At 29.4% G+C, this 57671-nt stretch carries 63 protein-coding genes, 2 tRNA genes and 1 other RNA gene (1 of these 66 running past the window's edge); 57 read left to right on the top strand and 9 right to left on the bottom strand.

Annotated features, from left to right (window positions below):
* From hprK to BD821_RS08710, 3 genes are all read left to right on the top strand, one after another.
* Positions 1–136, top strand: partial view of an HPr(Ser) kinase/phosphatase gene (gene hprK, locus BD821_RS08720; RefSeq protein WP_029450853.1) — the end only. 782 nt of this gene lie to the left of the window's left edge; only the last 136 of its 918 coding nucleotides appear in the window; its start codon lies off the left edge, out of view; it ends in the stop codon at positions 134–136.
* Complete coding sequence (locus tag BD821_RS08715) at positions 123–689, top strand: 5-formyltetrahydrofolate cyclo-ligase (protein ID WP_226104594.1); 567 nt, start codon at positions 123–125, stop codon at positions 687–689. The genes hprK and BD821_RS08715 overlap by 14 nt, the downstream gene beginning before the upstream one ends.
* 100 nt (positions 690–789) lie before the next feature.
* Positions 790–2208, top strand: a complete 1419-nt coding sequence (locus tag BD821_RS08710) for an aminopeptidase (protein ID WP_104410139.1) — start codon at positions 790–792, stop codon at positions 2206–2208.
* A 139-nt stretch (positions 2209–2347) separates the two neighbouring features.
* On the opposite strand, the gene BD821_RS08705 is transcribed toward BD821_RS08710, so the two are convergent.
* Positions 2348–3175, bottom strand: coding sequence for a PHP domain-containing protein (locus tag BD821_RS08705; protein ID WP_104410138.1), 828 nt, complete (start codon positions 3173–3175; stop codon positions 2348–2350).
* Between the two features lie 290 nt (positions 3176–3465).
* Complete coding sequence (locus BD821_RS08700; RefSeq protein ID WP_169994083.1) at positions 3466–3942, bottom strand: DUF4883 family protein; 477 nt, start codon at positions 3940–3942, stop codon at positions 3466–3468.
* A gap of 361 nt (positions 3943–4303) precedes the next feature.
* On the opposite strand from BD821_RS08700, the gene BD821_RS08695 reads away from it, so the two are divergent.
* Complete coding sequence (locus BD821_RS08695) at positions 4304–4552, top strand: hypothetical protein (protein ID WP_104410136.1); 249 nt, start codon at positions 4304–4306, stop codon at positions 4550–4552.
* A 145-nt stretch (positions 4553–4697) separates the two neighbouring features.
* Here the strand turns inward: BD821_RS08695 and BD821_RS08690 are convergent, their stop codons facing one another.
* Positions 4698–5285: a protein kinase gene (locus BD821_RS08690; RefSeq protein ID WP_104410135.1), complete on the bottom strand. Its 588-nt coding sequence runs from the start codon at positions 5283–5285 to the stop codon at positions 4698–4700.
* A 281-nt stretch (positions 5286–5566) separates the two neighbouring features.
* On the opposite strand from BD821_RS08690, the gene BD821_RS08685 reads away from it, so the two are divergent.
* The 5 genes from BD821_RS08685 to BD821_RS08665 all read left to right on the top strand — a co-directional run bounded on the left by BD821_RS08685 (position 5567) and on the right by BD821_RS08665 (position 10053).
* A complete protein-coding gene (locus BD821_RS08685) occupies positions 5567–6094 on the top strand; it encodes a GNAT family N-acetyltransferase (RefSeq protein WP_104410134.1) in 528 nt (175 codons plus the stop codon).
* Between the two features lie 35 nt (positions 6095–6129).
* Positions 6130–6993, top strand: a complete 864-nt coding sequence (gene glcT / locus BD821_RS08680) for a glucose PTS transporter transcription antiterminator GlcT (RefSeq protein WP_104410133.1) — start codon at positions 6130–6132, stop codon at positions 6991–6993.
* Positions 6994–7339: 346 nt separating this feature from the next.
* Positions 7340–7822, top strand: a complete 483-nt coding sequence (locus tag BD821_RS08675) for a PTS transporter subunit EIIC (protein ID WP_104410132.1) — start codon at positions 7340–7342, stop codon at positions 7820–7822.
* Positions 7823–7875: 53 nt separating this feature from the next.
* Positions 7876–9264 (top strand): PTS transporter subunit EIIC, encoded by a 1389-nt coding sequence (locus tag BD821_RS08670; RefSeq protein WP_104410131.1) that lies wholly within the window; start codon positions 7876–7878, stop codon positions 9262–9264.
* A 420-nt stretch (positions 9265–9684) separates the two neighbouring features.
* The gene (locus BD821_RS08665; RefSeq protein ID WP_104410130.1) at positions 9685–10053 is read left to right on the top strand and encodes a hypothetical protein; all 369 of its coding nucleotides are present in this window, start codon (positions 9685–9687) and stop codon (positions 10051–10053) included.
* Between the two features lie 129 nt (positions 10054–10182).
* Here the strand turns inward: BD821_RS08665 and BD821_RS08660 are convergent.
* Positions 10183–10269: transfer RNA gene (locus BD821_RS08660), tRNA-Leu, on the bottom strand.
* Between the two features lie 331 nt (positions 10270–10600).
* Between BD821_RS08660 and glsA the strand changes: the two genes are divergently transcribed.
* From glsA to BD821_RS08610, 10 genes are all read left to right on the top strand, one after another.
* Positions 10601–11518 (top strand): glutaminase A, encoded by a 918-nt coding sequence (glsA, locus tag BD821_RS08655; RefSeq protein WP_029450838.1) that lies wholly within the window; start codon positions 10601–10603, stop codon positions 11516–11518.
* Positions 11519–11743: 225 nt separating this feature from the next.
* Complete coding sequence (aroC, locus tag BD821_RS08650) at positions 11744–12892, top strand: chorismate synthase (protein WP_104410129.1); 1149 nt, start codon at positions 11744–11746, stop codon at positions 12890–12892.
* 82 nt (positions 12893–12974) lie between these two features.
* Positions 12975–15605, top strand: coding sequence for a DNA polymerase I (polA, locus tag BD821_RS08645; protein WP_104410128.1), 2631 nt, complete (start codon positions 12975–12977; stop codon positions 15603–15605).
* 64 nt (positions 15606–15669) lie between these two features.
* Positions 15670–16272, top strand: a complete 603-nt coding sequence (gene coaE, locus BD821_RS08640) for a dephospho-CoA kinase (RefSeq protein ID WP_104410127.1) — start codon at positions 15670–15672, stop codon at positions 16270–16272.
* Between the two features lie 17 nt (positions 16273–16289).
* Positions 16290–16841, top strand: coding sequence for a lytic transglycosylase domain-containing protein (locus tag BD821_RS08635; RefSeq protein WP_029450832.1), 552 nt, complete (start codon positions 16290–16292; stop codon positions 16839–16841).
* Between the two features lie 29 nt (positions 16842–16870).
* On the top strand, positions 16871–17290 hold the full coding sequence (locus BD821_RS08630) for a HutP family protein (RefSeq protein ID WP_029450831.1): 420 nt from the start codon (positions 16871–16873) through the stop codon (positions 17288–17290).
* Between the two features lie 302 nt (positions 17291–17592).
* Positions 17593–18594, top strand: coding sequence for an ABC transporter substrate-binding protein (locus tag BD821_RS08625; RefSeq protein WP_104410126.1), 1002 nt, complete (start codon positions 17593–17595; stop codon positions 18592–18594).
* Between the two features lies 1 nt (position 18595).
* Entirely contained in the window at positions 18596–19468 is an 873-nt protein-coding gene (locus BD821_RS08620; protein WP_104410125.1) for an ABC transporter permease, read from the top strand.
* Positions 19461–20255 carry an ABC transporter ATP-binding protein gene (locus BD821_RS08615; RefSeq protein WP_104410124.1) on the top strand — a complete coding sequence of 265 codons (795 nt, stop codon included), beginning with the start codon at positions 19461–19463 and terminating at the stop codon, positions 20253–20255. The genes BD821_RS08620 and BD821_RS08615 overlap by 8 nt, the downstream gene beginning before the upstream one ends.
* Before the next feature lie 175 nt (positions 20256–20430).
* Positions 20431–20512, top strand: a tRNA-Leu gene (locus tag BD821_RS08610).
* Between the two features lie 136 nt (positions 20513–20648).
* On the opposite strand, the gene trhA is transcribed toward BD821_RS08610, so the two are convergent.
* The gene (trhA, locus tag BD821_RS08605; RefSeq protein ID WP_104410123.1) at positions 20649–21296 is read right to left on the bottom strand and encodes a PAQR family membrane homeostasis protein TrhA; all 648 of its coding nucleotides are present in this window, start codon (positions 21294–21296) and stop codon (positions 20649–20651) included.
* A 250-nt stretch (positions 21297–21546) separates the two neighbouring features.
* Here trhA and BD821_RS08600 point away from each other — a divergent pair, with 250 nt between their 5' ends.
* The 9 genes from BD821_RS08600 to BD821_RS08560 all read left to right on the top strand — a co-directional run bounded on the left by BD821_RS08600 (position 21547) and on the right by BD821_RS08560 (position 27872).
* Positions 21547–22146, top strand: coding sequence for a DUF1836 domain-containing protein (locus tag BD821_RS08600; RefSeq protein WP_104410122.1), 600 nt, complete (start codon positions 21547–21549; stop codon positions 22144–22146).
* Positions 22147–22210: 64 nt separating this feature from the next.
* Positions 22211–22408: non-coding RNA, 6S RNA (ssrS, locus tag BD821_RS08595), on the top strand.
* 105 nt (positions 22409–22513) lie between these two features.
* Positions 22514–22966, top strand: coding sequence for a peptide-methionine (R)-S-oxide reductase MsrB (msrB, locus tag BD821_RS08590; protein ID WP_104410121.1), 453 nt, complete (start codon positions 22514–22516; stop codon positions 22964–22966).
* Between the two features lie 229 nt (positions 22967–23195).
* Positions 23196–24143, top strand: coding sequence for an NAD(P)/FAD-dependent oxidoreductase (locus BD821_RS08585; RefSeq protein ID WP_104410120.1), 948 nt, complete (start codon positions 23196–23198; stop codon positions 24141–24143).
* Positions 24136–24366 (top strand): glutaredoxin family protein, encoded by a 231-nt coding sequence (locus tag BD821_RS08580; protein ID WP_029450823.1) that lies wholly within the window; start codon positions 24136–24138, stop codon positions 24364–24366. Before BD821_RS08585 ends, BD821_RS08580 begins: the two co-directional genes overlap by 8 nt.
* A gap of 93 nt (positions 24367–24459) precedes the next feature.
* The gene (locus BD821_RS08575; protein WP_029450822.1) at positions 24460–24996 is read left to right on the top strand and encodes a peroxiredoxin; all 537 of its coding nucleotides are present in this window, start codon (positions 24460–24462) and stop codon (positions 24994–24996) included.
* Positions 24997–25222: 226 nt separating this feature from the next.
* Positions 25223–26059 (top strand): sulfurtransferase, encoded by an 837-nt coding sequence (locus tag BD821_RS08570; protein WP_104410119.1) that lies wholly within the window; start codon positions 25223–25225, stop codon positions 26057–26059.
* 25 nt (positions 26060–26084) lie between these two features.
* Positions 26085–26987 (top strand): FUSC family protein, encoded by a 903-nt coding sequence (locus BD821_RS08565; RefSeq protein WP_104410118.1) that lies wholly within the window; start codon positions 26085–26087, stop codon positions 26985–26987.
* Between the two features lie 222 nt (positions 26988–27209).
* Entirely contained in the window at positions 27210–27872 is a 663-nt protein-coding gene (locus tag BD821_RS08560) for a TVP38/TMEM64 family protein (RefSeq protein ID WP_104410117.1), read from the top strand.
* An 84-nt stretch (positions 27873–27956) separates the two neighbouring features.
* Here the strand turns inward: BD821_RS08560 and BD821_RS08555 are convergent, their stop codons facing one another.
* From BD821_RS08555 to BD821_RS08545, 3 genes are read right to left on the bottom strand one after another with little or no spacing between them, the layout of a single operon-like run.
* Positions 27957–28721 carry an ABC transporter permease gene (locus BD821_RS08555; protein WP_104410116.1) on the bottom strand — a complete coding sequence of 255 codons (765 nt, stop codon included), beginning with the start codon at positions 28719–28721 and terminating at the stop codon, positions 27957–27959.
* On the bottom strand, positions 28718–29380 hold the full coding sequence (locus BD821_RS08550) for an ABC transporter ATP-binding protein (RefSeq protein WP_242971484.1): 663 nt from the start codon (positions 29378–29380) through the stop codon (positions 28718–28720). Before BD821_RS08550 ends, BD821_RS08555 begins: the two co-directional genes overlap by 4 nt.
* 9 nt (positions 29381–29389) lie before the next feature.
* Entirely contained in the window at positions 29390–30787 is a 1398-nt protein-coding gene (locus tag BD821_RS08545) for a M17 family metallopeptidase (RefSeq protein WP_104410115.1), read from the bottom strand.
* A 285-nt stretch (positions 30788–31072) separates the two neighbouring features.
* Between BD821_RS08545 and BD821_RS08540 the strand changes: the two genes are divergently transcribed.
* The 28 genes from BD821_RS08540 to BD821_RS08405 all read left to right on the top strand — a co-directional run bounded on the left by BD821_RS08540 (position 31073) and on the right by BD821_RS08405 (position 55331).
* Positions 31073–31585 carry a GNAT family N-acetyltransferase gene (locus BD821_RS08540; protein WP_169994077.1) on the top strand — a complete coding sequence of 171 codons (513 nt, stop codon included), beginning with the start codon at positions 31073–31075 and terminating at the stop codon, positions 31583–31585.
* 119 nt (positions 31586–31704) lie between these two features.
* On the top strand, positions 31705–32409 hold the full coding sequence (locus tag BD821_RS08535) for an SPOR domain-containing protein (RefSeq protein WP_104410113.1): 705 nt from the start codon (positions 31705–31707) through the stop codon (positions 32407–32409).
* A gap of 180 nt (positions 32410–32589) precedes the next feature.
* Complete coding sequence (locus BD821_RS08530; protein ID WP_104410165.1) at positions 32590–32850, top strand: DUF4321 domain-containing protein; 261 nt, start codon at positions 32590–32592, stop codon at positions 32848–32850.
* Between the two features lie 19 nt (positions 32851–32869).
* Positions 32870–33439: a Maf-like protein gene (locus tag BD821_RS08525; RefSeq protein WP_104410112.1), complete on the top strand. Its 570-nt coding sequence runs from the start codon at positions 32870–32872 to the stop codon at positions 33437–33439.
* A 69-nt stretch (positions 33440–33508) separates the two neighbouring features.
* Entirely contained in the window at positions 33509–34195 is a 687-nt protein-coding gene (radC, locus tag BD821_RS08520; RefSeq protein ID WP_104410111.1) for a RadC family protein, read from the top strand.
* A gap of 19 nt (positions 34196–34214) precedes the next feature.
* Entirely contained in the window at positions 34215–35225 is a 1011-nt protein-coding gene (locus BD821_RS08515) for a rod shape-determining protein (protein WP_029450809.1), read from the top strand.
* Positions 35226–35231: 6 nt separating this feature from the next.
* A complete protein-coding gene (mreC, locus tag BD821_RS08510; protein ID WP_029450807.1) occupies positions 35232–36080 on the top strand; it encodes a rod shape-determining protein MreC in 849 nt (282 codons plus the stop codon).
* A gap of 10 nt (positions 36081–36090) precedes the next feature.
* Positions 36091–36579 carry a rod shape-determining protein MreD gene (gene mreD, locus BD821_RS08505; protein ID WP_104410110.1) on the top strand — a complete coding sequence of 163 codons (489 nt, stop codon included), beginning with the start codon at positions 36091–36093 and terminating at the stop codon, positions 36577–36579.
* A gap of 17 nt (positions 36580–36596) precedes the next feature.
* Complete coding sequence (locus tag BD821_RS08500; RefSeq protein WP_104410109.1) at positions 36597–39431, top strand: penicillin-binding transpeptidase domain-containing protein; 2835 nt, start codon at positions 36597–36599, stop codon at positions 39429–39431.
* A 226-nt stretch (positions 39432–39657) separates the two neighbouring features.
* Positions 39658–40290 (top strand): septum site-determining protein MinC, encoded by a 633-nt coding sequence (minC, locus tag BD821_RS08495; RefSeq protein ID WP_104410108.1) that lies wholly within the window; start codon positions 39658–39660, stop codon positions 40288–40290.
* An 87-nt stretch (positions 40291–40377) separates the two neighbouring features.
* Entirely contained in the window at positions 40378–41175 is a 798-nt protein-coding gene (gene minD, locus BD821_RS08490) for a septum site-determining protein MinD (RefSeq protein WP_104410107.1), read from the top strand.
* 12 nt (positions 41176–41187) lie between these two features.
* Positions 41188–41457, top strand: coding sequence for a cell division topological specificity factor MinE (gene minE / locus BD821_RS08485; RefSeq protein WP_029450799.1), 270 nt, complete (start codon positions 41188–41190; stop codon positions 41455–41457).
* Between the two features lie 85 nt (positions 41458–41542).
* Positions 41543–42667: a rod shape-determining protein RodA gene (rodA, locus tag BD821_RS08480; RefSeq protein ID WP_104410106.1), complete on the top strand. Its 1125-nt coding sequence runs from the start codon at positions 41543–41545 to the stop codon at positions 42665–42667.
* Positions 42668–42785: 118 nt separating this feature from the next.
* Complete coding sequence (mgsA, locus tag BD821_RS08475; protein WP_029450796.1) at positions 42786–43163, top strand: methylglyoxal synthase; 378 nt, start codon at positions 42786–42788, stop codon at positions 43161–43163.
* 188 nt (positions 43164–43351) lie between these two features.
* Positions 43352–44185 carry a M23 family metallopeptidase gene (locus BD821_RS08470; protein WP_169994074.1) on the top strand — a complete coding sequence of 278 codons (834 nt, stop codon included), beginning with the start codon at positions 43352–43354 and terminating at the stop codon, positions 44183–44185.
* Positions 44186–44200: 15 nt separating this feature from the next.
* Positions 44201–45058 (top strand): M50 family metallopeptidase, encoded by an 858-nt coding sequence (locus tag BD821_RS08465; protein ID WP_104410104.1) that lies wholly within the window; start codon positions 44201–44203, stop codon positions 45056–45058.
* Between the two features lie 84 nt (positions 45059–45142).
* Positions 45143–46996, top strand: coding sequence for a TIGR03960 family B12-binding radical SAM protein (locus BD821_RS08460; protein ID WP_104410103.1), 1854 nt, complete (start codon positions 45143–45145; stop codon positions 46994–46996).
* Entirely contained in the window at positions 46980–47684 is a 705-nt protein-coding gene (locus tag BD821_RS08455) for a TIGR03936 family radical SAM-associated protein (protein WP_104410164.1), read from the top strand. The genes BD821_RS08460 and BD821_RS08455 overlap by 17 nt, the downstream gene beginning before the upstream one ends.
* Positions 47685–47707: 23 nt before the next feature.
* Positions 47708–49150: an Rne/Rng family ribonuclease gene (locus BD821_RS08450; RefSeq protein ID WP_104410102.1), complete on the top strand. Its 1443-nt coding sequence runs from the start codon at positions 47708–47710 to the stop codon at positions 49148–49150.
* Positions 49151–49284: 134 nt separating this feature from the next.
* Positions 49285–49599: a 50S ribosomal protein L21 gene (rplU, locus tag BD821_RS08445; RefSeq protein WP_104410101.1), complete on the top strand. Its 315-nt coding sequence runs from the start codon at positions 49285–49287 to the stop codon at positions 49597–49599.
* A 2-nt stretch (positions 49600–49601) separates the two neighbouring features.
* A complete protein-coding gene (locus BD821_RS08440; RefSeq protein WP_029450788.1) occupies positions 49602–49928 on the top strand; it encodes a ribosomal-processing cysteine protease Prp in 327 nt (108 codons plus the stop codon).
* Between the two features lie 4 nt (positions 49929–49932).
* Positions 49933–50235: a 50S ribosomal protein L27 gene (rpmA, locus tag BD821_RS08435; protein ID WP_029450787.1), complete on the top strand. Its 303-nt coding sequence runs from the start codon at positions 49933–49935 to the stop codon at positions 50233–50235.
* A gap of 105 nt (positions 50236–50340) precedes the next feature.
* Complete coding sequence (gene obgE, locus BD821_RS08430) at positions 50341–51615, top strand: GTPase ObgE (protein ID WP_029450786.1); 1275 nt, start codon at positions 50341–50343, stop codon at positions 51613–51615.
* 16 nt (positions 51616–51631) lie between these two features.
* The gene (locus tag BD821_RS08425) at positions 51632–51922 is read left to right on the top strand and encodes a YhbY family RNA-binding protein (RefSeq protein ID WP_029450785.1); all 291 of its coding nucleotides are present in this window, start codon (positions 51632–51634) and stop codon (positions 51920–51922) included.
* A gap of 35 nt (positions 51923–51957) precedes the next feature.
* Entirely contained in the window at positions 51958–52557 is a 600-nt protein-coding gene (gene nadD, locus BD821_RS08420; protein WP_029450784.1) for a nicotinate-nucleotide adenylyltransferase, read from the top strand.
* A 13-nt stretch (positions 52558–52570) separates the two neighbouring features.
* Positions 52571–53149, top strand: a complete 579-nt coding sequence (gene yqeK / locus BD821_RS08415; protein WP_029450783.1) for a bis(5'-nucleosyl)-tetraphosphatase (symmetrical) YqeK — start codon at positions 52571–52573, stop codon at positions 53147–53149.
* A 2-nt stretch (positions 53150–53151) separates the two neighbouring features.
* Positions 53152–54420 carry an LCP family protein gene (locus BD821_RS08410; protein ID WP_104410100.1) on the top strand — a complete coding sequence of 423 codons (1269 nt, stop codon included), beginning with the start codon at positions 53152–53154 and terminating at the stop codon, positions 54418–54420.
* A gap of 14 nt (positions 54421–54434) precedes the next feature.
* Positions 54435–55331 carry an RluA family pseudouridine synthase gene (locus tag BD821_RS08405; RefSeq protein WP_104410099.1) on the top strand — a complete coding sequence of 299 codons (897 nt, stop codon included), beginning with the start codon at positions 54435–54437 and terminating at the stop codon, positions 55329–55331.
* A gap of 80 nt (positions 55332–55411) precedes the next feature.
* On the opposite strand, the gene BD821_RS08400 is transcribed toward BD821_RS08405, so the two are convergent.
* Positions 55412–56695 carry a D-alanyl-D-alanine carboxypeptidase family protein gene (locus BD821_RS08400; RefSeq protein WP_169994070.1) on the bottom strand — a complete coding sequence of 428 codons (1284 nt, stop codon included), beginning with the start codon at positions 56693–56695 and terminating at the stop codon, positions 55412–55414.
* A 167-nt stretch (positions 56696–56862) separates the two neighbouring features.
* On the opposite strand from BD821_RS08400, the gene BD821_RS08395 reads away from it, so the two are divergent.
* Positions 56863–57492 (top strand): ComEA family DNA-binding protein, encoded by a 630-nt coding sequence (locus BD821_RS08395; RefSeq protein ID WP_104410097.1) that lies wholly within the window; start codon positions 56863–56865, stop codon positions 57490–57492.
* The last annotated feature ends 179 nt before the right edge of the window (positions 57493–57671 follow it).

The raw sequence follows: 57671 nt of genomic DNA, 5'->3' as shown, positions 1-57671 counted from the left end.
TATAAGGCCTGGAAGAAATATAGCTGTTATAGTGGAAGCTGCAGCTGCAAATTATAGATACAGCCATATGTCAAATGTGACTCCAGCAGAAATAATAGATCAAAGAATGGAGATGAATATAGATGAAGATGAATAATGATAAAAAAGATTTAAGAATTATATCTAAAAATAAAAGAAAAGAATTATGTGCATTAGATAGAAAGTATTACGATAGTCTAATATTAGAAAATGTTTTAAATGATCAAAAGTTTAAAGACAGTAACACTATTTTTATATATGTAAGTTATAAAGATGAAGTGGATACACATGAAATAATTAAAAATGCTCTTTTATTAAATAAAAAAGTATGTGTGCCAGTGATTATATCGAAAGAAGCTGGTATGGAGGCAGTATATATAAATTCTTTAAAGGACCTTGAGGCTAATTATATGGGAATACTAGAACCTAAATATAATAAAGATAATGTAGCTAAAGCAGAAGATATCGATGTCGTATTTGTTCCTGGACTAGCATTTGATACAAAGGGTGGACGACTTGGCTATGGAGGAGGATTTTACGATAGATTTTTAAGAGATCTAAAAAAACAAGCTGTAAAAATCGCACTAGCTTATAAAAATCAGATAGTAGATTATGTTCCTATGGAGTCATTAGATGTAAAAATTGATTATATAATAAGCAATGAAAAATAAAAGTAAATTACAGGTTTGTATTTAACTTAGAATTCATGTAAAATGTAATTATTGCTAAAATTCTTGCTAAAATTTTATAAAATGAATGGGGGATAAACTTATGTCAACTAATAATGAACCAAAAAATGTATTGACTAAAACTTACGATTCTGCTTGGGATAAGTATTCAAAACAGGACCTAGAAAAGGTATTTGCTTTAAGTGATAGGTATAAAGAATTTATATCTAAATGTAAGACAGAACGTGAATGTGTTACAGAGTTTATAAAGCTTGCTGAGGCAAAGGGTTACATGGACATAGAAAAGGTTATTTCAGAAGGTAAAACATTAAAACCAGGAGATAAAGTATACGCAAACAATAAAGGTAAAAACTTAGCTATGTTCTTAATAGGTGAGGAAAAGATGGAAAAAGGTCTTAGTATATTAGGAGCACATATAGATTCTCCAAGACTTGATTTAAAGCAAAATCCATTATATGAAGATACAGACCTTGCTCTTATGGAAACTCACTATTATGGCGGAGTTAAGAAATATCAATGGGTTACTATTCCTTTAAGTGTACATGGAGTTATGGTTAAAAAAGATGGAACTACTGTTGAAATAGTAATAGGTGAAGATGATAACGATCCAGTTATAGGAATTTCAGATCTTTTAATTCATCTATCAGCAGATCAAATGGATAAAAAATTAGGGAAAGCTATCGAAGGTGAAGACCTTAATATATTAGTTGGAAGTATGCCACTAGAAGATAAAGATTCAAAAGAAAGAGTTAAGAATAATATATTAAAATTATTAAATGAGAAGTATGGCATTATAGAAGAAGACTTTGTGTCAGCAGAACTTGAAGTAGTTCCAGCTGGTAGAGCAAGAGATTATGGATTTGATAGAAGTATGGTTATGGGCTATGGTCATGATGATAGAGTATGCGCATACACTTCTTTCGAAGCAATGATAGGAATGGAAAAATCAAAGAAAACTTATGTAACTTTATTAGTAGATAAAGAAGAAGTAGGTAGCATAGGTGCTACTGGTATGCAATCAAGATTTTTTGAAAATGTAGTAGCAGAAATTATGGATAGAACTTCTGATTACAGTGAGTTAAAACTTAGAAGATGTCTTTCAAATTCAAAGATGTTATCTTCAGATGTTAGCGCTGCGTATGATCCTAACTATCCATCTGTTATGGAAAAAAGAAATTCAGCATACTTTGGAAAAGGATTAGTATTTAACAAATACACTGGATCTAGAGGAAAAGGTGGATGCAACGATGCTAATGCTGAATACATTGGAGAACTTAGAACAATAATGGATAAACATAATGTAACATGGCAAACAGCTGAGCTTGGAAAAGTAGACCAAGGAGGCGGAGGAACTATTGCATACATCCTTGCTGAATATGGCATGGAAGTAATAGACTCCGGTGTAGCACTTCATAATATGCATGCTCCATGGGAAGTAGCTAGTAAGGCAGATATATATGAAGCAATGAGAGGGTACTGTGCATTTTTATTAGAAGCATAAGTCTTTAGAAAATAAAAAAGAGTAAGAATCTTAAGTTAAGATTCTTACTCTTTTAATGTTATACATTATATTAAAATATTTCACTTTATAATATATAGGAATAGAAAAGTAAGACTAAATGTTAAATTGTAGAATTACCTTAAATAAAAATATTTATAAAGTCTTCTAGTTCATTTAATGTACTATCAATAGAGCCTATATATCCATGTTTAACATCACTTTCTATTCCATGAAAGTCTGATCCACAACTTATAAGCTTATTATTTTTTAGAGCTATATTTATATACTTTTCTTGTTCTTCTAGAGAGTTTAGATAATATATAGCCTCTAGTCCATGAAGATTGAACTTTATTATATCCTCTACAGGGGTCTTTTTAATTAGTTTTGGATGGGCTAAGATTACTATTGCGTTTAAATCTCTTAGTATGGTTATACCTTCATTAAGAGAAATATTTTTATTTTGCACGTAAGCAACACTATCCTTATTTATAATGTTCTTAAAGATGTATTGAAATGTATATGGGTATCCCTTATCAATTATAGCCCTTGCTATATGCGGCCTTGCAACTACTCCTTTAGCACTTTGTCTCACATCTTCGTAATCTAATTTAATATTAAAAAATTCATCTAAATTAGAAATCATTTTTTTTGCCCTACGTATTCTATAATCTTGTATTTCCGATAAAAAGTTTTGAAAGTTTGGATTCTTATAGGAATCATCAGTAAAGTATCCAAGTATATGAATGCTTTCATCATTATGTATGGTAGAAAGCTCTATGCCAGGGATAACTTTAATACCCAATCTTTCACCTGTTAAAATGCCTTCACAAAGGGAAGACGTTGTATCATGATCTGTTATAGCCATCAAGCTTAAAGCTTGTGATTTTGCTAACTTAACTAATTCTTTAGGGCTAAGTCTTCCATCAGAAGCATTGGTGTGTAAATGAAAATCTGCGTGTATATCCATAGTCTCACTCCTTCTTTTATTAAGTATATATAAAATACATAAATTACTCAAACATTAAAGTAAAAGTTTAATAGTTTATCCGATGGCTACCATCCGTAACACCCCTATCCTCTTCAAGGTGGGGGATGACGGCTGCTATGCCCCTGGATAAGTTCTTCTAAGACTTTGATGGAGAGATGGATTCCTTATAAGCAAACTCCACCTGAGTCTAAGAATCACTTGATTTTAACCTTAAAAGAAAGAGTTATGATATAAGATATATTATATAATGTTGAAAATAAGTATATGTTTTATAAAGGCTTATCTATCTTATATTTGCAAAATCTATATAAATTATAGGCTACAGGAATATTTTTCATGGATATGAAGTCCATTTGTTTATTGCCATCCCATGGATAAATGGAAATAAAATCAGCATCATAAATATTTATTACATATTTCATAGAATTAATGGTTATAAATATCTTATAACTAGGAGATTTATCAATACCATAAGGATCATCTATGAAGTCATCGGTATTAAGTGAAGAAAAAAAGTTTGTTAATACTTCCATGTCCTCTTTATTAAGTGAAGATTCTTTATGAAGATTAGTTTCATATAAGGTAGACGAAAATTCTTTATATTCATTTAAGGTATTAAATAAATTTTCTGTATAAAAGTGGTTACTAGGTTTAGGACTAATGGGTAAATTAGTATCAGAGAAAGTGCAACTAACAAGAAGCACTGAACTTATTATTATGGATATTATTATATAGGGTAATTTCAAGGAAATTCACCTCACAATCATTTCAAAATAAAAATATGAATAAATATATATTAATATTACTTTTAAACAAAAAAATAAAAATAAATTATAAGTATAAAGGTTTATATATGAAAGTGTTAATAAAAGTTAGAAATCCTTAACAGAATATTAATACTCTTTTACCATAAAATATGATATATTTATATTGTAGAAATATAATAATAAATTAAGTAACCTAACCCCTTATTTATATAACCCTTTTAATTTAAAGATATTGGTATCCCCCACCAATATCTTTTTTTGTCTTTTTATAAAAAGGATACTAAAAATAGTAATCATAAAAGATACTGATTCATATTATATAGTAATGGAGGTATTTAATATGATTAACTTTCAAGATATAGGACTAATGTCAGCTGTAGTTATGGGCTTATCCCAGGTAGCTAAAGAGCTTGGAGTAAAAGTTAAGTTAATACCATTACTGAATTTAATACTAGGAATTATTGCAGGAATTTTGTATGTATCACCAGGAAACTTTAAATTTGGCATACTTTCAGGTATTACCATTGGCCTTTCAGCTTCAGGATTCTACTCTGGGGTTAAAAATGTTAGGCAAGCGTTTCGGGGATAAAAACAAAGATAGTTATTATTTTAGCCTACTATGTTTTCAGGGTTTATCCATGAGTTAAATTTATTATAACTCATGGATTTTTTATTAAAATGATTTAGCAAAATAGAGGTAAAATCCTAGACTGTGAATATAATTATACTAACATTTAGTATTTTAGTTCTTTAATGTAGTTCATTATTTTAGGCGTCCAATCATCAAAAAGAGTAGGATCCTCTTTCTTTAGAACTTCTAAAAATGAATCTAGTATTTTAAGTTTATACATACCTTTTGATAGATGTCTTGGAAAATCTCTATCCTTAGTATAAAACTTTTTAGGATCAATAACTTTTAAATCTCCGTTTGGTTGAACAAAGATATCTTTACATCTTAAATCTATTTTTGTAAATTTTAATATTTTAAATTCCTTTAATAATTCAATAATCTTTTTACCTAGCTCATCATTGAAACCATGTTTTCTTATGTATTTTGGTAACACATCGCCTTCTACATATTCTCTTATCATGTAGTTTTCTCCTATCTCATATATCCTAGGGAAATATTTATTACCATTTACCCTTTGTAAGATAAGGTATTCTCCAATAAAACTTTTAATATTAAAACAAATTTTTATAACATTTCCATCTGGAAGTAGATATACTATGCCATTATGGCCTTTACCTAGAAATTTGCAGTCTAAAAGATTAATATCAAAATTATAGTAAGGATTTACAATTGACTCTTTGTTTTTATGCATATGAAACCTTCTATATATTACTTATCCATTATATTTATGATGGTAGTTATAGGAATATAACATATTACTTTAATATTCAAAGCTGTATTTAATAAAATAAAGAATATTTTAAAATAAGAAATGAATATAATATATATAGGATGAATATAAGGTAGGTACTTGATTTTTAAAATTAACTAGAAAGTATAAGGGTAAGTGATATAATAGTATATAAAGTATTTCAAAATAGGAGTATTTCTTATTTATTTACATTAATTGCATGGAAAAGGAGATAGTAAAAAATGTACTATGGAGAAAAGGTTTGTTTAAGAGCATATAAAGAAGAAGATATTGAAAAAGTAACGTCATTTGTTAATGATAAGGAGCTTAAAAAGTTTTATGATACAGATGTCTCATTTCCAATTACCCTTTGGGAAGAGGAAAAGTGGGTAAAATCGCAAAAAGCAGATAAAAGTGGGGAGTATAACTTTGCAATAGAAGATATAAAAACAAAGATGTATATTGGTGGTTGCAATATACAAAATGTTAATTGGCTGACACGTGTAGCCTTAGTTGGAATTATGATTGGAGACAAAGATTACTTAGGAAAAGGCTATGGAACTGATGCTATGAAAGTTTTAATGAATTTTATCTTTAAGGATATGAATATCCATAAGATAAGACTTAGTACTTTTTCCTTTAATATAAGAGCACAAAAGAGTTATGAAAAATGTGGATTCAAAGTAGAAGGAATTCTAAAAGATGAGGTATTTAAAGATGGAAAGTATTATGATGAAATAGTGATGGCAGCTTTTAATCCTATGGAATAATAAAATATATTTATTGTGAGAATGGAGGATTTCCAATGAATAGTTATATTTGCCATAAGTGTAAGGTTGTAAAGGTCTTTAATAACAATGTATTATTAGTAAATGAAAATGATATTGAAAAGATTCTATTTAGAAAAGGCATAGGTTTTGGAAAGAAGACTGGCGATATAATAAATTCAGGTGAAAAGGTAGAAAAGATTTTTACTATAGAAGATAAAACTAATTATGATAACTTTAAACAATTAATAAATTATGCAGATAAAGAAATAATTGCGTTAAGTGAAGAGGTAATAGTCATGATATCTAATGAACTTTCAGAAGAATTAGATGAAAAGATACACATATCACTAACGGATCACATATTATTCGCTCTTAAGAGGTTAGAAGGCAATGAAGAAATAGAAAACCCTTTTCTTTCAGAAACAGAAATACTTTATAAAACAGAATTTGATATTGCAAAAAAGGCAACTATTATTATTGAAAAAGCAACAAAAATAAAAATACCTGATGGAGAGGTAGGATTTATAGCATTACACATACATTCCGCAAGAAATAATGGCAAATTATCTAACACCATAAAATATAATTTTGTATGCAATAGTGTTGTAGAGTTTTTGGAAGAAGAAATGGACATAGAAATAGATAAAAGATCTTTAGATTATGCAAGATTTGTAACTCATATAAGGTTTGCAATAGAACGGTTTTTAAATAATAAGCCTATTAAAAACGAGCTTATTTCAGCTATTAAAAAACAATACAAATCTTCTTATAAAATCGCAAGAAAATCTGCTAAAATAATTGAAGAGCAACTTTATATAGATATAACAGAGGATGAGATAGCTTATTTAGCAATGCACATAGAAAGGTTAAAGCAGTCAAGTTGCAACTGTTGTAATTAGACTTATAGGATATATTAGTGGTAGAGGTTAGAGTCATATATTGACAAAGCTATATTTATATTATATAATTATATTAATAATTAAATATACTTATGTGAAATCGTTTATTAGCGTGTAACCTATTAATAATAGGGCAAAAGCTGAAAAGGAATTAGAATTCTAATCCTTTTCGGCTTTTTTTTATTTAACTTTAGTGTTAAATGTGACTACCATATTAAAAAAAGGAGGCGGAGAAAAGATATGTTAAATATCAAGAATATTTTGAATGTAATTGCACATTTAAGTTAATAATTATGATTTTCACAAATGGTGTATTAATTTATAAAAATAAAATGGAGGGGTAAAGATGGAAAATAGTAAAAATAATTTGCAAGAGTTATTTACTAGTGTGATGAAAGTTTTAATTGCACCAATTATAGTATTACCAGTGGCTGCAATATTATTTAAGATTGGTGATGCAAGTGTATTAAATATTCCTTGGATTAAAGAGATAGGTGTTGCAATATTAAAAAACCTAGGAATTATATTTGCTGCAAGTATTGCTGTAGGTATTGCTGAAGGTAATAACGGGGTTGCAGCTATATCCGCTGTTGTTGGTTATTTTGTATTAACTAGTGTTGCTAAAACTATAAATGTAGATATTAATGCATCTATGCAAGTATTTGCATGTATAGCATCAGGACTTGCAGCTGGTCTTTTATATAATAAATATAAAGATATTAAGCTACCACAAATCTTGGGGTTCTTTGGAGGAAAGAGATTTGTGCCAATAGTTACATCTTTTGTAGGATTAGTTTTAGGACTTATAACAGGATTTATCTGGCCTTAATTTTTAAGAGGATTTATTAAGTCTATTTACAAATAAAAATGGAGGGATAAAAGATGGCAAAAAGTAAAGATAAAGTTTTAGGCTTTTTACAAAAACTAGGTAAGTCATTAATGATACCAATAGCAGTATTACCAGCAGCAGCATTATTACTTAGATTTGGTGATGCTGACTTATTAAATATACCTTGGATTATGAAGGCTGGAGCAGCGGTATTTGATAATCTACCTATTATTTTCGCATTAGGAATAGCAACAGGGTTTGCCAAGGAGAATAATGGAATTGCTGCTATTTCAGCACTTATTGGATATTTTGTTATAAATGGAGTAGCTCTTAGTTTTAATAAAACTATTAACATGGGCGTTTTTGGAGGTATTATTGCAGGTATAACAGCAGGATTATGTTATAACAAGTTTAAGGATATAAAACTTTCTAATAAGTTAAAACTTATTAACGGAAATAGGCTCATACCACTTATTAGCTTGTTTGTATTTATAATTATTGGAATTGTACTAGGGTTTATATGGCCTCCTATTCAAAAAGGATTAGATAGCTTTGCTAACTTTATGGCTCAAACAGGGCCTGCTGGTGCATTCGGATTTGGATTCTTTAATAGGTTGTTAATTCCTTTTGGATTGCATCATATAGTAAATACTGTCTTTTGGCAGCAACTAGGATCCTTTACAACTGAAGCTGGTAAGGTAGTCATGGGAGATTATAATAGATTTTTAGCAGGAGATCCAACAGCTGGTGCATATTTAACAGGATTTTTCCCTATCATGATGTTTGGACTTCCAGCTGCTTGTTTAGCTATGATTACCACAGCTAAAAAGGAAAAGAAAAAGGTAGTTGCAGGTATGTTAATAAGTCTTGCAATAACATCTTTTTTAACTGGCATTACAGAACCAATAGAATTTGCATTTATGTTTTTATCACCAATGTTATATGGAGTACATGCACTATTAACAGGAGCTGCTTTAGCAATTACTAATGCTTTTGGAATGCGTAATGGATTCGCTTTTTCAGCAGGTGCTACTGACTTTTTCATAAATTGGGGTAAAGCAACAAAACCATTAAGCATTTTATTTGTAGGGCTTATATTTGCAGTTATATATTACTTCGTATTTGTATTCTTTATTAAGAAGTTTGACCTTAAAACTCCGGGTAGAGAAGATGATATAGAAGAAGATGCACCTTTAAATAATTTAAGCTTAGAGGAAAAGGCTTTAAATATATTAGCATCGATAGGAGGTAAGGAGAATATTGATTCTTTGGATGCTTGCATAACAAGGATAAGAGTAACTCTAAAAGATACTTCAAAATTAGATGAAATAAAATTAAAGAAGATGGGTATAAGCGGTATTATGAAAATAGGTACAAATAATGTACAAATAGTTGTTGGAACAATGGCAGATCCAATAGTAACTAAGATGAAAAGGTTATAGTATAAAAATAAATAATACTGAATCTTCTTTTGTTGGGTTATGTTCAGGCAATATGCATATTATGAATTAAATTTAAAAGCTAAAAATATAGTGGTTGTGTTTTAAATTATGCTTTTTAAGCTAGCACATGCATTAGTATTTCCAAATATTAAAGCTAATTAATTATCTCAGTATGCAAAGAAGTACGGCAGTGAGCTTTTCTCAAAGAAAAAGAGACGATAGAGATAGAATGAGGAGCTTAAAGCAAAACTAGAAAAACAGAAAGTATTATAAATAAAATAAATATAAAAAATTAAAGAATATTGGGTTTTGTAATAATTATAACCAAGTAAATATGATTTAAACAATTTTAAGGAATTTAAAGGAATATGAAAGGTTATGTAGAATTGTATAAATAAAACAAAAATAGGGGGATTTTATATGAAAAAAGTAATCGGAATTTTAAGCATTGTTTTATTTACAATTATAACATTTCAATCTTGTGCAGCTGGACTAGGCAATGCAATGGAAAGCAGCAAAGAAGCAAGTGGTTCAGCTGGCTTTATGTTAGCATTAGCATGGCTTATTGCAGGCATAATTTTATTATGTTCGAAGAAAAGTAAAGGTATGGTCATTACATCAATAGTATTTTATGCACTTGCTGGGATAATAGGTATAGCAAATGTTGGTTCTTTCAAAGATTTAATGATATGGGCAGTAGTTTCTTTTATATTCACAGCACTGTTAATATTCCATTTAGTTAAAAATAAAGAATTATACATTAAGCAGCCTAAAAATATAGTAGGATAATAATTGAAAAGAGTTATCTACTAGAAAGAAAGATATGGAAAGTGAAATTTAAGCTAGTAGTGTGAAACCAATAAAAATGACTGTATCAATAGTTTTAAAACTATTAATACAGTCATTTTTATAAAATTATGGTGCCGGAGGCGGGAATCGAACCCGCATGGTATCACTACCGACGGATTTTGAGTCCGTTGCGTCTGCCAGTTTCACCACTTCGGCATATCTAACAGAGTTTATCATAGCATATTTTTTTTTAGAATGCAACTGTTTTTGCTTAAGTATTGTAATGAGAAAATATGAATAAGGATAATAAACAATTATAATAAAGTTATTAAGACATAAAATTACATAGAAAATAAATTACTCTTAACATAAAAGTTTATAAAGTTTTGAATAAGAATACTAAATATCTATTGTAATAAACATTAAAAGAATATATATTAAGATTGTATGTGAAATATTATTTTAAATATAGAGAGATCTGAAAAAATAGAGGCGAAATATATTAAAATATAAACTAAAGTTTTTGCAGATTATAAGGGGACAAGATATGCAAAATTTATTAAGGGGTATAATAGAAAGTAATAAGATTTATACAAAAGAAGGAACTGTTGCTTCGTACATACCAGAACTTGGTAAAGCTAATAAAGAAGATTTAGGTGTGTGCGTAGTTAGATTAGATGGTAAGGAGTTTATGGCAGGAGATGCTGAAAAGAATTTTACTATGCAAAGTATGTCTAAGGTAATAGCTCTAATTTTGGCTATATTAGATAATGGAAAAAAGTCAGTATTTTCTAAAGTTGGAATGGAACCTACAGGAGATAGTTTTAATTCTATAACAAGTCTTGAGGTTAAACACCCAGAAAGACCCTTCAATCCTATGATAAATGCTGGTGCTATTGCAACCACAGCCTTAATATCGGGTGATACAGATGAAGAAAAGATAGAAAACATATTATCATTCACAAGAAAAATCACAGGAAATAAATTTATTTCCATAAATGAAGAGGTTTACAGATCTGAAAAGGCTACAGGTAATAGAAATAGAGCTTTAGCTTATTTTATGAAAAGTAATGGATTATTAGATGGCGATGTAGAGTCTATTTTAGATGTTTACTTTAAACAATGTTCTATAGAATGCAATTGTAGGGATATTGCAAGAATAGGGTCAATGTTAGCAAATGATGGTGTCTTACCTTGGAGTGGAGAGAAGGTAATATCAAGAGAGGTAAGTCGTATAGTTAAAACTATAATGGTTACCTGTGGTATGTATGATGCTTCAGGTGAATTTGCAGTAGGTATAGGTATACCAGCAAAAAGTGGTGTTGGTGGAGGCATATTAGCATCAGTGCCAAGAAGAATGGGCATTGGAGTATATGGACCATCCTTAGATGAAAAAGGAAATAGCGTAGGAGGTATTAAAATATTAAAGGAGTTATCTGATGAATTAGATTTAAGTATATTTTAAAAGACATTAAAGAGTTTTAAACCAAGGGTTTAGAACTCTTTAATATTTGTTAAATAATTGGTTAATACTAGAGGAACTTGTTTATTAAATGTAAATTTAAGGCCAATTTTAATACAGTTTAAATTAAATATGATATAATTAAATCAGTTTATTCTTATAAGTTAGAGCGTAGAATAATAAAGATATTTTAAAATATATTAGATAGACTAAATGGGAGTGATTAATATGCCCCTTAGATTTTTGGATGGTGGGGAATCTCATGGAAAGGCATTGATTGCAGTTTTAGAAGGTATTCCATCTAATTATGAAGTAGATATAGATTATATAGACAATGAGTTAAAAAGAAGACAACAAGGGTACGGAAGAGGAAAGCGAATGAAGATAGAAAGAGATAAGGTTGATGTTTGGTCGGGACTTAGAGGAAATAAGACCACAGGTAACCCTATAACTTTTATAATTAAGAATAAAGACTATGAAAATTGGAGAGAATACTTTGAAAATGATGTAAAACCTGAAGAAAGAATAGGCGTTGCTAGACCTGGACATGGTGATTTAGTAGGATTTCATAAGTATAAAACCGGTGATATGAGAGATAGCATTGAGAGAACCTCTGCAAGAGAGACAGCTATAAGGTGCGCTGTAGGTGCTCTATGTAAACAAATGCTATTAGATATAGGTATCGATATTAGAAGTAAGGTTTATAGTCTAGGAGAATTTTATGACCAGAATATAGATCTTTTTAATGATGAAAATTATAGCATTATAGAGGAAAGCTCAATGCGATGCTATAATAAGCATATTGAGGATGGTATGAAGTCAACTATAGATATGTGCAAAGAAGAGGGAGATACTATTGGAGGCAGGGTTTATATAGGGATAAAGGGTGTTCCAATTGGGATTGGAAGCTATTCTAATTGGGATAGGAAATTAGATGGCATATTATCCATGGCAATTATGTCTGTTCAAGCAGTAAAAGCTGTGTCTTTTGGAAAAACTTTAGACCTACCTTTAATAGGAAGTATATATAATGATGAAGCATATTTTGAAGAGGGAACTTTAAAAAGAGCAAGCAACAATTGTGGAGGTATAGAAGCGGGAATTTCTAATGGAGAAAACATAGAAATGTATGCTGTAATAAAGCCTATACCATCTGTAAAAAAGGGACTGAATTCTGTAGATCTAATAAAGAAAGAAAATGTAACTAGTCGTTATGAAAGGTCGGATATATCCGCTGTAGTTCCAGCTTGTATAGTACTTGAAAATGTATGTGCATTTCATATATTAGATGAAATTTTAAAAAAGTTTCCTAGTGATGATTTTAATGAGCTAAAGGAAAACATTGAAAGATATAGAAGTGAACTACTTAAGTATTAAAACAAATTAATTATTATTTAATATTTATAAAGTACGCTTAATTTAAATGTTATCACTAAAAATTTTATTATGAAGATGGAGGATGAACATGGAAAAATTGTTAATACTAGATTCCAATAGCCTTATGAATAGAGCCTTTTATGCATTACCTCCACTTACTAACAGTGAAGGAATTCATACTAATGCAGTATTTGGGTTTACTTCAATGCTATTTAAAATTCAAGAAGAAATAAAGGCAGATTACGTGGTAGCTACCTTTGATAGGAAGGCTCCTACATTTAGACATAAAGAATATAAAGAGTATAAGGCTGGAAGAAAAAGTATGCCACCAGAACTTTTTGAGCAGTTTCCTTTGATAAAAGAGTTACTTTCTCTTATGGCTATAGATATCATGGAAATAGATGGCTTTGAGGCAGATGATCTTATAGGAACTCTTGCTGTTTATGCTGAAAGTAAAGGCATTGAAGTTTACATAGTTACAGGAGATAGAGATGCTCTTCAACTAGCCACAGATAATGTAAAAGTTATAATAACTAAAAAAGGTATAACAGAGAAAGAAATATACGATAAAGATAGAATGATAGAAGATTTTGGGGTAACGCCTACAGAATTTATAGATGTAAAGGGACTTATGGGAGATAAATCTGACAATATACCAGGGGTTCCTGGCATAGGAGAAAAAACAGCCTACAAGCTTATACAAACTTATGGTAGTGTAGAATCAGTACTTCAAAATATAGAAGAAATAAAGGGTAAGAAAATCAAAGAAAACTTATATGAATACAGTGAGCAAGCATTATTTAGTAAAAAGCTTGCTACAATAAAAACAGATGTGCCAATAGAAATGGATCTAGATTCCATAAGGTCTAAACAAGAATATGATATTTTAGGATTAAAGAAACTATTTTTTAAGCTTCAATTTAAAACATTAATAGATAGACTTCCTAAAAATGAAGAAGATAAAGATGAAACCCCTTTTGATGAATATGATGTAATTGAGGAGATAGAGGGTCTTAAAGCTTTAAAAAACAATATAAAAGGTTCAAAGGAAAATAAGCCTTTATATATGAGCTTTGATATAATAGGCCAAGAATTATATTCAAATATAGCTATAGAAAGTATATATATAGATTTTGAAGAGAAAGATTTTGTTATAAAGCTTAGTAATCTTTTAGAAAAGGATAGAGAAAACACAATTTTAATTCTAAAAGAATTTATGGAAGATAATAATATAAAAAAGATTTGTTATGATGCTAAGAATGCATACACTTCCTTTAGAAAAATAGGTATAACACTCGAAGGTATAATCTTTGATGTTAAAATAGCAAATTATATTATAGATTCAGCAAAAGGACAACAAAGTCTACAAGAACTTATAAATGAATATCTAGGTAGAGAAGTAAAGGGTGAAGGCGAAGCGTTAAAGGCTCACGAAAATAGACTTATGGTAGAACTTTATGAGGTGCTTAAAGCAAAGATAGAAGAATTTAATATGGAAAGCCTTTTATATGAGATGGAACTTCCTTTAACTAAGGTTTTATCTCATATGGAAGAAGAAGGCTTTAGAATAAATAGAGATATGTTAGATAAGCTAGGTGAAAAATTCAAATTAGAATTAGATAAGGTTCAAAAGGAGATATATGAGTTTTCAGAGGAAGAGTTTAATATAAATTCACCAAAACAGCTAGGAAAGATACTTTTTGAGAAGTTAGATTTACCTGTTATAAAAAGGACAAAAACTGGGTATTCAACTAACGCTGAGGTCTTAGAAGCTTTATCAGAAAAACATCCTATTATTAATAAAATAACTTACCATAGGCAATTAGCAAAAATATATTCAACCTATGTAGAAGGATTAAAATCAGTAATTGACAGTGATGACAAAATACATTCAAGTTTCAATCAAACAGTTACTACAACAGGTAGACTATCTAGTACAGAACCTAATCTTCAAAATATACCTATAAAGTACGAGATGGGTAGAGAAATACGGAAGGTATTTGTATCCGAGAGTGAAGATTCTGTTATATTATCCGCAGACTATTCACAAATAGAACTTAGAGTGCTTGCCCATATTTCTGGAGATGAAAATTTAATTTCCGCTTTTAATGAGCATAGTGATATACATACAAAGACAGCATCAGAAGTATTTAATACTCCTATGGAAGAGGTAACACCACTTTTAAGAGGTAGAGCTAAAGCAGTAAACTTTGGTATAGTATATGGAATAAGTGATTTTAGTCTATCAAAGGATTTAAAGATTTCAAGAAAAGAAGCAAAGCAGTATATGGATGCTTATTTTGAAAGATATCCTAAGGTTAAAAATTACATGGAAGATATAGTTGTTACGGCTAAAAAGCATGGATATGTAACGACTCTTTTAAATAGAAGAAGGTATATACCAGAGGCAAATGCATCTAACATGATAGTTAGAGCATCAGGAGAAAGACTTGCTATGAATGCACCTATACAGGGTACAGCTGCAGATATAATAAAACTTGCCATGGTAAATGTACAAAAAGAATTATATAAAAGAAATATGAAAAGTACACTAATACTTCAAGTTCATGATGAACTTATTTTAAATGTTTATAATGATGAATTAGAAGAGGTTAAAGAGTTAGTAAAAAAGGAAATGGAAGAAGTGTTAGACCTTTCCGTAAAATTGGAAGTAGATATAAATATAGGTGAAACATGGTATGAAGCAAAATAAATAATATATAATTTAAAAGTAACTGATGATTTAGGCAATAAATAATATTAAAGGAGGCACCATCATGCTAAAGATCGGACTTACAGGAGGCATAGCAACAGGCAAAAGTACTGTATCATCTATGCTTAAAGAGGAAGGATTTGCTTTTATTGATGCAGATATTGTATCAACAGAAGTATTTATGCTATATCCTTCACTTACGGATGAGTTAAAGCAAACCTTTAGTGAATCATTTTTTAATGAAGATGGTGCCTTAAAACGAAGAGAGTTTGGAAATTATATATTTAAATATAGTAAAGAAAGAGTAAAATACGAGAATATTATAATACCTTTAATAAAAGATAGAATTAAAGAACTTTTCGATGAATATGAAAAAAAAGGTGAAAAAGTAGTAATTTTAGATGCACCAACACTTATAGAAAATAATATGCAAGATTATGTGGATTATATAATTTTGGTGTGGACAAATAGCCAGGAACAAATAAAAAGATTAATGGACAGAAATAAATTTACAAGGGAAGAAGCTATGGATAGAATAAATTCTCAAATGAACTTAGAAAAGAAAAAGAAATATGTAGATTTTATTATTGATAATAGTGATAGCATAGAATCTACAAAAGAAGAGGTCCATGAATTAATAAGTTTAATTAAAATGCTAAATAATTAATATACCAGGGGGCGAGTATGAAAAATAAGGGTTTTAAAATTGCATACACTATAAGTATAATTTTTGTAGTTTTAGTTAGCTTTTTTTATACAATAAAAGGTTTTATTTACCCATATAAATATAGAAATTTTATAGAACATTATAGTGAGGAATATAGCTTAGATCCTCTTATGGTTGCTGCAATTATAAAGACAGAAAGTGGTTTTAGAAAAGAAGTAAGATCTAATAAAGATGCAGTAGGACTTATGCAGATAACAGAAGATACTTCAAAGTGGGCAGCTGAAAAGATGGATATAAAAGATTTTAATGTAGAAAGCTTAAAAGATCCTGAATTTAATATAAAAATGGGATGTTGGTATTTAGATAATTTAAAAGAAGAATTTAATGGAGATATAGATTTGGTTTTAGCTTCTTACAATGGTGGTAGAGGTCATGTGCAAAAGTGGCTCAAAGATGAAAGATACTCTAAAGATGGTGAAAATTTAAGTTATATACCATTTAAAGAGACCGATAAATATATAAAAAAGGTTAAAGTAAATTATAATATATATAAATTTATATATAAGTAATATACATAAAAGATATTAGGAGGAAACTCATGAGAGAATATAGTAGTCTTGATATAGCAAAGGCTTCAGTAAAAATGGCCATATCATCAAGAAGTGAAGAGGAAGGCCTTATAAAAGACTTTAATAAAGAAGAAATATTAGCAGTGGCAGTAGATATTGGAGGTAATATAACCTCATCTATACCTAAAATAATTGAAAGAGCTTTAGTGGCATCTAAGAGAACAGGTATAATAAAGGATTGTCATGTACATGAGGGTGCAGTTGCAGGAGCTACAAGAGAGGCCATAATTCAAATATCATCAAAGGCAAATGGACTTAATGTAGGAGGTAAAATAGGTATTGCAAGATCTGGTGAACATTTAAGTGTATGCATATTTTTAAGTATAGGTTTGTTACATCTAAATGAAGTGGTTATAGGACTTGGTCATAGATCCATTCCTATTTTATAACATAAAGCTGTAAGTAAGATTTGACATAAAAAATAAATCTTTATATAATAAAGGTGATTAAGTAGTATAGTAGGAAACAACGCAGAAGAAGAAATATTAAATTAAGTAGTATAGAAATAATTGAAAATAAATTAATATAGTGAAAATAAAAGCAATGTAGAATGGTAGAATAGTAGGAGAAAACTTTTATCTTAATAAAGTAAGGTATTTTTTGTGTTAAAATATTTTGGGTTTATTAAGCCTCTCCTTTTTGGAGAGGCTTTTTTTAATATAAGATAATATATAAAAAGGAGAATGGTAGTATGGTAGTAAAAAAGGTAAATGTATTTTTAATTTTAATTATTTCAATGTTATTAGTATTTATGTGGGGCTTAATAAAACCTGTAAAATCAGAGACTAGTACAATAAAATATAAGATAGGTATATCACAAATAGCAGAGCATCCTGCATTGGACCTTTCAAGGGAAGGTTTTATTGAAGGATTGAATTCTAAAGGTCTTGTGAGTGGAGAAAATGTAGATATAGAAATACAAAATTCACAAGGGGATATTGCTATATCACAAATGATAGCTCAAAGATTTGGAGCTTTAAAAAAAGATCTTATATTTGCAATAGGTACACCTTCAGCGCAAACAGCCTATAATAACACAAAAACTACACCTATTATAGTTACAGCCATAACCGATATAGTTTCTTCTGGGATAGTGAAATCAAAAGAAGATATGAATAATAATGTAGCAGGAACATCGGACATGGTTCCTATTTCAAAGCAACTTGAACTTTTGAAAACTTTAATTCCAAAGGCTAAGAAGGTAGGAGTTATATATAATACAAGTGAACTTAATTCAGAGGTTCAAATAAGCAATATGAAGGATATAGCACCAAAGTATGATTTGGAAATAGTTCAAGTTGGAATAAATAATACAAATGAGTTATCCCAGGTATTAGATTCTATAGTAAACACTGTAGATGCTTTGTATATACCAACAGACAACCTTGTAGCATCTTCAATGCCACTTATCTATTCAAAATTTTCTAGTAAGAATAAGCCTATATTTGGAGCAGAAGAAGCTCATGTTAAGTCTGGAGCTTTAGCTACGGATGGCATAAGCTACTATAATCTAGGATTCCAATCTGGAGTTATGGCAGCAGAGGTTTTAGAAGGAAAAGATATAAAGACTATGAAGGTAGAGGAACTTAAAGATACTCAAATAGTTATAAATCAACAAGTATGTAGGAAGCTTAATATAGATATACCAAAAGATATATTAGATAAAGCAATTATAGTAGAGGAGGTACAATAATATGGAGTTTTTAATTAGCATTTTAGAACAAGGATTTATATTTGGTATAGCAGCATTAGGAGTTTATATAACTTATACTATATTAGACTTTCCAGATCTTTCGGTAGATGGTACCTTCACACTAGGAGCTTCAGTATCAACTATTATGATATTTAAAGGTATAAATCCGTTTATAACACTTCTAGCTTCAATAATAGCGGGAGCTTTAGCAGGACTTATTACAGGAGCACTTCATGAAAGACTAAAAATAACTAATCTTTTATCAGGAATACTTGTAATGATAGGATTATATTCAATAAATTTAAGAATAATGGGAAAGGCAAACGTAGCTATATTTAATAATAAAAATATATTTTTAGATAAAAGTCCTTTAATAATAATTACTATGTTTGTAGTTATTACAAAAGTTATGTTAGATTTATTTTTTAAAACTCATATAGGATATGCAATAAAAGGTGCTGGAGACAATGAAACTTTAATAACTTCCCTTGGAATAAACAGTTCTAAAGTAAGGATATTAGCTCTTATGATATCTAATGGAATAGTTGCTTTTTCAGGAGCTATAATGGCACAATATCAAAGATTTTCAGATATTTCTATGGGAAATGGAACTGTAGTTATGGCTTTAGCCTCTATAATAATGGGACAATCATTTCTTAAAAAAGAAAGTAAGATAACAGCTACAACTAAGGTAATAGTTGGATCAATAATGTATAAATTAAGTATTGGATTAGTACTTAAAATGGGACTACCACCAACAGATTTAAAGCTTATAACAGCATTTATAGTAGTAATAGCAATAAGTTTAAATAATAAGAGCATCTTTAAAAACATTAAGGGACTTGTAATGGTAGGAGGAGAAAAAAATGCTTAGTTTAAAGTCTATAAGTAAAAGTTTTAATAAAGGAAGCATAAATGAAATCAGTATATTTGAAGATTTTAATCTGGATATAAAAAAGGGGGATTTTGTATCAGTAGTTGGAAGTAATGGGGCAGGTAAATCTACTTTATTGAATTTGATTTCAGGAAATATAATATCAGATAAGGGTACAATAAGCTTAAATGAAGAAAATATAACCCATTATGAAAATTATAAAAGATCTAAATTTATAGGTAGGGTATACCAAGATCCAGCTAAGGGTACATCACCTTCTATGAGCATAATGGAGAATTTATCTATATGTAATAATAAAGGCAAGAGTTTTGGTCTTAAATTTTGCATAAAAAAAGATACAGAAAAACACTTTAAAGATGAACTTTCTATATTAAATATGGGTCTTGAAAACAAACTACATACAAAGGTTGGAAGCCTTTCAGGGGGGCAAAGGCAAGCTTTGTCACTACTAATGGCAACTATGGTGAGCCCTGATGTACTTTTATTAGATGAACATACAGCAGCATTAGATCCTAATACTTCAGAAAATATAATAAATATTACTGAAAATATAGTTAAAGATAAAGGTATTACAACTATTATGGTAACCCATAATTTAAGTCATGCAATAACCTTTGGAAATAGACTAATATTAATGCATAAGGGAGCTATAGTAAAAGACTTAGAAGAAGATTTTAAATTAAAACTTCAAGTAAATGATCTTATTGAAGAATTTAAAAATGTGGCCTCTAGCAATGATCTAAGTGATACCATGCTTTTATCTTAAAAGGTAGATAAGCTATATAGAAAATACACTAATACATTTAATTATAATAGTATACAAGTTTTATGATTAAAAGTAGACTAAAATTGAATTTAAATTTAATATAATCAATAATGTTTAAAAAACATTATTGATTATATTAATTAATGCTGATATAATATGATAAGTAAATGAATGCGCGAGAGTGGCGGAATGGCAGACGCGCACGCTTGAGGTGCGTGTGGGAAACTGTACGGGTTCAAGTCCCGTCTTTCGCACCAAAATAAACCGTAAGTATTATCAATATTTTGATAATACTTACGGTTTTAAATTTATTATAAATATCAATACGTTAACTTGGAATGATATCTAATTGATGTATCGAGATTTTTAAGTTCCAATAATACGATAATTAAGTTACATTATATAATTATATACTAATATAAAGTGACTAAAGCTTCCTAGTAAAACAAATATATGAAATAGTTCATGAAACCCGAACTTTTTAGATATATTAGGTGCTTTTAGAGCATAGATAATGCCGCCTATAGTATAAAACACTCCACCTACAAATAGCCATACAAACGCTTCTATAGGAAGTACCTTAGATAAAGGTCTAAGTGCTGCGACTAAGATCCAACCCATAAATATATAAAAGGCTGTAGAAAGCATTCTTGGGCTATTAAACCAAAATATTTTTAATAAAACTCCAAGTATAGCTAAAGACCAAATTGATATAAAAACTCCCCATCTCCAATACCCTTGAAGAGCTATTAAACATATAGGTGTGTAAGTGCCAGCTATTAAAACAAATATCATAGAATGATCAAGTTTTCTCAAAACTTTTGTAACTCCATCTGAAGCTATTACGAGATGGTATACTGAGCTTGCAGTATATAGAAAAATAAGACTTAATCCAAATATTATAGAAGAAACTAGCACGAGGTTGCTTGAATATCCAACCCTTGCATACTTAATAATCATTGCAATTAATCCCACCAAAGAGACTATTGCTCCAAATAAGTGACTAAAACCACTTATTGGATCTCTAAATTTTTTATCCATTCACACCACTCCTTAGAATCGATACTAGTATACTTAGTTATGGAAACTATGTAATGCTATATGAATATTATACAACTGATTATATACAAATGTAAAGTGAAATAATGTATTTAAAAATAAAAATATTAAAATTATATATGACTTGCATTTTATAGAAAATACTAATAACATATAAAATATAAAACATGAATATGAATTCAAATAGTTTTAATTTTTAAACTATGTAGTTTTCATAGATTGGAGTAGAATTGTGGATAAAGAGAGTTTAGATAAACTACTTAATAGTATGAATTTTGAAGAAGAGGTTAAATTTCAAGATATACCATCAATAGATCTTTATATGGATCAAGTTATTAGTATATTTGAAAACAGCCTCAAAGGATATAAAAGAAACGAAAAAGATAAGATTTTAACTAAAACCATGATAAATAATTACGTTAAAGATAAGCTTTTAATGGGGGTTAAGAACAAAAAATATAGTAGAGAACATATAATTTTACTAATATTAATATATAATTTAAAACAAAGTTTAGCAATAGGAGATATTAAAAAGACGCTGACTCCATTAATTGAAAAATTAGAAGACAAAAAAGAAAGTATACCTATTAAAGATTTTTATGATATATTTTTAAATATAAAAAAGGAAGAAACACTTTTAGTAAATGAAGATTTATATAAAAAGTTAGAAATAATAAGTTCTAACATAGTAAAAAGTAATTTTGAGGAAAAGGATAGAGATTATCTTACATCTTTATTCATGATAATTTCGCTAATAAACACCTCAAATATGTATAAAAAATTAGCAGAAAAGTTTATAGATGATAATATTAAGGGAATGGATGAAAAATAAAGCAAAGGTAAATCTAAAAAAAGATATTGACTGAAATGTTCATAAGTGATATATTTAAACCAAGATCAATCTGAGGTATTTGTGAAGCTCTTATTTTGAACCTACATCATTAAAACGGGAGTTTAAAATATAATTGTGAATTTGACTTATAAGTCCTAATGTATGACATTCACCTAGGCAAGGTTTTTGAAACAATATTGAGGACACCCACCTATCGGATAGATAGGTGTCAAAATTAGGGCAACGGTATTTCGGATTATAAATACAAATGAAATTATAAGTAAGAAGAGGTTTTTAAACCTCTTTTTTTATTTACATTCAATAAATCAGAATATTCAAAAATAGATATAAAAAAGGAGAATGATTTATGACAAATAAGTTTTTAAAAGATGATAAAGATAAAATATTAAAGGAATTATCCTCTACAGAATATAAAGTAACGCAAGAAAATGGAACAGAGCCAGCATTTAGGAATAAATTTTTTAATCATGAAGAGGAAGGCATATATGTGGATATAGTTTCTGGAGAGCCCCTTTTTACTTCTTTTGATAAATTTAAGTCTAGTTGTGGTTGGCCTAGCTTTTCAAAACCATTAGAAGAAGGATATGTGAAGGAAGAGAAAGATTTAAGCCACGGTATGAATAGAATTGAAGTAAGAAGTAAAGAGGCAGATTCGCATTTAGGTCACGTGTTTACAGATGGACCAATAGAAAAGGGTGGACTTAGATATTGTATAAACAGTGCAGCTTTAAGATTCATTCCTAAAGAGGATCTTGAAAGTGAAGGTTATGGGGAATATTTAAAATTATTTAAAGATTAATTAATAAAGCTAAATTTTAAAAAAACATATTTGAAATTTAGCTTTATATATTTTTAAGAAATTTTAATTAATTATATAAAAATGTGGACAAAAAAGATAAACAAATATTATAAATTTATAGTTTGAAGCTTGACAAAATAATGTGGATGGACTATTATAAATACATACCAAACAATAATAATTATTAGTTAGTAGTCATTACAACAATAAAAGTAAAGTGGTGTTGCGGATGAATAAAGAAGAAAAATATATAGACTTAGTAATAATAGGATCAGGACCAGCAGGACTTACAGCTGCAATATATGCGGCTAGAATGAAACTAAACTTTATAGTCCTTGAAGATGAACTTATAGGAGGCCAAATAAGATCTACATATTCTGTTGAAAACTATCCTGGCTTTAAATTTATAAGTGGTCAAGAACTTGTAGATAAGTTTTATGAGCAGGCACTAAATGCAGGGGCTACCATAGATGAATTTGATAATATATTAAGGGTGAGTCTTAAAGATAATGAAAAGATTATAGAAACTGATAGTTTTATTTATAAACCAGAAACAGTAATAATTGCTACAGGATCTCAGTATAGACCTCTACCTATAAAGGAAGAAGCAACCTACCATGGAAATGGAATTCACCACTGTGAGCTATGCGATGGAGAAATGTATGAAGATAAGGATATCATTGTTGTGGGTGGAGGAAATTCAGCCATAGAAGGTGCACTATTTTTATCAAGGTACGCTAAAACCATAACTATAGTTCATCAATTTGATAATCTTCAAGCAGAAAAAAATTTACAATACGAAGTATTAAACCATCCAAAGGTAACTATGGTTTGGGATTCTGAAATAAGACATGCATATGGTGAGGACAAACTAGAAGAGGTATTAGTAGAAAATTTAAAAACTAAAAAGACAAGTAAAATTAAAACTGATGGCATTTTTGTTTATATTGGAATGATACCAAAAACAAAGATGTTTGAAGATCAAGTTAATATAGACAAGTGGGGCTATATAAAAGCAGGAGAAACTACAGAAACAAATGTAGAAGGAGTTTTTGTTGCAGGAGATGTAAGAGAAAAGCTATTTAGGCAACTTACAACAGCTAATGCAGATGGTACAGTTGCAGCTCTTATGGCTGAAAGATATATAGTAAACAAAAGGAGGAAAAGTAATGGTTAAAATATACACTACTCCAAATTGTCCTTATTGTAAAAAGGCAAAAAGCTACTTTGATATGAAAAATATTGAGTATGAAGATATCAATGTAGGAGAAGATAAAGAAAAAAGACAAGAAATGATAGAAAAGTCAGGTCAGCAATCGGTACCTGTACTTGATATAAATGGAGAAATAATACTAGGATTTAATAAGTATGCAGTAGATGCTGCTTTAAATAATAATTAACAGATCTAAAATTTAATTAAAAACTTAAATATAATAAAAACATTAAAAACAAACAAAAATATTAAAATAAACATATTAAAGGAGGATTTTATAATGGAAAGATTAGTAGGTAAACCAGCACCTTGTTTTAAAATGAATGCAGTAAAGGGTGACGGAAGCGACTTTTTAGAAATCAAATCAGAGGATTACAAAGGAAAATGGCTAGTTATGTTCTTCTATCCACTAGATTTCACTTTTGTGTGTCCAACAGAAATAACTGCTTTTAGTGATAGGGCTGAAGATTTTAAGAAGCTTGGAGCGGAACTTTTAACTGTAAGTTGTGATAGTGAATATTCTCATCAAGCTTGGATAAAACAAGATAAAGCTAATGGAGGACTTGGACAAATTAACTTCCCAATGGCTTCTGATAAAAAATATGGAGTAGCTAAAGATTACGGAGTATTTGTAGAAGAAGAAGCTATTTCATTAAGAGGTCTATTTATAATAGATCCAGATGGAGAAGTAAAATATCAAGTAGTTCATGACCTTAATGTAGGCAGAAACGTAGATGAAACAATTAGAGTGTTAAAAGCACTTCAAACTGGTGGGATGTGTCCAGCTAACTGGGAAGAGGGAGAATCTTTACTTTAAAATTTCTAAAAAAAGTTAATAAATAAATATATTAAAAGCCTTCAAATTAACATATTTGAAGGCTTTTTAGCTAATAATATATTAATGATTATAATTACTATGAAAAAGTAGAGATGTGTAAAAGCAAGCACTTTTATATCTCTTTTTTATATATTATGGTTATGATATAATATATGGTTATGATATAATATGATAAAGTATTTTAATAAAAAGAGGGAGGCGCACTATGAAAAATTTAATGAAACTCGAGGACTTCTTAAAGATAAAGGATGATAAAGAATTTGTGCTTTTAGATTGTAGATTTAATTTAAGTGATAAAGAATATGGTAAAAAGGCATTTAATGAAGGACACATAAAGGGAGCTATGTATGTAGATTTAGAAACTGAATTAACAGGAGAAGTCAAAGAGCATGGAGGAAGACACCCTCTTCCAAATTTAAAAAACTTCACAAAAGATATGAATAAAAAGTTTGTAGATGATGATATAGATGTTATAATATATGATGATGGAGATTTAGCTGCAGCATCAAGACTTTGGTGGATATTTAAGTATATTGGAAAAGAAAATGTATATATATTAGAAGAAGGCATAAAGGCATGGAAAGATAGAAATCTTCCGTTAGAACAAAAACAAACTATTAATAGTGATAGAACTGTAGGAAATTTATCCTTAAATATAAAAGATGATATGTATTGTGATATACAATATGTAAAAGATAATCTAGATACTGTTTTTATAATGGATGTTAGAGAAGAAGAAAGGTATTTAGGGGATGGTGAACCAGTGGATAAAAAAGCAGGGCATATCCCAGGGGCTAAAAACTATTTTTGGAAAGATAATTTTAATGATTTTAAGGTTAAGCCAAAAGAGGAATTAAAGGAATTATTAAAGGGCTTAAAGGAAAAGGAAACTATAATAGTACATTGTGGATCTGGGATTACAGGTTCTGTAAGTGTAATGATTTTAGATGAACTAGGTATTAAAGCTAAACTTTATGGAGGTAGTTGGAGTGATTGGATAAGCTACGATGAGAACCCTATTGTAGTAGGAGAAGAAAGATAATAAAAATTAATGGCGGTGGTAATCTATGAAAATAGGCATGAGAACTATAAAAACTGCCTTATCAGTTTCTATATGCATTCTTATTTCTAGAGTATTCCCAATAAACAATGCACTTTATGCTTGTATTGCGGCTATTATAACTATGGGTAGCAGTGTATCTAATTCATATAAATCAGGATTAAACAGAATAAAAGGAACTATTGTAGGAGCTTTGGTAGGGCTTGTAATGTCCCTCATAGCTCCAGGCAATATATTGCTTGTAGGTATTGGAATAGTTATAATAATAACTATATGTAACTATTTCAAATGGGACAAATCCATCGCAACATCTTGTACTGTATTTTGTGTTATATTTATAAGCTTAAATGGAAGAAGTCCTTTGGAATATAGTATATATAGAACCTTGGATACGATAATAGGTATAGTTGTATCTTTAGTAGTTAATTACACTATTGCACCTCCTAAGATACATGAAAATGTAGTTATATCTTATAAAAGTTTAAAAGATGAATTATTTAATTTATGTAAAAGTGCAATATTAAATCCTATAGAGTTTAATTTAAATGAATTTAAACACTATATAGATGCTTTGGAAAGTAGCATAAAGATGCACGATGAAGAGGTTTCTTCTATAACCGAAGGATTAGAGCTAATAGATGATTATAAGGAATTTATGAAAGAAACCAAGAAATTATATATTTATTTTGAAATGATGAGTACCATGCAAGAAGATTTATTAATATTAAATAGTGATAATAGAAAAAGCTATGAAGAGATTTTCAATTCTACCTATGAGATAGAATTGAAGGATATTAAGCTTTTAAAAGAGTCATTTATTATAGAAGAAGAAAATATAGTATACAATTATAATGTTAATAAAATATGCAATATATTAAGGAATATACAAAATAATCCTATAAAAGCGTAGAAGTACAATGGTAGATTCCATACATGATTAAAGTAAATACTTTAATCATAATAATATAATTTAAAAAATGCTTAGTATTTAAAATGGATAAACATCCACTTAAATACTAAGTTTTAATTTGCAACAAAAATATATTTATTATTTTTAAAATATATTTGTATTTTTTTTATGTTAATGTGATAATATGATAAAGAAGTTTAAAAATGAAGAGGTAGAATTAATATGAATAAAAAAAATAGAGAACGGTTATTGATAGGATTATTTATAGTGGCTTTTTTAATTTTTGTGTTTATTAATAGAAATAGGCTAAGACAATTTATTTGCCTCGGAAACTTTATTAATTATGTTAGAAGTTATGGTAAATATGCGTTTGTTTGTTTTATATTAATATTTGCTCTAAAGCCATTAGTTTTGGTATTGCCGTCAGCTATGTTTTCTATTGCAGCTGGAATAGTATTTGGTCCAGTTAAAGGCTTTATGGTAAATATGATTGGGTTTTTCTTATCAGGTACACTAGCTTTTTATCTTTCAAGATTTTTAGGAAAAGATTTTGTAGACAAGATATTGAAAGGGCGAGCATTAAATTTTAATAACAATATGGAGAAAGATGGATTTAAGATATTGTTTCTGTTAAGACTTCCACCTGTGCTACCCTATGATCCATTAAGCTACACTAGCGGACTTACAAAAATAACATATAAAGCCTTTATACTAGCATCCGTATTAGGTGTTATACCAGAGACTATATGTTATTCATATATGGGAGAAAACATATTAAATCCACTCTCAGCTAAGTTTATTGTCCCTTCTTTAATAATTTTATCAGCCACATTGTTATCTACCTTGGCTTTTAATAAAAGTAAAGATATAAACAAGCTATCTTAAAAGAAATAGAACTTCATGATATTTTATTTAGATATAGTTATATAAAAAAAGTACTGTCTTCAAAAATGAAAGACAGTACTTTTTTTATAGAGATAATTGTTTTCGCTTGTTAAAAAATGATCTGTAGGACATAAAACAAGCTAAGAATGCAGAAATTGAAGTTGTTGCAAGTAACATGAATGTAACCATTATTTGAAACTTTATAGCTTCAATTGGAGGAGTCCCAGCTAGTATAAGACCAGTCATCATACCAGGAAGAGAAACTATTCCAAGAGTTTTAGTAGAATCTATAGTTGGTATCATACCTGTTTTCATAGCATCCCTTATAATGTGCATAGAGGATGGTAATATTTCTGCACCTAATGATAGTTTAGTTTCGATTTCATCCCTATAATTTTTAAAGTTAACATTTAATTGTTTATAACAAAGACCGATAGCTACCATGGCATTACCTATAACCATTCCTGATACAGGGATTACAGAGTAAGGCTCATATTTTATAGATTTAGATAATACTAAAACACCTAAGGTTATAATAGTACCAGCTCCTATGGAAACAAAAGAGATAAGCAAGACATTATGGATGTTACTGCCTCTTTTTCTAGCATTCATGGATGCATTAAATATCATAAATAACATTAATAAAGTTGTAAAAGCATAACTTTTAAGACCAAACACATAGTTTAAAACATAACCTACTAATGTTAATTGAATTACAGCTCTAATAACACCTATTATTATCTCTTTTTCTAATTTGAGTTTTTGCGAATGTGATATAAATATAGATACAAGTACTAAAGAAGAAGCTATTAAAAGCGAGTAAATATTTAACGTATTTTCCGCATTCATCTTATCACCTCTAAATTTTTTAATTTACCACCTTCCACGGAAAGAAGTTTATTAGCATACTTTTTACTTTGTTCCATATTGTGTGTTACCCAAAGTATAGTCATACCCTCTGAGTTTAATTTATTTATAACAGATTCAACTATTTTCGTATTTTCTGCATCTAGGGCAGAGGTTACCTCATCTAAAAGTAAAACTTCTGGCTTAAACAAGATGCCCCTAATAAGTGCTATTCGTTGTTTTTCTCCACCGGAAAGTTTATGAATATCCTTGTCTAATATTGAATATGGGAGATCAAATATTTTGAGAAGGTATTTGATTCTATCTTTGTCTAGTGTTTTCTTCCTTGTAGTGTAAGGAAATTTTAAATTATCCATTACTGTATCACCAAAAAGTACAGGGTTTTGGAAACAATAAGTTATCTGTCGTCTTAATTCATAAGGGGAATAGTCTAGGTAATCTTTACCTTTAAATTCAATAGTTCCTGAACTTTGAGATATAAGATGACTAAATAATTTTAAAATAGTGCTCTTTCCACTACCTGAAGGTCCAACTATTGATATATAATCTTTTTCATTTACATTCAGACTAAAATTATCTATTATTATATTATTTTTATCCTTATCCTTATAAGTTACGTTTTTCATAGTAAGCAAATTAATCAACCCCTATTATTCTTTAGTCAAAAAGTTTAACAAAGTTCTAAAAGGAATACAAGTAGCGCCTTTATCATAGGCACCTGTAGTTTTGGTATTATACATAAAGCCAGCTATATCTAAGTGGGCAAAGGATACATCTTCAGCAAAGTACTCTAAAAACTTACTAGCTACAATAGCACCGCAATTTGTTCCACTGTTTTTTATATCAGCATTAGCTGTTTTTAATTGATCTAAGTATTCTTCGTTACTTGGGAATCTCCATAGATATTCATCTACTTCTCTTCCAGACTTTGTAAGTGTAAAGGCAAGTTCGTTAGAATTTGTAAAAAGACCTAAATTTGTGTCACCTAAAAAATTAGCACAAGAACCTGTAAGCGTTGCAATATCAATTATAAAATTCGCGCCTAATTCTTTAGCATAAGTTATAGCATCACAAAGCACCATTCTTCCTTCGGCGTCCGTAGATATTATTTCTACAGTTTTACCGCTGTAAGTTGTTATAACATCACCAGGTTTAAAGGCTTTACTAGAAGGCATATTTTCAACAACAGGTATTAAAGCCATAATATTTTTCTTAGGCTTAATCTTTCCTATGGCATCCATAAGCCCAATAGCTATAGAGCCCCCTACCATATCATAAATCATTTTCTCCATGCCCTTACCAGGTTTTAAAGTTATACCACCAGCATCGAAGGTAACACCTTTACCGACGATAGCAAATATATCTTTACTATCTTTGTCACCTAAATATTGCATAACTATAAGACTTGGGTCATTTGTACTTCCTTTAGCTACTGAAAGTATGCCACCCATGCCCATTTGTTCTAATTTAAACTTATCTATTATTTCTATATCAAGGTTGTGTTTTTTTGCTATGCTTTGAGAAGTTGTCACCAAATATTTAGGGGTAACAATATTAGAAGGCATATTAGAAAGATTTCTTGAAAGATTAATTGAAGTACCAACTTCATAACCCTTAATTATGGAAGACTCAAAATCTGAAATTAAATTAATATTAGATAATTTAATAGTGTGGCTTTTGGATTTTATACCTTCATATTTATAAAGAGATAATGCAATGGATTCCCCTAAGGTGTATCCTACATCTTCAGTGAAATTATCTAATATATCTATATTTTCAAGTTTGTTTTTAAAATTTAAAATAAAGTTACCTAGACCATGGAAAAGTTTTGAATTATTATATTCCTCAGTAAGTCCAAGACCTACTATATAAATATTGTCATAACTACTTTTTCCAAGTGTATTTATACATTCAATTTCTTTATAATTACCAGTATTTTTTGAAAAGCTTAATATTTCTTTTATATTTTCAGGATAATCTAGATTGTAGTTTTGAAATTTAAATATTAAAATATTTGAATATTTTTTACTGTTACTAATTTCAATCATAGTCTCACACCCCTTATTAATATTACCTACTATAATAACATATTAAATTTATAAATAAAATGTTGTACTATACTATATTAAATAAAAGTAAATATATAAGTAAGGAATATTAAGATTAAGTACTTAAAACTACCTTTATATAAAAGTTATATAAAGGTAAATCTATATTTTTGTAGAATTAATATTATTATAGGTATTTTAAGGAGGTGAATGGTTGCATAATATTTAGCGAAATATACATTGAAAGATGTATATTCTTTTGTATAAATGTTATCAGCGAAATGTATGTTTAATTTTAAAACGGCTATAGATGATGTTGTTATAAGCGATATTAATAAAGAAGATCTGATAGATGTTAGACAATGGCTAAATTCTCAAAAGGATATGGATAAGGATTTTGAGAATAAAGGAATAACTTTTGAAGAAATGTTAGAAAGATTTTTAGAATATTATATAAGTGAAAATGAAATTTTCTTTAAAATAACTAAAGATAAAAAAATAATAGGTATCTTTAAAGGAAGATTTGAATTTAAAGATATAAATCAATTTATAATATGGTATTTTTTAATAGATAAAAAGCATAGAAATAAAGGTATTGGAACTAAAATAATTACTAAATTAATAGAATACAGTAAAGAAAAAATGAATATAGATGAGATTTGCTCAGTTACAATAAAAGATAATTATGATGGAATAAGGTTTTGGAAGAATCTAGGCTTTAAAGAAATGAGAATAGTTAAAGATTTTTTTGATAGGGGTAATAAAACAAAAGATATGATTATTTTAAAAAAGAACTAAAGAAAATTAAAAAGTTTAAAGAAAGTATTATATAAATTATATTTTCATAATTTCTAGAATAAATATACTCTTTTATAAATAGTATTTATTATAGTAGCATTATTATAAAGGAGGAAAATATGAAATACACAAGATATAATTATAAAAAGAAAAAACCTTTAAATTATTTCATACTGTTTTTTATTTGTGGAGTGTTTTTATTATCACTAGCTTTCGGAAGTGTAATATCAAAGCTATTAATAAAAGATAAATCAAGCTTGAAAAAGGATCCTAATGAAGTAAATATAATAAATGAAAATAAAAAGGCGGAAAATAGTAAATTAAGCTTTTATTTAGTTCAAACCGGAGTCTTTAGTAAAGTAGAAAATGCTACAGAAAACAAAAAGAAGCTATCAGAACTTGGATATGAATCTTTTATAATAGAGGATGAGGGCAAGCAAAGAGTGATAATAGGTATATTTGAAGAAGAGGAAGCTACAAATATTGTAAAGGATATAAAAGAGAAGGGAATTGATATAGCAAGAATACTTTTGGATATAGATAAAAGTAATAATGAAAGTAATGAAATAGCTGAAATAATCAGTGCTAATATCAAAGTGTTTTCTAAATTAAGGGAAAAAGAAGTAATGTCTATTAAGACAGAGGAAATAAAGAAATGGACAAATGAATTAGAACCTATTAAAACAAAAGGAAGTCAAAATGAGCTTTTAGAAGAAATAAAAAACTTTACTTTGGAATTGCCAGAGGAAATAAAAAAAGAGGACTTAAATAAATATTATGAATATATATATATATTTTATAAAAAACTTATACAAAATAAGTAAGTATATGTTTTAAAACACCAATAAAGTAGCTTTTAGAGTATAAAGCTACTTTATTTAGTTGTTTTTAAATTAAAAGTATAAAAAATATATTAATTTTTTCTAAAATAATATAAAGCTACTTGTTTAAGAATTTTATAAATGATAAACTATATAGTATGTATAAATGGGTGGTGAATAATGGTGAAAAGTGTAAAGAAAAGTAGGGGACTATTTATACTTGTCATATTTATTGGAGGGATTTTAGGAAACTTTCTAGGAGACTTTATTTCAAATAATTTAAAGTCACTTGATGTTTTTAAAATCGTATATAATATTGGATTGACAAACCCGATACATTTAAACTTGAAAATTGTGGAGATTACTTTCGGTATGAATTTTAATTTCAATATTATGTCTATAGTTGGTGTAATATTGGCTATAATACTATATAGAAGGTACTAAACTGATAGGAAGTGTTTATTTGAATATAATTTTAGCATCTGCTTCAGAAAGACGGCATGAACTTTTAAAGAGAATTACAAAAGATTTCAAAATCATAGTTAGTGATTTTGATGAGAGTAGTATAGAATTTGAAGGAAACTTTGAAGAATACGTAAAATCTTTATCTAAAGGAAAGGCCACATCTGTAGCAAACAATTGTATAGATGATGCTATAATAATAGGATGTGATACTATTGTAGCTTTTAATGGTGAAGTTTTAGGAAAACCTAAGGATGAAAATGAAGCTTTTAATATGTTAGAAAAATTAAGTGGAGGCATCCATAAGGTGTATTCTGGCATAACGCTTATACGGAAATGCGATAACAAGATTTTCGAAGAAAGTGTGTGTACTGAGGTGAAATTTTCAAATATTACAAAAGATGACATAAGAGCATACATAAAAACAGGTGAGCCTTTTGATAAAGCAGGTGCTTATGGAATACAAGGTTATGGTGGTTTATTTGTTGAGGAAATAAAGGGCTGCTATTATAATATAGTAGGACTGCCTATAAACAAATTAAATTATATGCTAAAGCAGGCCATAATCTAAAAAGTTAGCTCTTATAAATTGCATATTTTATTCAGGGGATGGGGTAAATCTAATTTAAGGAGAATCTTTATGAAAGATAGTCTAAAAATCATGGATTTACCAAAGAATGAAAGACCTCAAGAAAGACTTTTAAGATATGGGGCTATTAGTCTTTCAAACTCAGAGCTTTTAGCTATAATACTAAGAACAGGAACATCTAAAGAAAATGTGCTTCAACTCTCAAGTAGAGTAATTAAAGAATGTGATGGTGTTCAAGGAATATTAAATAGCTCATCAGAAGACTTAATGAGTATAAGTGGAATAAAAGAAGCAAAGGCATCACAAATTTTAGCCTTAGTTGAATTATCTAAAAGATTTCACAGTTACAGTTCTGGCACTGAATATAAGATAAAGACGCCAAAGGATGTAGCAGACTTATTAATGAGAGATATGGGAAGTTTAAATAAAGAAGTTTTAAAGGTAATATATCTTAACACTAAAAATATAGTAATAGGTGTAGATACAGTATCTATAGGTAGTTTAAATTCTTCCATAGTTCATCCAAGAGAGGTATTCTCTTATGCCATTAAAAAAAGTAGTGCTGCTATTATTGTGTGTCATAATCATCCTTCAGGAGATGTTACTCCTAGTATAGAAGACATTAATATAACCAAAAGATTAAAAGAATGCGGGAAAATATTAGGTATTGATTTGTTAGATCATATAATAATTGGTAAAGAAAATTATCTTAGTTTAAAAGAAAAGGGAATAATATAGATTTGAAGGGAGAACAACAATGGGATTATTTGGGAGCAGCAAGGACATGGGAATAGACTTAGGCACAGCTAATACCTTAGTATACGTAAAAGGGAAGGGGATATTACTTAGAGAACCTTCTGTAGTAGCTATAAACACTACTAGTAAAAAGACTTTAGCTGTAGGCGCAGAGGCAAAACAAATGATAGGTAGAACACCAGGAAATATAACTGCTATAAGACCTATGAAAGATGGGGTTATTGCAGATTTTGATATAACTCAAACAATGCTAAAGACCTTTATAGAAAAGGTAACATCAAAATCATCTTTTACTAGCCCAAGAATAATAGTGTGCTTTCCATCAGGGGTTACAGAAGTTGAAAGAAGAGCTATTGAAGAAGCTACAAAGCAAGCGGGAGCAAGAGAAGTGCTACTTATGGAAGAACCTATGGCAGCTGCTATAGGAGCTGGACTTCCAGTTGATGAACCAACAGGAAGTATGATAGTAGACATTGGAGGCGGTACCACAGAGATTGCTATAATATCCTTAGGTGGTATTGTAACAAGCAAGTCATTAAGAGTTGCTGGAGATGAATTAGACCATGCCATTGTTAGTTACATAAAGAAGGGCCATAACCTTACTATAGGTGAGAGAACTTCTGAAAACATTAAAATGGAACTTGGTTCAGCATTTAAAAGTGAAGAAGAAGAAGAAAGAAAGATGGAGATTAAAGGAAGAGATATAATGACAGGACTTCCAAAGACCATAGAAATATCAGAAGAACAAATAAGAGATGCATTAAGAGAGCCTATTGCCTTAATAATAGAGTCCATTAAAACTACATTAGAAAAAACACCACCAGAACTTGCAGCAGATATAATGGATAAAGGTATAATGCTTACAGGCGGAGGTGCTTTACTTAGAGGCATAGACGAACTTATAAGCAAAGAAACACATATCCCTGTTCACATATCCGAATCACCACTAGATTGTGTGGCCTTAGGAGCAGGAAAAGCTTTAGATAATTTTGATAAAATAAGTAAAAGGTGATAATGAATGAAGCTTTTTAAAAACAAACTGGCAGTAACTGTAATAGTGCTGTCAGTTACATTTTTAGTTATAATAGGCTACACATCAAAAAAACAGGGAAAAGATAAAGTGAGTAATGCTGTAGGAGTTACTTTAAATCCAGTTCAAAAGGTATTTTATGGTATAAATGACAACGTTAAAGGATTTTTGAACTTTGTTTTTAATTTTTCAGATGTTAAAAATGAGAATACAGAGTTAAAGAAGAAAAACAGTGAACTTTCATCTAAGTCCATTGAATATGACTCTTTAAAAAATGAAAATCAAAGATTAAGAGAAATGTTAGACTTTAAAAGCCAAAGAGAAGAGTACAACTATATTGGCGCTAATATAATAAACAAAGCCGGAGGAAGTATACTGGAGAGCTTTACTATTGATAAAGGCTTAAAAAATGGAGTTAAGGTGGGTATGGTTGCTATAGATCCAAAAGGACTTGTAGGCCAAGTTACTGACGTTACTAATAGTTGGTCTACAATACAACCAATTACAAGTGAAAATGTTGCAGTAGGGGCGTTAGTTGAGAGCACTAGAGAGACTACAGGTGTGGTTAAAGGTTATAGAGATAACAACAAAGTAGTAGCAAGGCTAGAATATATTGATGCAAACTCTGAAATAAAAGAAGGGGATGTTATACTTACATCAGCATCTGGAGATAGTTACCCAAAGGAAATAAAAATAGGTGTAGTACTTTCAATTAAAGAGGATAAGGCTAAAATGGGTAAGACTGCTATTATTGAGCCTTATGTAGATTTTAATAAGTTGGAAGAATTATACTTAGTGGTACCAGCTAACAGTGAAAACAACAATATAAAATATTAAGGGTGATTATATGAAAAGAGTTATATTAATACTTATAAGTTTACTTCTTTTTATTATAGATAATACTTTTATGCCTTTTTTAGCTATTAAGGGAGTATATCCAAGTTTACTTATAATTTTTGCATTAAGTTATTCTATAATAAATGGATATTATGAGGCTATTTTAATTGGGGTTTTTGCTGGACTATTGCAAGATATATATTTTTTCAATGGTTTTGGAATAAATGCTCTTTCCAATATGTGTATATGCTTGATAGGGGCTAAAATTGGTGAAAATATATTTAAAGAGAAGTCATTTGCACCCGTTATATCTATTTTTATATTATCCATATTAAAAGGGATTATTATGTTTGTAATTTTATTTACCTTAAATATAAGGATAAATTATTTTAACATACCTTTTGTAGCCTTATATAACATGATTATCACTATATTTGTTTATAAGAAGATATATAACTTTAGCTTAAAGCCCTACATGAAAAACTCTAGGAATTTTTGAAAAAGTTGGGTGATTATATGAAAAATAAAAAACAAATTAATAGATACACATCCTTAACGCTTGTAATGGTAATTATATTTTCAGGTCTTTTATCAAGACTTGCTTATTTGCAGATTATAAAATATGAGGATAATAAAGAACAAGCTAACAATCAATCTGTTAGGCTATTGTCTGAATCTGCACCGAGAGGACAGATTCTTTCAAATGATGGTACAAAACTTGCAACTAGTGTTCAAAGTTATATATTAACTTTTATCGAGACCGAAGAAAGCAAAAAAGATTTCTTCCAAACTATGTCTAACGTATTTACAATGTTAGATGAAAATGAAGAAGAACTTCAAGATACATTTGCTTTAAAGGTAGAACCTTTTAGACTTGAATTTAATACTAGTGATGAAGAAACAATAAGGGCACTAGAAATGCGATTCAAAAAAGATAGAGGTTTTGACTTTAATGTACAAAATAAGTTATATCCAAATCAAAAAAGTGAACTTACAATAGAACAGACTAAAGAAATAGACAATGAACTTTTAAATGTTACCCCAGAAGAAATGTTCTATGATTTAGTAAAGGATAAAGATTACGAGATATATAAGCTTTTAGGATATACTAAAGAAGAAGAAAAAGTTTTATTAAAACAAAAGTCTGGTAAAGAGATAACAGAATTACTTATAGAAAGATATCCTATTGAAATAATAAGAAAATATATTGTAGTAAAAGATGCTATTAAGATGCAAAAGTTCTCAGGCTTTAAGCCTATAACTTTAGCTACAAATATAAAAAAAGACTCCTCCTTTGTATTTTTACAAAAACTAAGTCAATTGCCGGGGGTTGATGTTGGAGTTGAGCCTATACGATTTTATCCTTATGGAGAGTTTGCATCTTCTGTAATAGGATATGTTGGGTCTATAGAAGGAGGACAAAAGGACAAATATGAGGAAAGAGGATATGATGTATCCTCGGATTTAATAGGGAAAGCTGGTATAGAATCTGCATTTGAAGATAGACTTAAAGGTTCTAAAGGTGGAAATACGGTTAAAGTTAATAATTATGGTAGAAAAACAGATGAATTATTTAAATTGGAATCTGTTCCAGGACAAAATATTCAACTAAGTTTAGATAAAAACCTTCAAAATGTTGCAGAACAAGCATTAGAAGATAAGATGAAATTTTTGAGAGCTAATATGCATCGTGAATATGGTCTTAATACGGCAAATGCCACAAGGGCAGCGGTTATAGTACAAGATGTTAATAATGGCAAGGTTTTAGCTATGGTAAGTAATCCAGGATTTAATCCTAATGACATGGCTCTACCAGGAAGAATAAGTCCTGAAATAGTTAAAAAGTATTTTGCTCCTGATTTAGAGGAATTCGGTAATCAATATATTAAAGATCGAGGTCTTAGTGTGACACTAGATGAACTATTTCCACTAGTGGATAAAAAGAATCCTAAAGATAAAAGACGTAATGATCCTTATGATATATATCCTAAGGCTACATACAACTATGCTACTATGGGTGCTGTGCCACCGGGATCTACATATAAACCTTTTACAGCAGCTGCAGGACTGGAGTCTGGAGTAATAGATGTTGATACAAAAATACTAGACCAAGGGATATTTAATAAACATGAAGACCTTAAAAATTATACTGGAGCTTGTGAGATATATTCTGAAAGAGGAGGATCTCATGGAAATATAGACCTACAAGAAGCTTTGGCTGTATCTTGTAACTATTATTTTTATGAAATTGGATATAGATTATACAAAGAGTTTGGATTAGATGGTCTTGCAGAATATTCTTGGAAGTTTGGACTTGGAAAAGATCCTAAAAGCAAAACAAAATCTACCACAGGCATAGAGATAGCAGAAGACACTAGAGGTCAGGTTTATAACTATGAATCTTTTAAAAACTTAGTATCCTCCCTTTCAGCAGAGCCTTTAGTTGAAATACTAGAAAGTGGAAGGTCTTCAAGAGGAAATGTGTTTAAACCACTTCCTATAAGAAAAAATGATGAAGATACAAAAGATGTAGCAGAATCAAAGGAAGTTATAAAAAAATTAGTTAAAGATGAACTTCTTAAAGATTATAAACTATCAGAAGTTTCTTCGCTTATGTCAAAGTTTAAACCAGAAATGACAAAAGCTATAAACGATTATATTTCAAAACTTCCAGAGGAAGAAAAAAATCAATATAAAGATACAGATATAGAAGCTATGGTTGTATCTATAACATCTTTTATATATTATGATAAAAGAGGAGAGCTTACAACAGGAGCAGAAGTAATTAATGCATCTATAGGTCAAGGAATGAGTTCTTTTACACCTCTTCAACTTAATAATGCAATTGCAACATTAGTAAACGGAGGAACTAGGTACAAGACAACCCTTATAGATAAAATTACTGATAGTGACGGAAAGGTATTAGAAGAGACTAAGCCACAAGTAACTGAAGAGTTAAATCTTAAAGAAAGTACAGTTGCTACAATAAAAGAAGGTATGAGAAAAGTTGATGAAACTGGAACAGCTACATCTGTATTTAGAGATTTCCCAATAGTTACTGGAGGTAAAACCGGTACTGCAACTTATAGAGCTAATGGAGAGCAAGAAAAGGTAGGTCGCTCAGCTTATGGAGTTTATGTAGGTTTTGCTCCATTTGATAAACCAGAAATAGCCGTAACCGTAATTGTATATGATGGAGGACATGGATATTATGGAGCAGATGTAGTAAAAGCTGTTTATGAAGAATACTTTAGAGATAGAATATTAGCAGAAAGACCAAACTATACATTTATGTACGATTACACATTAAAAGAATCAAAGTCCTTATTAGAATTAGATAAAGAAAAATAATTATTTTCTTATTTTAAAATTTAATATTTTATATTTATGATTGTAGTTGAGGATAAGGTCTTATAAAATTTAAAAATAGAAGGCTATTTATCCTCTTTTTTAAATATATTAATTATGATGGTAAGTTCTAGTTTTATAAAACTTTTTATTATAAATGAGAAGGATTTTAGTTAACTTATGTGGAAATAGTACATATTAATGTTATGAGGTCTATTGGAGGGCTTATATGAACAGAGATAATATAGTAATAAAAGGAAATAAAGAAGGCTTGAATGCTATAATAAATATGGATAACTTTAAAGATTTTGATGATATGTTGGAGTCTTTAATAGAAAAGTTATCTAAAGGTAAAAAGTTTTATAAAGGATGTACACTTAAGATTACAACGGATATAAGACTTATAAATGAAAATCAAGCTAAAAAGCTAAAAGAAATCCTTTTTGAAGAAGTACTTATAAAAGATTGTATTTTTGAAGATAAAGAAGAAAAAGCGAGCAAGGTATTTTCAGGTATTTATGAAGGAAGAACTAAATTTATTAGAAAAACTGTAAGAAGTGGTCAAATAATTAGATATTCAGGGAATATAGTCATAATAGGGGACGTAAATCCTGGGTCTGAAATTCATGCAGAGGGAAATGTTATAGTAATGGGTAATTTAAGGGGACAAGTAAGAGCAGGTATAACTGGAAATGAAAGAGCAATAATAGTTGCCTTTAATCTTCAACCGGAAATACTTCAAATAGCAAGTATAATTACAAGAGCCCCAGAAGATTCACTTAAGCCTGAATATCCAGAAGTGGCTAAAATAAAAGAAGGATCAATAATAGTAGAACCTTACGTAGTAAATAAATACATATAATTACTGACTTTTATAAGATTAGCATTAAACTAGTATTAAAATATTTATTTAAAAATTTGAGATACATATATTTGGAGGTTTTGGAATATGGGAGAAGCTATAGTAATAACTTCAGGAAAAGGTGGAGTGGGAAAAACCACTACCACAGCAAACATAGGAACAGCATTAGCATCTATGGGTAAGAGAGTAGTAGTAATTGATGGAGACACTGGACTTAGGAATCTAGATGTTCTGATGGGATTAGAAAATAGAATTGTCTTTACAATACTAGATATTTTAGAAGATAGATGTAGACTAAAACAAGCTCTTATAAAAGATAAAAGATTCCCTAATTTGTTTTTACTTCCTACAGCACAAACGCGAGATAAGGGAGATATTAAGCCAGAACAAATGCTAAATCTTGTAAATGAATTAAAAGAAGAATTTGATTATGTAATAATAGATAGCCCAGCAGGAATAGAGCAAGGCTTTGAAAATTCAGTTGTAGGAGCAGATAGGGCTATAATAATAGTTAATCCTGAAATAACTTCAGTAAGAGATGCAGATAGAGTTATTGGTAAGCTTGATTCTAAAGGCTTAGAAAATCACGAGGTAATAGTAAATAGATTAAACTATGAGATGACGAAAAATGGTAATATGCTTGATATTGATGATATTGTAGATACGTTGTCTATAAGATTACTCGGGGTAGTGCCTGATGATAGAAGTATAACTATATCTACAAACAAGGGTGAACCTATAGTTCTTGATGAAAAAGCTATTGCAGGTAAGGCTTTTATAAATATAGCAAAAAGAATAATAGGGGAAGAAGTTCCACTATTAAATTTAGATGTAGAGCAATCAGGTTTTTTAAGTGCACTAAAGAATCTTTTTAAAAAGAGGTAGGGGGGTTATAAGATGGAGTTTTTTTCAAAGTTATTTTCAAGTAAGCCTTCTTCAAAAGAAGTAGCAAAGGATAGGTTAAAGCTTATACTTATTCATGATAGAGGGGATCTTTCACCACAACTTTTAGATATGATAAAAAGTGAAATATTAGAAGTTATAACTAAATATGTAGAGATAGATTCATCAGATGTGGAAATAGCTCTTACAAGGACATCAGAATCTGAAGGTAACTCTCCGGCGCTAATTGCCAATATACCAATCAAAAAATTAAAGCAAAGGTAAATTTACTAAAAACTTTTAAGGGTTCTGCAATTAAATATGAAATTATGTTATACTAAAACATAATTCATTATTGTGGAGGTACATTATGCTAAAAAAATTAAAATTAGATTATAAATATATAAAGGAACTAGATTTTGGAATTTTAATAGGATCTATCATAGTATTATTATATGGAGCCTTAAATATATATACAGTTACAAGAGGGAAAGTAGGTATATACTATCTAAAGCTTCAACTTATATGGCTAGTACTCGGGCTTATAACTACTTACATAATATTATTAATAGATTATACATTAATAAAAAATTTCACTTCAATTATTTATTGGGGATCTGTATCTATGCTTTTATTAACTAGAATAATCGGAAGTACTGTAAATGGCGCACAAGGATGGATATCACTTGGAAATAGAGCTATTCAACCTGCTGAATTTGCAAAGCTTGGTATGATAATGATGTTAGCTAAAAAGTTAGATGAAATGGACGGAAATATAAATGATGTTAAGAACTTTTTTACATTATGCTTTTATGCATTAATTCCTATGCTACTTATTGTGGTTCAGCCAGATATGGGTATGGCCATGGTTTGTTTTTTTATTGTACTTGGTATATTTTTCACCATGGGTTTAAATATAAAAGTAATATTAGGCGGTATTATGGGAATTGCAGCATCCATTGCTATACTTTGGAATTCTAGCCTTATGAAAGCTTATTGGAAAAGAAGACTTATTTCATTTTTAAGTCCTGAGTCAGATGCCCTTGGAGCTGGCCTTCAGGCTACTAGATCTAAAATAGGTATAGGATCTGGAGGAATACTTGGCACAGGTATGGGTATTAAAACTGCCTCAAGTAGCTACGTTTCACAGTTTGTACCAGAAGCTCATACAGATTTTATATTTGCAGCTCTTGGCGAACAGTGGGGATTTGTTGGTGCAGTATTTCTGTTATTTTTATATGGAATAATAATTTATAGGGCTATTAATATAGCTAGAACGTCAAAGGACATATTTGGATCTGTAATTTGTGTAGGAGTAGTATCTGTATTTTTGTTTTCTATACTTCAAAATATAGGTATGGCAGTGGGTATAATGCCTATTACAGGTATAACACTTCCTCTTATGAGCTATGGTGGAAGCTCTGTATTAACTAATTATATTGCTATAGGTTTAATATTAAATATAGGTATGAGAAGAAAGAAAATAAATTTTTAAATTATATATAGGTAATATATTTAAGGATTATTTTAAGTGGACATTAGTAATATATGGTATAAGTTAAGATTTATAATAAGCTTTAAATAGAAAAAATACAAACACAGGGGGGAAAGTTATGAAAATAGCACTTATTGCTCATGATAAGATGAAAGATGATATTATAGATTTCGTAAAAAGGTATAAAGACGTATTTAGTGAACATGATCTTTATGCAACAGGTACTACGGGAAGGCTAATAAATGAAATTTTAAATCTAAAAGTTCATCGTTTTTTGTCAGGACCTTTAGGAGGAGATCAACAAGTAGGAGCTAAAATTGCTGAAGGTAATATGGATTTAGTTATTTTCTTTAGAGATCCTTTAACATCACAACCACATGAACCAGATGTAGCTGGCCTTTTAAGATTATGCGATGTGCATTGTATTCCTGTAGCAACTAATCTTGGAACAGCAGAGGTAATGATTAAAGCTTTAAAAAACAGAATAGATATATAAAGTGTAATTTAAAAGAGCATTACAGCATATTTAATATGATGTAATGCTCTTTTTGTTTTGAAAAAGAGATTTATATATTTATTATATTTTCATGTTTTCATAATTATTTCTTATTAATCATATTTGTATCATTAAACTATGTTTTCATAAATATAATTATATAGATGAAAAAGATAAGGAGTGTTTTTATGAGTAATTATAATTCTCAGTATGAAAGCTATTATGAAAAGATCTCAAAAAAGAGGAAGGATACTCCAATTTATAATAGCTATGGTAATAAATATAGTGGATATAATGGCTATGATAATAAATATAAAGAAGGTGGCAAGGACACCGTTTTATTTAGTGGTGAGTATTTTGTGAAAAGGATAATAAGGGATCTTTTAGGTACAGCTTTTTTATTTGTATTTATTTTAACCTGTAAATTAATACAAACTCCAAATTCAAAAGCTGTGTATGCATACTCAAAAGAAATGGTATCTACTGATTTTGATTATAAAACTAAAATTAATTATTTAAAGAGCATAGACATAAAGGAACTAAAAGAAGAAATAGAAGATAAAAGTGAAAGTGTAATGTCAAAACTTTTCAAAAAGGAGAATATAAAAGATAAAATTAAAGAAGAATTTGAGGTACCCTTAAAGGGGGAAATAACCTCGGAATTTAATCTTAGAAAGGATCCTTTTACAGGAGAAAAGAAAAACCATACAGGAATAGATATAGACTGTAAAGAAGGTACAGAGGTTAAAACTATATACAAAGGAAAGGTTAAGGAATTAGGGGAGGATGAATCTTATGGTAAGTATGTAGCTATTGATCATGGGGATGGCATTGAAAGTAAGTATGCTCACTTGAAGGAATATAATTTAGAAAAGGATCAAGTGTTAGAAAAGGGTGATATTATAGGTCAAAGTGGAAATACAGGGAAGTCTACAGCTCCCCACCTTCATTTTGAACTTTCTTATATGGGTCAATATAAAGATCCTTTAAGGTATTTTGATAAGGAATTGTTTAAAAATTAAAAGACGAGGGCTTACATGATAAAAATCAGCAAGTATTTTATTCCATACATATTAATTATGTTTATGGTAGGATTCCATAAAAGTTTTTTTATTTCTTTGTTTTGGGTGTTTGTACATGAATTTAGCCATGCATTAATGGCTAAATTTTTAGGGGTAAAAAAGGTGAAAATTAAAATTACACCTATAGGATTTTCAATGACAGGAGATGAATTGAAGGATATTAGTTTTGCTAAAGAGGTAGCGATAGTTATAGCAGGGCCTGCTGCAAATATCATAATAGCTCTTATATTTTATTTGCTATATAAAAGCTATCATTTTGATATATTTGAAATTTCAATGAAAACTAATTTAGTTCTAGGATGCTTTAATTTACTGCCAGCTTTGCCCCTTGATGGTTCAAGACTATTAAATTTATGTCTTCAAAGAAAGTATACTTGCAAAAAGGCGCATAAGATTAAAGTTAATACCAGTATGATTATAGGAGCTTTAATTTTTAGCTATTTTATTTTTTTGGTATTTAATAAAATATTAAACATAAGCCTTGGACTTTTATCTTTTTTTATAATAAATATATCATATAAAGAAAAAGGTAGAATTGTTTATATTATAATAGGTGATATAATGAAGAAAAAAGTTAAATTTTTAAAAAATAGATGTATAGAAAATAAATCTTTATGTATAAGTTATAAATACACACTTTTAGAAACTTTAAGCCTAATTGATAAAAATAAATATTATACCTTTGTAGTTTTAGAGGATGATATGAAAGTTATAGACATAGTTTATGAGCAAGAAATCATAGAAGGACTAAAAAGTTATGGAAACATAACTTTAGATGAGTATATAATTATTAGGCAAGGTAATAAGTTATAATATCCTAAGGTAAGTCAAAGTACTTGTGCAATAAAGCTTGCATATGATAAAATTATAAAATATTATAAAAAAGGAGTTAACTAAATGAAAAGAATTACAGATGATATTTTATATAGAGTAGAAAAACCTGCTAGATATATTGGTGGAGAACTTAATTCTGTTTATAAAGACAAAGAAAACATAGATATAAGATTCGCTTTTTGCTTTCCAGATGTTTATGAGGTCGGTATGTCACATCTTGGTAGCAGAATACTTTATCATGTATTAAATGAGAGAGAAGATACCTACTGTGAGAGGGCTTATGCACCATGGCCTGATATGGAAGGTTTGATGAGAGAAAATAATATTCCATTATACGCATTAGAAACAAAGGATCCTTTAAGTGATTTTGACATGCTTGGATTTACTCTTCAATATGAAATGAGTTATACTAACATTTTAAATATGCTTAATATGTCCAATATAACTATAAGAGCATCTAAAAGAGGGGAAGATGAGCCTATAATTATGGCAGGTGGACCCTGTGCTTATAATCCAGAGCCACTTTATGATATAGTAGACTTCTTTGAAATTGGAGAAGGCGAAGAGATAATGAATGAGGTTTTAGATGTTTATAAAAAGTATAAGGGAAAAGGAAATAAAAAAGGCTTTTTAAGAGAAATATCAAAGATAAGGGGTGTATATGTACCTTCCTTATATGATGTTACCTATAATGAAGATAATACAATAAAAGAATTCAAACCAAAGTATGAAGATGTACCTTCAAGTATTAAGAAAAGATTTATAACAAACTATGATAAGGTTAGTTACCCAAAAGAAATCATAGTGCCCTATACTGAAATAGTTCATGATAGGGTTATAGTTGAGACTTTTAGAGGATGTACTAATGGATGTAGATTTTGCCAAGCTGGTATGATTTATAGACCGGTTAGAGAAAAGTCTACAGAAACACTTTTAAAAGATATAGATGATTTATTAAAAGCTACAGGTTATAGTGAAGTTTCACTAAGCTCTTTAAGTATATGCGACTATTCAGATATACAAAATTTAGTTTTTAGTGTTATAGAAAAATATAAAGAACAAAATGTTTCAGTTTCACTTCCATCTATAAGGGTGGATTCCTTTTCTGTAGATTTAATTAAAGAGATTCAAAAGGTAAGGAAAACTGGGCTTACCTTTGCTCCTGAGGCAGGATCACAAAGGATGAGGGATGTAATAAATAAAGGGGTAACCGAAAAAAAGGTTCTACAAGCCACAAGAAGTGCATTTGAAGCAGGTTGGTCTGCTATTAAGTTATATTTTATGATAGGCCTACCTTATGAAACTATAGAAGATGTACAAGATATTGCAAAATTATCAGATAAAGTTGCAGCACAGTATTTTATGGTGCCTAAAGATTTAAGGAAAAAAGGCCTTAGGGTTACTTCAAGTACTTCAATATTTGTGCCAAAACCTTTTACACCTTTCCAGTGGGCACCTCAAAGCAAGATGGAAGATGTGGTAGAAAAGATTAAAGCTGTAAAGTATGCAATAACTAGTAAAGCAGTAGTTTATAATTATCACGAATCCTTAGTATCTTATATAGAGGCTGTATTTGCAAGAGGTGATAGAAGGATTTGTGATGTATTAATTAAATCCTTTGAAAAGGGTGCAAAGTTTGATGGCTGGTCTGAATATTTTAATTTTGATATATGGCAAGAAGCTATGAAAGAGTGTGGGGTGTCAGGTGAATTTTATGCCTACAGAGATAGAAGCTATGATGAGGTATTGCCCTGGGACTTCATTGATATTGGAGTGAATAAATCTTATTTAATAGAAGAAAATGAAAAGGCTAAAAACACAGAGCTTACACCGAATTGTAGACTTAAATGTACAGGCTGTGGGATAAATGTTAATTTTAAAGAAGGGAAGTGCTTTGAAGGTGCGTTATCTAATTAAATTTACAAAGGAAGGTGAAATAAAGTTTATTTCACACCTTGACCTTATGAGAACAATTCAAAGAATAATTAAAAGAGCAAACCTTCCTATAGATTACTCTAGAGGATTTAATCCTCATCAAGATTTGTCTATAGCACAACCTTTATCAGTTGGAACTTATTCTAGTGGTGAGTATATGGACATGGGTCTTAGGGAAGAATTAGAATGTGAGGAATTGAAGAATAGATTAAATTCTAATTGCCCAAAAGGAATAGAAATATTAGAAATATCAAAGGTACCTAAGATAGAAAATGCTAAAAAAGTACCACAGGCTATGGCACTGGTGGATTTTGCAGACTATACTATAAAGATAAGATTTAATAATATAGATAAAGTAGAAGAGGAACTTAAAGAACTTTTAGAGAAGCCACAGTGGAATACTACAAAAAAGAGTAAAAAAGGTGAAAGGGAAGTTGACTTAAAATCTATGATAAAAGATTTTAAGTTCTGGACCTTAGAAGATAAACTTGTAATTAAAACTAGAATAAACTCTGGAAGTCGGGAACATCTATCACCTGAGCTTTTAGCAAATTACATAAAGAGTAATATTAAAAATGTGGATACAGAAGCTTTTGTAGATATAAAAAGAGAAGAGATGTTTGCATACAAGGAGGATAAAATAGTTCCTTTGTACAAATATATGGATTAACACACTGTAAAGAAGGGGATTTGATGAGAGATATATTCATAGAAAGACGAGAAAATTTACTTAGGATAGCAATAAAAGAAGATAATATTTTAAAAGAATGTTTTATTGAAGAAGATAGATTTGAACCACTGCCAGGTGAAATTTATAAGGGCACTATAAAAAACATTGTACCTGCAATTAAGTGCGCTTTTATAGATATTGGGTATGAAAAAAATGCTTATATGTACATAAATCCTAGAGAGAAAAATAAGAGTTTAAAAAAAGGTCAGGATATATTAATTGAGGTTGCAAAGGAGGAAATTGGAGATAAGGGTGCAAAAGTAAATGGATTTATATCATTGCCAGGTAGATACACAGTTATAAATAATTTAAATAAAGGCATAAGTTTTTCTAAAAAGATTAAAGATGAAAAGTTTAAAGAAAATGTACAAAACAATATACAAGCCTTAGATGATATAGCTATAGTAATTAGAACTAACGCACAATTTGTAGATGTAGACACAATAAATAAAGAAATCCAAAAACTTTATGAAAATTATAAAAAGATATACATGGCTTTTAACTATACATTAAAACCTAAAAAGCTTTATGGGGAAAGTAACATTATATATAAGATATTAAGAGATAGTATAAATGGAGATACTGCATCAATAATAGTAGATAACTCTTCTGATTATGATATTATAAAGGGATATGTTGAGGAAAAGCCAGATATAAATATAGATATATTCCATTATGAAGGCCATAGGAATATTTTTGATTATTATGAAATAGAAAAAGAAATATTAGCACTTAGAAACTATACAGTTCCACTAAATTGTGGAGGATATATAGTTATAGAAAAAACAGAAGCTATGAACGTAATAGACGTAAACTCTGGTAAGAACGTAAGTAATAAAACTATGGAAAAGACAGCCTATATGACAAATCATGAGGCAGCAGTAGAAATAGCAAGGCAAGTAAGGCTTAGAAATTTAAGTGGAATAATATTAATTGACTTTATTGATATGAAATATGATGAAGATAAACATAAGGTGTTAAGGGCTCTAGAATATGGGTTTAAGCAAGATAAAAACAAGACTATGATATATCCTTTCACGGAGCTTGGACTTGTTCAAATTGCTAGGATGAGAAGAGGAAAGAGTATATATGAATATATACAAGAGCCTTGCAATGAATGCAGTGGTAAGGGATCACTTCTAAAACTTTCTTATATAAGTCTTTTAATAAAAAACGATATACTAAAGGTAGATGCAGAAAGCAAGATAAATAACATATATATAGAAATAAATAATAGATACGAACTTGAAATTAAAAAAGATATGGCTAAATTCATTGAGACATTTAATGAATCAGGTAAAGAAATTTATATGAAGTTTGTAGAAAATGTAGAATACTTTAAGGTAGAAGCAATTATATTTAATGAAAAAATTGAAGAAGTAAGAGAATATAAGGTAATAATATAGTAAATAGCAAAAAAACATATTTACAAATAAATATACTTATGATAGAATAGCAAGGTAGACCGCACACATAAGGTTCTAAAACAAAATTTATTTTTGTACCTGAGATGGCGAGACTGGATTGAGGAGGTGTATTTATGTACGCAGTTTTAAAAACAGGTGGAAAGCAATATAGAGTTCAAGAAGGAGACGTTCTCTTTGTTGAAAAGATAGAAGCTGAAGTAGATTCCACAGTAGAATTAACAGATATTCTTGCAGTTACAAATGCTGAAGGAAAATTAGTTGTAGGAAGTCCTGTTGTTGAAGGAGCTAAAGTTGTAGCTAAAGTTGTAGCACAAGGAAAAGCTAAGAAAGTAGTAGTTTTTAAGTTTAAAGCTAAAAAAGACTATAGAAGAAAACAAGGACACAGACAACCATATACTAAGATTGCAATAGAAAAGATTGAAGCGTAATTATGACCAACATACTATTCCAAAAAAGAGATGATAAATTCATTGCTTTTAAGATAGAAGGTCATTCAGGTTATGCAGATAAAGGTGAAGATATAGTCTGTGCAGCTATTTCAGCACTGTCACAATCAGTTGTGATAGGACTTGAAGAAGTTTTGTATATAAAATCAGATTATGGTATAAAAGATGGGTTTTTACATATGTCTTTAAAGGACAATTCTATACAAGATATAGAAAAGAGCCAAGTTCTTTTAAAAACCTTTTTTAAAAGTTTGAAGAGTATAAGTGTAAGTTACGTAAAATATATAACCATACAAATAGAGGAGGTGTAATGTTATGCTAATTATGAACCTTCAATTGTTCGCTCACAAAAAGGGAGTAGGAAGCTCAAGAAATGGTAGAGATTCTGAATCCAAAAGACTTGGAGTAAAATGTTCAGATGGAGAGTTTGTTCTTGCAGGAAATATACTAGTTAGACAAAGGGGAACTAAAATTCACCCAGGTACTAACGTAGGTTTAGGTAAGGACGATACTTTATTCGCTAAAGCTGATGGTGTTGTAAAATACGAAAGAATGGGAAAAGACAGAAAAAAAGCTAGTGTCTACCCAGCTGACGTTCAAGAAGCAATAGCTGAATAATTTTAGATGCTTTTTAAGCACCCATTAGTGGGTGCTTTTTTAAAATTCATTATTTTGAGGCTTATTTTAGATAGAAGTTAATAAAAAAAGAGGAAGGTGATAGAATTGTTTATTGATAGAACGAAGATATTTGTTAAATCTGGAGATGGTGGACATGGATCAGTATCTTTCAGAAGAGAAAAGTATGTACCACTTGGAGGACCAGATGGCGGAGACGGTGGAAACGGTGGAGATGTAATACTTGTTGCTGAAAGCAATATGACTACACTACTTGACTTTACCTATAGAAGAAAGTATTCGGCAGAAAGAGGTCAAGATGGTTCAGGATCTAAATGTTATGGTAGAAGGGGAGAAAGTCTTTATATAAAGGTTCCTATGGGCACCATAATAAAAGATGAAGAAACTGGAAAGATCATGGTTGATTTATCAAGTCCAGGTCAAGAGTATGTAGTAGCAAGAGGTGGAACTGGTGGTAAAGGAAACGTTAAGTTTACTACAGCTACAAGGCAAGCACCTACTTTTGCAGAGCCTGGAATGCCAGGAGAAGAAAGAGCTATATTATTAGAACTAAAACTTTTGGCAGATGTAGGACTTGTAGGTTTCCCAAATGTAGGAAAGTCAACTTTATTATCTATGGTATCTAAGGCAACACCAAAGATAGCTAATTATCATTTCACTACATTAAAACCAAACCTTGGAGTGGTAAGTGTAAAAAACATTGAACCTTTTGTTATAGCAGATATACCAGGAATAATTGAAGGTGCTTCAGAGGGCGTAGGGCTTGGACTTGATTTTTTAAGACATATAGAAAGAACCAGAGTACTTATTCATGTAGTAGACATATCAGGTGTTGAAGGAAGAGATCCTTTAGAAGATTTCCTAAAAATCAATGAAGAGTTGAAAAAATATGATGTAAAACTTTGGGATAGACCTCAAATTATAGCTGCAAACAAAAGCGATATGCTATATGATGATGAAGTTTATGAAAACTTTGTATTAAAACTTAAGGAAATGGGATATGATAAAGTATTTAAGATATCTGCAGCTACAAACGAAGGCGTAGAAGATCTTATGAAAGAAGCAGCAAGAACTTTAACTACTATACCAATAGTACAACTTGACATTGCAAAAGAAGATAAATATGAGGTAGAAGATAAGCGATTCAGCTATACTATAGAGGAACAAGATAGAGTTTTTGTTATAGAAGGAAGCTTTGTTGACAGATTGCTCTTAGCTGTAAATGTTAATGATGCAGATTCTTTAAGATATTTCCATAAAGTTCTAAAAAATAAAGGAATTTTGAATGAACTTAAAGAAATGGGTATAGAGGATGGAGATCTTGTAAGACTTAACAATTTTGAATTTGAATACTTATATTAATTAAGGAGTGATATATTTGATTACTAGTAAGCAAAGAGCTTATTTAAGATCTCTAGGGAATAAACTAGATTCTATATTTCAACTAGGCAAAAATGGTATAGAAAATGCTTTTTTAAAACAAATTGATGAAGCATTAGAAGTTAGAGAATTAATAAAGATAACAGTTTTAAATAATAGCGATATTGACCCAAAAGAAGCTTCTAGAATTATATGTGAAAGATTAGGAGCAGAGGGGGTTCAATGTATAGGTAGTAAAGTAGTTATATATAGAGAATCTACTAAAAAACCTAAAATTGAATTACCTTAAAACCTTTTAATATCATTTAAAAGTGAGGCGTTAATATGAAGTCTAAGGGCATTTTTGGAGGAACTTTTGATCCTATACATATAGCACATATGTATATAGCAAGTGAGGCATTAAGACAACTTTCACTAGATGAGATAATATTTGTGCCTAATGGTAATCCTCCACATAAAAAAGGGGAGAAGGTAACAAAGCCAGAGGTTAGATATGAACTTACTAAAATGGCTATAAAGGATTATAACAGATTTTCTATAAGTGATTACGAGATTTTTAAAAAAGGTTATAGTTATACCTATGAAACTCTTCAACATTTTAAATCCATTGATGAATCTAAACTTTATTTTATAGTAGGTGCAGATAGTTTGATGGAAATATATAGTTGGAAGAATGTAGAGTGCATATTAAAAGATTGCACCTTAGTAGTATTTAATAGACCTTCATATAATAAAGAAGATATTCTAGTACAAAAAAGTAAAGTGGAAAGAGAATTCCAAACAGAAATACTGTGGCTTGACTTATTGAACTTAGACATATCTTCTTCTTATATAAGGAATAAAATAAAAGAAGGTATAAACATAGAATACTTTTTACCTTATGGTGTATATGATTGTATAAAGACAATGGGTCTTTATAAATAAGGAGATGTTATTTATGTGGACAGAAACTGAAATAAAAAGTTACCTTAAAGAAAACCTAAAAGAAGATAGGTACCTACATGTACTTGGAGTTGAAAGTACCGCAGAAAAATTAGCTAAAATTTATAATGAAGATGTAGAAAAAGCTAAACTTGCAGCGCTTATACATGATGCTGCAAAAAATAAAACTGTAAAAGACATAGAAGAGATAATAAAGTCAGAAGGAATAACAATAGATAAGGAAATGTCTAAAGCTCCAGTGCTGTTGCATGGATTTGCAGGGGCTATAATAGGTAAAAGATTAATGGGTATAGAAGATGAAGACGTTTTTAATGCTGCTGCATATCATACAACAGGAAGAGAAAATATGAGTAAACTTGAGAAAATAATCTACCTTGCAGATTATATAGAGCCTAATAGAGATTTTCCTGGAGTCCAAAACATTAGAATAATTGCATTAAAAGATTTAGATGAAGGAGTGCTTTATGCTATGGAGCATACCATAAAGTATATAATTAAAAAAGGTCAGATACTTTTAAATGGAACAGTAAATGCAAGAAATTACTTGATACAAAATAAAACAAATAGGAGTTAAATATGGATATAGATGAAAGCATGAATAAAAGAAGATTAAAGAAAATTTTATGTGTAACACTATCTGTTGTAATTTGTATTTTTTTAATCGGTGTATTATATCTATTTGGAACTACTAGAAAGTTAAACGAAAAGGTTGAATCTCAGGCTAAAATTATAAAACCTGTGGATAGCAAAAGAGCACTTCCAATAAATATACTCATTTTAGGAGTAGACATTGGTGATCCTAATATAAAGGATAATGACGATATAAAAAGGACAGATTCCATGATGCTCCTCCATTATAACCCTAGTGAAAAGGATGTAAAAGTTATATCCATACCTAGGGATACAAAAATTAAAATAAATAATAAAGATATAAAAATAAATTCAGCTTATGCCTTTGGAGGAGCTAAAAAGACCATTGAAGTAGTAGAAAATATGCTGGATACCACAATAAATTATTACATTAAAGTAGATTATAAAGCTTTCACAAAATTTATAGATGCTATAGGTGGAGTGAATATGGATATAGAGGAAGATATGAAATATGATGACGAAGGCCAAGATCTTCACATTGATTTTAAAAAAGGAAAAAACATCCACCTTGATGGTAAAAAGGCAGAAGAATTTTTTAGGTGGAGAAAAAACAATGATGGAACAGGTCTTGCAGAAGGTGACCTTGGTAGAATAAAAAACCAGCATATATTTATGGAAAAGGTAACAAAGAAAATTAAAAGTCCCATGATGCCATTAAGAATACCTAAAATTTTATCTGTTATTGAAGAGAATGTAGAAACCAATATGTCTCCTAGGATTATGGTTAAACATGGATCTAAAGGTATTGGATTATCTTCAAGTAATATAAAGTTTTCTACATTAGAAGGTGAGCCCAAATATATTAAAGGTATTTCATATTTTGTATATGATAAAAATAAAAACAAAGATACACTTCAATCATTACAATCTGTAAGTAAAACTGCGTCATCTAGTACCATCGGAGGCGTTGATAAGAGTAAACTTAAGGTGAAGGTATTAAATGGCACTAATACAGAGGGACTTGCAAAGATATATTCAAGTATGCTAAAAAATCTTGGGTATCAGAATATAATAATAGGTAATGGAGAAAAACTTATGGAAAGCAAAGCTTATATAAAAGATAATAATAAAGATTTAAAAAGTATAATAAAACAAGACTTTAATATTAAAAAGCTTCAATCCATGGAAGAAAAACAAGGAGATTTTGATATAATAATTATACTTGGAGAAGATAAAAAGACTTTAAAGAATTAATTGAGGTATTGAAGATGAATAATTTAGAATTTATAGTAGAAAAAGAAGCGGTAGGACTTAAAATAAGAGATTACTTAAAGCATCATAAAGGGCTTTCAAGTAGACTAATAAGAGGGGCTGCACCAGAGGGTAGAATAAAGGTAAATGGTAATGTAGTTAAATTGAACTATATAATAAAAGAAGGTGAAAATATATCCGTAGACATTAACAAAAAAGAAAGCCAAAACATTGAAGCAGAGGATATGCCTTTAGACATAGTTTATGAAGATGAAGATGTTTTAGTTGTAAATAAGCCACCCTTTATGGTAGTGCATCCAACTAGAAAACATAATGCAGGTACACTATCTAACGGAGTAATATACCACTTTAAAGAAAATAAGTCTGCATCTGTAGTAAGGCTTGTTAGTAGACTTGATATGAATACATCAGGTCTTATAATAATAGCTAAAAATCAATATTCACATGCTAAACTATCAGAATCTATGAAGCTTCCTGAGTTTAAAAAGTATTATAGAGCTGTGGTTCATGGATCTTTTGAAAATGAATTTGGTACTATTGATTTACCTATCTATTACCCTGGTGAAGAATTCATAAAAAGAGTAGTGGACGATAGAGGGCAACAAAGTGTTACTCACTATAAAGTTATAAAAAGATATGCTGAAGCTACACTTTTAGAATTGCTATTAGAAACAGGCAGGACGCATCAAATTAGGGTACATCTAGAGCATATGGGGCATCCTATATATGGGGATGAATTATATAGCATATATGATGATAGTGAAATTATAAAAAGGCAAGCACTTCATGCTTATGCGCTAGAATTTCCACACCCACGAACAGGGAATATAATAAGGTTAAAATCAGATATCCCAGAGGATATTAAAAGTTTAATGAAAGAACTAAAATTGTAATATTATATAAAATTTTAAAGGTATTTATTAAAAAAAAGCAGATTTTTATAAATCTGCTTTTTTGTATTAAGGATATTATTTTAAATATTAAACTTTTTATATTTATTACGTCTTTTAATTTGTTTGAATTTTCTTCTAATAAGGGTTGTACCAAATAAAAATATTCCTGTAAATGTTAATACGTAAGAAGCTTTGAATTTGGATAGTCCTTTGTCAATAGAATTTTTAGCTACTGTAAGGTGAGACACATTTCTTGTAATACCACTACATAAAGGAAGGCTTCCCACGTTCTTTTCATTAATGTTTATTCTAGAATTAATGATTGTATCTCCCTCATTAAAGCTTACATTAGTTAGGTCTTTATCTTCTAAATGTATATTTCCCACAGGATCTTTTAAATCATTTTGACCTAAAGAATTTAAGTCTTCAACGTAATAAAAATCACTTGCAGCTAAAAGAGGTATGGAGACATCTTTATTTATATCATAGCTTGAAACTTTGTCACCTTTTGAAAAGAGTTTAACGGCTTTGTATCTAGAAAAACCATATTCAAAAAGGTTCTTAGAGTCAGCAAAATATGTATTTTTATCTGGCGCATCTAAAAAAGCTAGGATAAGTTTTTGATTATCTTTTTCAGCTATAGCTGTATAAGTATGCCTTGAAAGAGTAGTATAGCCTGTTTTACCACCTACACATTTTTCATAAAAGAATTTACTTCCTTTTAAAATCAAGGAGTTTTTATTATTTACCCACCTTGTTTCTGATGTAATATTAGTTGGAGGTATCTTATAAAAAGGCTCATCTTCCATTTTTAAAAATACAGGGTTTTTATAAGCTTCTCTAGTCATTAGTGCTAAATCATAAGCTGTGGTTACGTGACCTTCTTCGTACAATCCACTAGGATTTTTAAAGTTAGTATTTTCGCAGCCAATACTTTTTGCTTTTTCGTTCATAAGTTTAGCGAAGTTTTCATTAGTTCCACTTATATGTTCAGCTAAAGCCTCAGCAGCATCATTAGCCGATTCTAAAAGTAAAGCATATAGAAGGTCTTCTACAGTAAATTCTTCCCCTTCTTTAACACCAATTGCAGTTCCATCAACATTTGGCGGGTTCTTACCGATTAAAACCTTATCCGTTAATTTAGTGTTTTCTAGAACTAGTATTGCAGTCATAATCTTTGTAGTTGAAGCTGGCGCCATAGGAACTTTTGCGTTTTTGTTAAAAAGTATATTTCCAGTGTTAGCTTCTATTAATACAGCACCCTCAGAATGTATTTCAGGATCTGTAAGGGTATCAGCTTTTACTGTATATAAATTACTACAGACTAGAATAAATACTATTAACAAAAAGAAACTTTTCTTCATTATTTCATCCATCCTTTTAAACTCATTAAAGTATCGTAAAATATCAAAAGATATCAAAAGGTATCATAGTATATTATATAGTATTATAACAAATAAAAAGAACTTTTACGATATATTTTATAATATTTAGTCAATAATGAATTATAAGAGTATAAGGAGATGAGAGATTGAAGATAAAAAACAAAGAAAAATATATAGGAATAGCAATGCTTTCAGTAATATTTATGGCCTTTTTTATTGCAAATAAAGTATTAATACAAAAACCTAAAGTTAACAATGAAGACATATTTGTATCAGAAAAAGAACCCTTAGAAGAAACAAAGATAGTATCAAATAAGGAAAAGCCTAGTGGAAAAAAGATAACTGTAGAAATAAAAGGAGAGGTAAAAAAACCAGAGGTTTATGTAATGGAAGATTACAGTATAGTTAAAGACGTTATTGTAGAAGCTGGAGGCGTAACAGAAAAAGGAGACTTAAATAGTGTAAATCAAGCAAAAAAGTTAAGGGATGGAGATTGTATCATAATACCGTCTATAGAAGGTAATGCAAGACCTATAGTAGGAGGCATACCCGGAGGTACAGCCATGACTGAAAGTAAAGACGAAATTATAAATATAAATAGTGCAACAAAGGAAGAACTTATGAAATTGCCAGGAGTAGGTGAGGTTACAGCAGGTAAGATAATTGATTACAGGGAAAGCAGTGGTGGATTTTCCTCTGTTGAAGATATGAAAAACATTAGTGGAATAGGAGATAAAACCTTAGCTAAGTTTAAAGACAAGATAGATGTAAGGTAAGTTTAAGCTACAAAAGGTTTAATATTTTGCCCCTTAAAGAGTTAATTTTAAATATATCTTTAAAAGCTTATGGCTAAAAGCGCAGTTAGAGTATAATTTTAGTAGGCAGAACTAGTATAAAAAACTATATAAATAAAAGGAGATGCAAAAACATCTCCCCAATACATAAATTATCCATT

Source organism: Clostridium algidicarnis DSM 15099 (assembly GCF_002934235.1).
Lineage (GTDB): Bacteria > Bacillota > Clostridia > Clostridiales > Clostridiaceae > Clostridium_L > Clostridium_L algidicarnis.
This window is presented reverse-complemented; position numbering and strand designations above follow the sequence as displayed.

What these genes read in the sequence shown, in the direction of transcription:
- BD821_RS08715 (WP_226104594.1), top strand. Translation starts at nt 123, where the DNA reads ATGAAGATGAATAATGATAAAAAAGATTTAAGAATTATATCTAAAAAT.
- BD821_RS08710 (WP_104410139.1), top strand. Translation starts at nt 790, where the DNA reads ATGTCAACTAATAATGAACCAAAAAATGTATTGACTAAAACTTACGAT.
- BD821_RS08705 (WP_104410138.1), bottom strand. Translation starts at nt 3,175, where the DNA reads ATGGATATACACGCAGATTTTCATTTACACACCAATGCTTCTGATGGA.
- BD821_RS08695 (WP_104410136.1), top strand. Translation starts at nt 4,304, where the DNA reads ATGATTAACTTTCAAGATATAGGACTAATGTCAGCTGTAGTTATGGGC.
- BD821_RS08690 (WP_104410135.1), bottom strand. Translation starts at nt 5,285, where the DNA reads ATGCATAAAAACAAAGAGTCAATTGTAAATCCTTACTATAATTTTGAT.
- BD821_RS08685 (WP_104410134.1), top strand. Translation starts at nt 5,567, where the DNA reads ATGTACTATGGAGAAAAGGTTTGTTTAAGAGCATATAAAGAAGAAGAT.
- glcT (WP_104410133.1), top strand. Translation starts at nt 6,130, where the DNA reads ATGAATAGTTATATTTGCCATAAGTGTAAGGTTGTAAAGGTCTTTAAT.
- BD821_RS08675 (WP_104410132.1), top strand. Translation starts at nt 7,340, where the DNA reads ATGGAAAATAGTAAAAATAATTTGCAAGAGTTATTTACTAGTGTGATG.
- BD821_RS08670 (WP_104410131.1), top strand. Translation starts at nt 7,876, where the DNA reads ATGGCAAAAAGTAAAGATAAAGTTTTAGGCTTTTTACAAAAACTAGGT.
- BD821_RS08665 (WP_104410130.1), top strand. Translation starts at nt 9,685, where the DNA reads ATGAAAAAAGTAATCGGAATTTTAAGCATTGTTTTATTTACAATTATA.
- glsA (WP_029450838.1), top strand. Translation starts at nt 10,601, where the DNA reads ATGCAAAATTTATTAAGGGGTATAATAGAAAGTAATAAGATTTATACA.
- aroC (WP_104410129.1), top strand. Translation starts at nt 11,744, where the DNA reads ATGCCCCTTAGATTTTTGGATGGTGGGGAATCTCATGGAAAGGCATTG.
- polA (WP_104410128.1), top strand. Translation starts at nt 12,975, where the DNA reads ATGAACATGGAAAAATTGTTAATACTAGATTCCAATAGCCTTATGAAT.
- coaE (WP_104410127.1), top strand. Translation starts at nt 15,670, where the DNA reads ATGCTAAAGATCGGACTTACAGGAGGCATAGCAACAGGCAAAAGTACT.
- BD821_RS08635 (WP_029450832.1), top strand. Translation starts at nt 16,290, where the DNA reads ATGAAAAATAAGGGTTTTAAAATTGCATACACTATAAGTATAATTTTT.
- BD821_RS08630 (WP_029450831.1), top strand. Translation starts at nt 16,871, where the DNA reads ATGAGAGAATATAGTAGTCTTGATATAGCAAAGGCTTCAGTAAAAATG.
- BD821_RS08625 (WP_104410126.1), top strand. Translation starts at nt 17,593, where the DNA reads ATGGTAGTAAAAAAGGTAAATGTATTTTTAATTTTAATTATTTCAATG.
- BD821_RS08620 (WP_104410125.1), top strand. Translation starts at nt 18,596, where the DNA reads ATGGAGTTTTTAATTAGCATTTTAGAACAAGGATTTATATTTGGTATA.
- BD821_RS08615 (WP_104410124.1), top strand. Translation starts at nt 19,461, where the DNA reads ATGCTTAGTTTAAAGTCTATAAGTAAAAGTTTTAATAAAGGAAGCATA.
- trhA (WP_104410123.1), bottom strand. Translation starts at nt 21,296, where the DNA reads ATGGATAAAAAATTTAGAGATCCAATAAGTGGTTTTAGTCACTTATTT.
- msrB (WP_104410121.1), top strand. Translation starts at nt 22,514, where the DNA reads ATGACAAATAAGTTTTTAAAAGATGATAAAGATAAAATATTAAAGGAA.
- BD821_RS08585 (WP_104410120.1), top strand. Translation starts at nt 23,196, where the DNA reads ATGAATAAAGAAGAAAAATATATAGACTTAGTAATAATAGGATCAGGA.
- BD821_RS08580 (WP_029450823.1), top strand. Translation starts at nt 24,136, where the DNA reads ATGGTTAAAATATACACTACTCCAAATTGTCCTTATTGTAAAAAGGCA.
- BD821_RS08575 (WP_029450822.1), top strand. Translation starts at nt 24,460, where the DNA reads ATGGAAAGATTAGTAGGTAAACCAGCACCTTGTTTTAAAATGAATGCA.
- BD821_RS08570 (WP_104410119.1), top strand. Translation starts at nt 25,223, where the DNA reads ATGAAAAATTTAATGAAACTCGAGGACTTCTTAAAGATAAAGGATGAT.
- BD821_RS08565 (WP_104410118.1), top strand. Translation starts at nt 26,085, where the DNA reads ATGAAAATAGGCATGAGAACTATAAAAACTGCCTTATCAGTTTCTATA.
- BD821_RS08560 (WP_104410117.1), top strand. Translation starts at nt 27,210, where the DNA reads ATGAATAAAAAAAATAGAGAACGGTTATTGATAGGATTATTTATAGTG.
- BD821_RS08555 (WP_104410116.1), bottom strand. Translation starts at nt 28,721, where the DNA reads ATGAATGCGGAAAATACGTTAAATATTTACTCGCTTTTAATAGCTTCT.
- BD821_RS08545 (WP_104410115.1), bottom strand. Translation starts at nt 30,787, where the DNA reads ATGATTGAAATTAGTAACAGTAAAAAATATTCAAATATTTTAATATTT.
- BD821_RS08540 (WP_169994077.1), top strand. Translation starts at nt 31,073, where the DNA reads ATGTTTAATTTTAAAACGGCTATAGATGATGTTGTTATAAGCGATATT.
- BD821_RS08535 (WP_104410113.1), top strand. Translation starts at nt 31,705, where the DNA reads ATGAAATACACAAGATATAATTATAAAAAGAAAAAACCTTTAAATTAT.
- radC (WP_104410111.1), top strand. Translation starts at nt 33,509, where the DNA reads ATGAAAGATAGTCTAAAAATCATGGATTTACCAAAGAATGAAAGACCT.
- BD821_RS08515 (WP_029450809.1), top strand. Translation starts at nt 34,215, where the DNA reads ATGGGATTATTTGGGAGCAGCAAGGACATGGGAATAGACTTAGGCACA.
- mreC (WP_029450807.1), top strand. Translation starts at nt 35,232, where the DNA reads ATGAAGCTTTTTAAAAACAAACTGGCAGTAACTGTAATAGTGCTGTCA.
- mreD (WP_104410110.1), top strand. Translation starts at nt 36,091, where the DNA reads ATGAAAAGAGTTATATTAATACTTATAAGTTTACTTCTTTTTATTATA.
- BD821_RS08500 (WP_104410109.1), top strand. Translation starts at nt 36,597, where the DNA reads ATGAAAAATAAAAAACAAATTAATAGATACACATCCTTAACGCTTGTA.
- minC (WP_104410108.1), top strand. Translation starts at nt 39,658, where the DNA reads ATGAACAGAGATAATATAGTAATAAAAGGAAATAAAGAAGGCTTGAAT.
- minD (WP_104410107.1), top strand. Translation starts at nt 40,378, where the DNA reads ATGGGAGAAGCTATAGTAATAACTTCAGGAAAAGGTGGAGTGGGAAAA.
- minE (WP_029450799.1), top strand. Translation starts at nt 41,188, where the DNA reads ATGGAGTTTTTTTCAAAGTTATTTTCAAGTAAGCCTTCTTCAAAAGAA.
- rodA (WP_104410106.1), top strand. Translation starts at nt 41,543, where the DNA reads ATGCTAAAAAAATTAAAATTAGATTATAAATATATAAAGGAACTAGAT.
- mgsA (WP_029450796.1), top strand. Translation starts at nt 42,786, where the DNA reads ATGAAAATAGCACTTATTGCTCATGATAAGATGAAAGATGATATTATA.
- BD821_RS08470 (WP_169994074.1), top strand. Translation starts at nt 43,352, where the DNA reads ATGAGTAATTATAATTCTCAGTATGAAAGCTATTATGAAAAGATCTCA.
- BD821_RS08465 (WP_104410104.1), top strand. Translation starts at nt 44,201, where the DNA reads ATGATAAAAATCAGCAAGTATTTTATTCCATACATATTAATTATGTTT.
- BD821_RS08460 (WP_104410103.1), top strand. Translation starts at nt 45,143, where the DNA reads ATGAAAAGAATTACAGATGATATTTTATATAGAGTAGAAAAACCTGCT.
- BD821_RS08450 (WP_104410102.1), top strand. Translation starts at nt 47,708, where the DNA reads ATGAGAGATATATTCATAGAAAGACGAGAAAATTTACTTAGGATAGCA.
- rplU (WP_104410101.1), top strand. Translation starts at nt 49,285, where the DNA reads ATGTACGCAGTTTTAAAAACAGGTGGAAAGCAATATAGAGTTCAAGAA.
- BD821_RS08440 (WP_029450788.1), top strand. Translation starts at nt 49,602, where the DNA reads ATGACCAACATACTATTCCAAAAAAGAGATGATAAATTCATTGCTTTT.
- rpmA (WP_029450787.1), top strand. Translation starts at nt 49,933, where the DNA reads ATGCTAATTATGAACCTTCAATTGTTCGCTCACAAAAAGGGAGTAGGA.
- nadD (WP_029450784.1), top strand. Translation starts at nt 51,958, where the DNA reads ATGAAGTCTAAGGGCATTTTTGGAGGAACTTTTGATCCTATACATATA.
- yqeK (WP_029450783.1), top strand. Translation starts at nt 52,571, where the DNA reads ATGTGGACAGAAACTGAAATAAAAAGTTACCTTAAAGAAAACCTAAAA.
- BD821_RS08410 (WP_104410100.1), top strand. Translation starts at nt 53,152, where the DNA reads ATGGATATAGATGAAAGCATGAATAAAAGAAGATTAAAGAAAATTTTA.
- BD821_RS08405 (WP_104410099.1), top strand. Translation starts at nt 54,435, where the DNA reads ATGAATAATTTAGAATTTATAGTAGAAAAAGAAGCGGTAGGACTTAAA.
- BD821_RS08400 (WP_169994070.1), bottom strand. Translation starts at nt 56,695, where the DNA reads ATGAAGAAAAGTTTCTTTTTGTTAATAGTATTTATTCTAGTCTGTAGT.